Source organism: Lacipirellula sp. (assembly GCF_965279485.1).
Classification (GTDB): domain Bacteria; phylum Planctomycetota; class Planctomycetia; order Pirellulales; family Lacipirellulaceae; genus Lacipirellula.
Genome location: NZ_CBDIIC010000001.1, coordinates 631166 through 688836, shown reverse-complemented (window position 1 = coordinate 688836; position 57671 = coordinate 631166). Strand labels below are relative to the sequence as shown.

Below are 57671 nucleotides of genomic sequence, written 5' to 3'. Positions count from 1 at the left end.
CGCCGAAATCGACGCCGCCGACGCCGTGCTCTACGCTTGGCACCCAGGCACGATGGGTGGGCCAGCGATTGTCGACCTGTTGCTCGGCGATGCGGCTCCCACCGGCCGACTGCCGGTGACGATGCCGAAGCATGTGGGCCAAGTGCCGCTCTACTACAGCCATTCGAACACCGGCAGGCCTAGCCCTGCTGACTTCCGCCCGCTGTCGCAATCGCAGGGCAAAGATCTGCCGGCAGAGTTTCAATACCGTTCGCACTACGTAGACGGCGATCCTTTTCCGCTCTATCCGTTCGGCTATGGCCTGACCTACACGACGTTCCGTTACGACGGCTTCGAACTCGGCGCCACCGCGATCGGGCCGCAGCAAACGTTGGCGGTTAGGGCTCGGATTACGAACGACGGCACACGCAGCGGCGTCGAGGTAGCGCAGCTCTATGTGCGCGACTTGGCCGCGAGCATCGTCCGCCCAGTTCGCGAACTGAAGGCGTTCCGCCGCGTCCATCTTCGTCCCGGCGAATCGCAGGCGGTCGAGTTCGCCCTCACCGCGGATGATTTGCGCTACTTCGACAACCAAGGCGAAAGTATGTTGGAACCAGGAAAGTTCGCCGTCTGGGTCGGCGGCGATTCGACCGCCACGCTGGGAGGCGAGTTCGAACTGAAGGCAGCCAGCGTCCCGTCCCCGCAGTCGGCTCCCGCCGTCGCGCGGGCCCCGAAAGTCGAACCGACGAAGCAGCCCGTGCGGGCCGACAGCGGAACATGATTTTGCATGCTGGCGATGCTAGCGTCTGCGTTGCGTGATCTTCGCCAAAGACGCTCCCCGCTCTCTGCCGATACCAGCGGTACGACCCAAACTTCTTCGCGCACCTTCGTTTGACCCGCATTCAGGGTGCGCTCCCGCCCAAAACCCGCTGGGTGATGATATGTCCCGCCTCGTTCGCCGCCGCATCGCGGCCGGATTGTTCACGTTCGCGCTGTTCGGAGCGAATGCGCTACCCGTCGCGTCGGCGCCGCCGCAGCAACAGGCGAAGCCCGCCATGCAGCGGAGCGCCACCGCGTTCGTTCCCGGCAACGGCGCCTGCATCGACTTCGTCGGCGACGATTTTGAAGAAGCAGGTTGGTCGTACGACCATCGCCATCCCAAAAGCTCGCGGGAGCAGGACGAGCAAGTTCGCTACCCGATGGGCAAGTCGCTCAACGACAAGTGGCATGAAGGACCGGAGCGCGGTCAGCCCGACCAGCTGCAAGTGATCAAGCTCCCTGAGTCTGGCCTCGCAGGAAGCGAACATGGTCTGCTGATGCGCACGCGCAACTCGTACATTCCAGGCCGCAACATTCGCGAAGTCCACCAAGATGACTTGATCGCGAACTGCGTCTCGCGGCTCAGCGGCGGCATCCCCGTCTCCGAGCGTCCCAGCGTCGTCACCCGCGTTTATCTGCCGCCGGCGGAGCAATGGGAGCAGCGTTCAGGCCCTCATTTCGGCTACCGTTCTAGCGTTTCGACGATGACCGTCGGCAAAACTAAGGGCCTGTTCAGCCTGTCGCGCGAAAACGAAGTCGAGCCTTACTGGCCCGGCATGTGGATCCATTTCCGCCCTGCGGGAACGCGCGGCGCCAAGGAGGCCTCGGCCTATCTCACCGTCCGCAGCAACCGCCTGGGACATGACTTCCCCGCAAAGGAAATCAACGAATTCGGTTGGTGGACCCTCGGCATGTCGTTTTCGCCCGACGGCATGGTCCACTACTACGCGAAGCAGGGCGTCGACGATCTCACCGAGGCCGACTATCTCACTTCGCAGTTTCCGTATGGCTACCAAGCGAAGCAATTCCGCACGTACTTCTTCGACGTCTGCAATCGCAGCGACGGCCAGACCTGGTCGACGCCGTTCGTGATCGACGACCCGAAGCTGTACGTCGGCAACCCCGGTCGCGTCAATGCGATCGTCGCCAGCAAGGAGCGGCAGGCCGAGCAAATGGCCGCCCGCCGTGCGGCTGCGCAGGAGCGGGCCGCGATGCAAAAGTCGTCGCGTTCGACGCAGAAACGGTAATGCTAGATGTGCCAATGCTGGCTCGTCCAGCAGTGCGAAGCGTGTACCGGGAGCCCACTGCTGGGCGAGCCAGCAGTGGCACGCGCTTGAGTGGAGTTCCGTCGCGCTGAAAACCCGACCTACTAAAACGTCAGCTTGAACTTCTCCGTGAGGTTCTTGCGAACCGTCTCGGTGTTCTTCTGCAACTCGGCCAGCGTCTTTTGCGCTTCCTGCATCATCGCGTAGGTCGCGTCGGCATTCTTCTGCGCCTGTTCGCGGTCGGCCTGAGCGTTGTACGTCGCGTTGTAGTACGGAGCGTACTGCCGCATGAAGTAGCCGCCCCAGTTCACGGTGCGGAACGTTGGCACATAGCCCATCTGGTACGTAACGGCTTGCTCCGGCTGATCGGCCTGGGCGAGCTTGTCTTCGATGCCGTACGCCTGATCGACCACGTAGCGGAACGTCTGCGACACATAGGCGCCGAACTTCACGAGGTCTGGATCAACGTTGCGAGTCGATAGATTGTCGATCCGCCGCGCGAAGTTCTCAAGCCACATCGCCGCCTGCGTTAGCGAACCGGCGCGGTTGAGATTCTTCGAATCCTCGATGTACTTATCAACCGCCTTAAAGTAGCGGAGCGACGCCTTCGCGGCGATTTCCTCCGGCGTTTGCGGCGGAGTCTTCTTCGGCGGCGCGACCGGCAGCGTTTGGGCCGCGACCACCGGGTCGCTGCCGCGGATCACCGAGGCGTCGATCGACAGCAGGCTGAAAATCCGCCGCAGGCCGGTCGGCGTCAGCTCTCCTTCGAGCGATAGGCTCGTTCCCTTCGCTTCGGCTTTCCAATCGCTGAACTCGTCGAGCATCGCTCCCGCACTGCCGACGATCGCCAGGATGAGTGGCTTCGCCACCGGCGCGAGCGCCGAGGCGTCCCCTTCGAAATCGAACTGCAGCTTGCCGTTGAGTTTGTCGGTGACGATGACGCCGAACTTCACCCCTTGCAAGCCGTCGAACAGCTTTGCAGTGGCCGCTTCATCAAGCGGATCGAGAATCTTCGACTCGGCCACCTGCCCGCGAATCGCGTCAGTTCGTAGGGCGCCTGCCAAATCGACGGCGAGGATCATTTGCGTGCCGGCGGTATCAGCGTAGCTGACCGAGTGTTCGAGGTAGGCCGAGAGCGGGTCTTCCTTCGCGTCGGTCGCTTCCTTGATCCACCGCGTCGCTTCTTGGCGGTTCGCGTTCGTGAGCATCGAGAACAGCTTCGGCCCGAACTTCACCACGCAAACGTCGGCTGGCAGCCAGACGGCGGCGATGTTACCGATGTTGTCGACCATCCCGTGATGCCGCTCAGCAATTTGTTGTACCGTCGGATCGACCGACAGCGTCATCACGGCCGATTCCCACTCCGGCCGCAGCGATGCGATGTCGAGTTCCGCCGCCAAGACGGCGCGCTCAGTCGACGGCGGCAGCATTAGGGGCGACGACTCGGCGGCGTCGGCAAACTTCTCCCGCCAGTTCTCTTTCTTCCCCAACGGGCTGTCGTACATCGCCGTAGCGTTGACCACGATCACTGCATTGGCGTCCGCAGGCAGGCGGCGGCTCAGCTGAACGAACGTCTGGGCGTCGCTGGTCGCCACGGCGAGCAGCGAGCTAACGCAGGCGAGCAAGGCAACGGAGCGGCAGAGCAAACTCATCAATTCAATCTCCGGACGGCGTAGCCAAAGGCAGGAAGGCCGATGCCGCGGCGAGCGCCGCCGGCATCTGTCGTGAGCGGCGAGCTCCGCTCAATCCGCGGCGTCATCCGAGACGTTGCCCGCGCTGTCCTCGCACGGGTAGGGCGCCGACTCTTCCCGCAACTCGCTGATCGCGTTGTGGGCCGCCCGTTGTTCCGATTCTTTCTTGCTTTTACCCCACGCCGCCGTGAAGCGTCGCGAGCCGATCTGAGCCGAGATCTTGAAGCACTTGCTGTGATCAGGCCCCTTCTCGTCGAGCATGATGTAGTTGGGGGTTACCCCGAACTCGCGCTGGGCGAGTTGTTGCAGCAGCGACTTGAAGTTGCCGCCGAACTCGCACGACACGGCGGCTTCGATTTCGCCGTCGACGTGCCGCAGAATGAACTGCTCCGCCGCCGGCATGCCGCCATCAAGGTAGATCGCGGCGATCAGCGACTCGAAAGCGGCTGCCAGCACCGAGCGGGGCACCGTCGGATCGGCGGCCATCCCTTTGCCGAGGATAAGGTGCACATCGAGCCCGAGCGCCTCGCTCATCCGCGCGCACGTATCACGGCTCACGACGACCGACTTGATCTTCGTCAGCTCCCCTTCGGAGTATTCAGGGTATTGCTGAAACAGCCGTTCGCAAACGACCATCCCCAGGATCGCGTCGCCGAAGAATTCCATCCGCTCGTTGGAGGAGAGCCGATGCTGCACGCCCGAGGCGTGGGTGAGGGCGGCTTCCAACAGCTGCGGCTCGCGAAACGCGTAGCAGATTTGCTGCTGACAAACTTCAAGATCGCCACGGCGCACATCGCTGGCGTCAGACACAGTATTTGTACTCATCGCAATGGTGTATTGCGGAGGCTTCGCTGACGCAGCCTGCGGGGTTGATCCCGTGCGGCTGCAGCGGCAGAGCCCTCGCGGAGGATAAGGATGGTACGGGAGAGAACGCCCCTCGCCGACCCATCCGTGAAATCCGACCGAGAACCAAGTTGTAGGCTAAACCGGGCGGCCCCAAACGTCAACGACAGGGGCAAAGACGCCTGCCGTCCGGTCCGGCGTTAGCGTACACTTACCGGGCTACAATCCGGCCCCGTTTTCACGCTGACGGCATGATCAACACCCTCCTACTCCCCGAACTCCGGGAAATGCTTGCGGCGAATGACGTCGCCGGGCTGGAGGACTTCTGCACGGCTATGCACCCCGCCCGGGCCGCGGAGTTCATGGAAGGGTTAACCCCAGCCGAAATTTGGGCGGTCCTCCAGGCCGCCCAACCGGCCGAGCGGGTCGAAATCTTCGAATACCTCGATGAGGAGCGGCAGGTCGAGATTCTCGAAACGGCCGCCCCGGAGGAAACGAGCCAGGTCATCGCCAGCATGGCGCCGGACGACCGGGTCGACTTGCTCAAGTTGGTCGATCCCGCCGCCGTCGAACGCCTGCTGCCGTTGGTGCCGACCGAGGAACGCCGCGATATCCACCGACTGAGCCTCTACCCAGAGGGGACGGCCGGTTCGCTGATGACGACTAATGTCGCCCATCTGCCCGAAACGGTGACGGTGGGCGAAGCGCTCGAAGAAATCGCGCTCCAAACCAAAAACCACGAGACGATCTACTACATCTACATCGTCGACGCCGACAAGCATCTTCGCGGGCTAATCACCGCCCGCCAGTTGCTCATGCATCTCGGCACGCCGGAAGAACTCGTCGCCGATCTGATGCAGCGCGACTTGGTGACGGTCGAAGCGACCGACGACCAGGAAGTCGTCGCTTCGAAGGTGGCCGACTACAACTTCATGGCGATCCCGGTTGTCGACCATGAGCATCACCTCGTCGGCATCATCACCCACGACGACGTTATCGACGTGTTACGGGAAGAGGCGGAAGAAGACGCCTACCGTGCGGGCGCCATCGCGCCGTTGCAAGAAACCTATCTCAACACGCCCATCCACACTCTTTCGTGGAAGCGTGGGATGTGGCTCAGCGCGTTGCTCGCGGCGTCGTTTCTAACGGTTTACGCGCTGCAGTCATTTCATGAAACGCTCGACGCGGTGAAGTGGCTGCCGCTCTTCCTGCCGCTGATTGTCTCCTGCGGCGGCAATTCCGGCGGGCAGTCGGCGACGCTGATCATCACCTCGCTCACCGGCGGCGATTTGACGCTAAAAGATTGGTGGCGCGTGCTGCGGCGCGAGCTGCTAATGGGTTTGCTGCTCGGCGCCTGGCTCGGAGCGATCGCCTACATGGGAGCGCTGCTGGTGGTCGACGGGCCGACGCCGGTCGACAAACTCGTCGTCCCGATCACGCTGCTGTTAGTCGTGACGTGTAGCACGATCGTCGGAGGCGCCTTGCCGCTGATCTTCAAGCGGCTGGGGCTCGATCCCGCGCTGATGAGCAACCCGTTCGTCGCGGGGATCATCGACATCACCGGCATCGTCATTTACATGTCGATCTGCTGGCTGATGCTCGCCGAGATCTAACCAACGGCAAAGCCAGCTCTAAACGTCCAGCACCGGCTGCCCAACGTACATCTGCAGCACTTGGCTCTGCACTTTGATCGCGCGGATCAGCACCCACACCTGCTCCTGCGAAAATTTCTCCGGATCGGAACCGGCCAGTTCTTCCAGCTCCTGCGTCATTGCCGCGTGCTGATCGGTCGCCAACTGCATTTTCAGCGACGTTGACTGGCAGGCCGACTTCAACTTCGCGTCGTCATGCAGAAACTCGAGATTCGTGTGATCGTTGGCCAGCAGCAAGCAAATCCGGGCGACGTCTTGCGGCGAGGCGTCAGGCTCCAACGCTTTAACGCGTTGAGCCAATTCGTGGCAATTCATTAGGCGATTCTCCGGGGACGCAGGGCCGGCCAATTCGAGTGCTGTTCAGTCGATTTCCGAAAACTCTGCGGAACCTTAGGTCACGAACCTGAAGCCTCGCCGAATGGTCCTTTGCGTCAAACCGCGAGCCCGCCGCAGGCGTTCGCATCGAGCCGGTTATGCGACGCTCGCCGCCGCTAGACAATCGGCCTGTTGCCGCCGTAAAACGGCGATGTTGCGGCAATCGGGCGTTCCCATTCCCGATGATGCAATTGTGAAACATCAGCCTGAATGTGGTGTTTGACGAATCGACACCCCCCGAACGGCGGTCGCCAGCCGACTGCCCAGCCCTAATCGAGTAAGAGCAAACCATGGCCCTCCTCGGCGTCAACATCGACCACGTCGCCACCGTCCGCGAAGCCCGCAAGACGAACGAACCTGATCCCGTGTGGGCCGCCTCTTTAGCCGAACTCGGCGGCGCCGACGGCATCACGCTCCACTTGCGTGAGGATCGCCGCCACATTCAGGAGCGCGACCTCCATCTGCTCAGCCAAACGGTCACGGTGAAGCTCAATCTCGAACTCGCCTGCGCCGAGGACGTGCTGAAGATCGCCTGCCAGGCCAAGCCGTTTCAAGCCACGCTCGTCCCGGAACGCCGCGAGGAGGTGACGACTGAAGGCGGCCTCGACGCTGCAGGGCAGGGCGCCCGCGTCGGCGACGCGGTGAAACGCCTTCGCGACGCCGGCATCGTCGTGAGCCTGTTCCTCGATCCCGATCCAAAACAAATTGAAGCCGCCGCCAAGATGGGCGCCGAAGCGGTTGAACTCCATACCGGGGCTTACGCCCACGCCACGGCGAAGTTTGCCGGCGATGAAGAATTGGCAGCGCTCGCAGTAGCCGCTAAGCACATCGTCGACGCCGGCCTCACGCTCCACGCCGGCCACGGCCTCACTTACCGCAACGTGAAGCCCGTGGCGGCGATCCCCAAGATGTGCGAACTCAACATCGGCCACAGCATCATCGCCCGCGCGATTATGGTCGGCCTGGAGCAAGCCGTCAGAGACATGAAGCGGTTGATTTCCGAGCCTCGCTAGCCTGCCAAAGAAAATGCATTAACCGCCAAGGACGCCAAGAGCGTCAAGGGGATGCAAATTCAGTTCAATGGAACCGCGGATAAACGCTGATGAACGCAAGTGAGGTGAGGATTTGAAAACGCCAGATCCACGCTCATCTGCGTTTATCGGCGTGCATCGGCGGTTCCAAGCTCCTCCACTTGCATTCCCTTGGCGCTCTTGGCGTCCTTGGCGGTTTAATTCCGCGAGCTTCGCGGCAATCCTCGGATTGCGTAAACCCGCCGCTCCAATGATGATAAGGAGCCCTGTCCAGCGTGACGTGACGCAACGAGCGCAGCCTGGGACAGAATCGCTTTCGGCTACTCTGAGTGATGTCGCAACACGCCCCGCCCCGCGCCAACTCGTCCGCGAGAGGCGCAAGCGCAGATCTTTCGCTTCCGCTCTGGAAGCGGCGACTCTACACGCTCGTGCCAGCGTTCGATTCGCTCCGCACCTACACGCCCAACGCCTTCCGCCGCGATCTCCTCGCCGGCGTTACCGTCGCCGCGGTCGCGGTACCGCAGGCGATGGCCTACGCCAGCATCTTCGGCATGCCGGTGCAGTACGGTCTCTACACGGCGATCGTGATGACCGCCGTCGGCGCCTTGCTCGATTCGTCGAAGCAACTCATCAACGGCCCGACGAACGCAATCTCGATCGCCATGCTTAGTGCGCTGGCGTTCGTTCCCTCCGACCAGCGCATCCCCGCTGCCATGCTGATGGCGGCGCTCATCGGGCTGTTTTCAAACCGGCATCACGCTGTTGCGGCTCGGCGACCTCTCGCGATTTATCTCGCACGCGGTGATCGTCGGCTTCACCGCCGGCGCCTCGGTGCTGTTGGTGCTCGATCAACTGAAGAACGTTCTCGGTCTCAAGGCCCAGGGCGAGCATCACGATCATTTCGTGAAACGCTGGATTCTGACGATGTACTATGGCGGTCCCGTTCATGTGCCGACGATGTACGTCGCGCTCGGGACGATCGCCGTCGCGCTTGGGCTGCGATGGATTAATCGTCGCTACAAGCTCGCACTACCGGAACTGCTACTGGCGATCATCGCGGCGGGCTTGGCCGTCTGGCATTGGGATCTCGCCGACCAAGGCGTGAAGCTCATCGACAAGGTGCCGCGCATTCTTCCCAGTTTTGAATCGCCGCACTGGGATTGGGGGCTCGTGCGCCAACTCGCCCCCAGCGCCGCGGCCGTTGGCATGCTCGGTCTACTCGAAGCAATCGCCATGGCGAAAAGTATCGCGGCGAAGACCGAACAAAAACTCGACATCAATCAGCAGTGCCTCAGCGAAGGACTCGCCAACCTCACCGGCAGCTTTTTCCAGTGCTTTCCTGGCTCCGGATCGCTCACCCGGTCGTATATCAACCACCAGGCGGGCGCCGCGACGCAGTGGTCTGGCGTGATTTGCGCGGCCATGGTCGGCTTGACGATTTTGCTGTTCGCGCCGCTCGCGCAGTTCATTCCGAAGGCCGCTCTCGCCGGCGTCCTGATGGTCACCGCCACGCGAATGGTCGACGTGGCCGGCATCCGTTACCACTGCCGCGCGACCAAGTTCGACGCGATCATCGTTGCCGCGACGGCCCTTTCGGCGGTCCTGGTCTCGGTCGAATTCTGCATCCTCGTCGGCACGATCCTCTCGTTCCTGATGTACGTCCCCCGTGCCGCCCGCGTCGAGATGCAGGAACTCGTCATTACCGACAACCACCGCATCCGCGAACGGAACGATGGCGACGTGCCGAGCGACAAGCTGCGGATCTACAATTTTGAAGGGGAGCTGTTTTTCGGTTCGTCGCCGGAGTTTGAATCGCACCTGGAGCAGATCGAAGAAGAGATCGACGCCGACCTGCGGATTCTCATCCTCCGCGTGAAGCACCTGCGCAATCCAGACGCCGTCTGCATGCATCTGCTCGCCGAATTCATCGAAGAGACGGAAGCCCGCGGCGTCGTCGTCTGCCTCACGGGCGTCCGCGGCGGGTTCTATTTGACGCTGAAGAAAGTCGGCATCGTCGAACTGCTCGGCGATGAACGCGTTTTCCGCGAAGTGCCGCGCGATTGGACCAGCACCGTCGCCGCTATCGCCTGGGCGCACCGGCAGCTGGGCGACGACCTGAGCGGCGACGCCCTGCCGCCCGATGAAGAATCGGTCGTCGTCCGCGACTGGCACTTCACCATCTAGCCGCCAGTCAACGCGATTTAGTAGCCGCGGGTCAACGGCCCGCCGGAGCGGCACGCGCCGCCTCGACCCCGACGACCACGAACCGCAAGCAGCGCAAACCCGCCTATCGCCAGCCAAAGCCCCGCCGGCTCGGGCACGAGGACCGCTACGCCCCCCATCCCGACCAGCTGCTGGTGCGAAAGCGGCGGCGGCCAATATTCAAAGCTCGAATCGCTCAGCGGGTCGCCGCCCGAAGGATGCGGAACGAAGACATCTCCCGCATCGAAAATTGCCGCAAACGGCTGCTCCGATCGCCAATAGAGCCGGTACGGCAGTTCGCTCAAATCAACCACGACTCCGGCGGGGTACTCCTCGCTTGGAGGCGCCAGTGCCCCGCTTGCCGACTGAAGCGTCAGCTCAGTCGGCTCTTGAAGGCGGACAAATCGTACCTGTCCCGTCACGAGATTGATATGGACGCTCGGCGCGCCGCTCTGATCGAGAGCCGTATTCAACCCCGCCCGTAGACCCGCGTGGGCCGATGGCGGGTTGGCAACTATCGATAGCGCAATTGCAACCGGTAAAAATCGCATCCGCATCACCCTCGGAACGGTCATTTCTGAAACCGAAGAGGGGCGAATGCTACAGACGAGTAGCGCCGCGCCGCAAGGCGAGCCTACAGCCAGTTGGCCGTCCAATTTGCTAGCCGCGAATCGACTCGACGCATTTCTCAGCCACCCACTCGGGCAGCCCATGCGATTCGCTGAACCGCAGCACGTACGATTCGAGTTCGCGGATCCGTGAGGGAAAAATATCACCCTGCACCAGCACATCGGAACCTGGATCGGCGTCGATGTAGATCAATGTCCGACCATCGTCGTGTCGTCGGACGATCAGTTTCTCGGCAACATAGCCGCCGTTTTGCACGCTTGTGCGGCAGGCCGACCCGATTTCGGGCCAATCGATTGGGTCGAGTTCGATCTTCAATCCGCTCGACAACCGAATGGTCATAGTCCGTGACACCATACTCCACTCCCCTTGTATGAAAGGCTCGCGGGTGATCCAGAAGAGATTTGCATTTTACGAGCGGCAGAGAACAAACCAAACGAATTCGCGAATTTGCCGCAATTTTCGCAAATTAAACCAATAAGACTTCTCAGAAAAGCAGCGTCGACAACAAGCGGAATTCGACTGCAAGATGCCAACGTGTTTGATCTCGTCAGACCGATGAGCGGCTGATATCGTCACTCCTTCCCGCCACTGTCGACACAATCGGCGCGGCGGAACGAGGCGACGGCTACAATCGCGGTTGCTGGCATTGCAACTCGCGTGCCCGTCGGCCGCGTAACGGTTCTAACAATCGCAACACTTCGATTTGCTGCAACTAGGAGCGAGTGAACGGATGACGGAGACGGAGGGGGTACAGGAACAAGTATCGCTGGGGCAGACTCTCGCGCGGCAACTGCCGCCGCTCGATCCACAGGCGGCCGCGTCGGCGCCCCCTGTCGCCGGCGCCGTCACGCGGGCCATGAAGTGGCTCGGCGACGAAATCGAAAAACTCCTCGGCGTTGCCAAAGGAGGCGACTGCGACGCCTTCCTCGCCGTGTTCGAAGACGTCCGTCGCCGCGCCCGCGCGCTGGAGCCGATTGTTCAGCAACTCCGCCCACGTTGGGCTGCATCGGGTTCCAGCGCCGCCGACGTCGACGACGGCAGCGAAGCCGTCGGTCACCTCGGCCACTACCAGTGGTGCCGGCAGGTGATTCTCACCGTCTGGGCCGCGGCGATGCCGAAGAAACTCAAGGCCGCCATCGCGGCGAGCAACGGCGCCCTCGTCGACTTCGACGTCGCCCCGCTCAAGGCTCACTGGCCCAGCGTCCGCGCCGCGCTCGACGCGTTGCCGGAGATTCACGCCTCGAAGTTTCACACGGCGATGGAAGCCGAGCTCCGCACGATGACGAACGCGCCGACCGTGGCGCCCGTCGCGAAGCCGAAGCCGGGCGAAATTCCGCGCGAGCACCTCAGCCGACCGATCGGCAAGGCTGAAGCCGCCAAGCTCCATAGCGGCGCAAGCGTCCCAGATCCTGCCGCCTACTTCCGCGACCTCGTCGCGCAGAACTTAATGAAGCCGCCCATCGTCAACGGCCGCAGCCTGCAGTTCGACGTCCGCGACTTCCCCGCGAGCAAGCGGGAGTCGATGCGGTAAAGGCGGGGGGATTTTTTTGCCACGAAACACACGAAGCACACCAAAGATAAGAGTGCTCTTTCACCGCTGATCAATGCTAATAGGCGCTAATAAAATTCAATCACAGAATTCATTAGCGTTCGTTAGCGGTGCCATCGCCTTCTCGCCAGTTTCATTTTTTGGTGTGCTTCGTGTGTTTCGTGGTAAAAAGAGAACCCTGGTACAAGGTTTGCCAACCAACCTCCCATGCGCAAGCCCCCAACCATCCCGCAGCCAGTCGCTGACGAACAGGCGCCGCAGCTTGCTCCCGAGCTGCAGCTACTCGCCGATTGGATGGACGGCGTCTTCCGCGTGCCAGGCGTCGGCTGGCGGTTCGGCCTCGACGCGATTCTCGGATTCATTCCCGGCATCGGCGATACCGCCACCTCGGTCGCGTCGCTCTACATTCTCACCGCGGCTCATCGTTACGGCGTGACGCGAACGACGCTGCTGCGCATGGCGCTCAACGTCGTGCTCGACGCCGTCGTCGGGGCGATCCCGCTCGTTGGCGACATTTTCGACGTCTACTGGAAATCGAACCAGCGGAACGTCGCGATTCTCAAGCGACATATGCTCGCCGTGCCGGCCGAACAACGCCACTTGCAGCGAGCCGACCGTTGGTTTGTCGTGCTGCTGGTAACGGTGCTGGCCCTGCTGCTAATTGGCAGCGTCATCGTCGCCGCGATGCTGCTCACCTGGCTGGTAAGAACCCTCGCCCAAGCTTTCTAATCTCGTTCCCACGCTCCGCGTGGGAACGCCACCCCCGACGCTCTGCGTCGCGAACTACCGGCCGCTCCGCCCCGATCGCACAGCGGCTTAGCGGCCGCTCCAAAAGAATGCCGCAGAGCGGCGACAACGCCGTTCCCACGCGGAGCGTGGGAACGAGGGGCAGCAGGGCCCACCCAATTGCACACCAGCCCCTGTCGCCGTATCATTGCCCCCCACGGCGCAACTTGCGCCTTTCATTGCCTGGCTTGCGCAAACGTAAGGAGAGTTCTGCTCGATGAGCACCAAAGGAGAAGCATTCGCCGGCCTGTCGGTCGCGGTAGTCACGCCATTCAAGGGAGATGAGGTCGACTACGACGCCTTCCGTGCTCAGATCGAGTTCCAGATCGATGCGGGAACCAACTGCATTTGCCCCGTCGGCACCACCGGCGAATCGCCGACGCTGACCCACCCCGAACACGAACGGGTGATTAACTTCGTCTGCGAAGTCGCCAACAAGCGGATCAAGGTGATGCCGGGCGTCGGCTCGAACAGCACCGCCGAAGCCCTCCGCCTCACCAAGGTCGCCGAAGCCGCCGGCGCCGACGCCGCGCTGCAAGTCGCGCCGTACTACAACAAGCCGACGCAAGAAGGTTTTTATCAGCACTTCAAGCGGATCGCCGAAGAGTCGGGCCTGCCGCAGTGCATCTACAACATCCCCGGCCGCACCGGGAAGAACGTCGAGCCCGAGACGATCATCCGTCTCGCCGAGCTTCAGAACGTGACGATGGTCAAGGAAGCGACCGGCTCGCTTGACCAAGCGTCGACGATTCTCGGCGCCACGAACCTCACCGTCCTTAGCGGCGACGACAGCCTCACCCTCCCGCTGATGGCCGTCGGCGCCCGCGGCATCATCTCGGTCGTCGGTAACATCGTGCCGAGAGACATGATCGCTCTGATTGACGCCGTCGACCGGGGCGACCTCGTGCAGGCGCTCAAGTGGCACCGCAAGTTGTTCCAACTCTGCCGCGACATGCTCGGCCTGTCGACAAACCCGATTCCGCTCAAGGCCGCGATGAAGATGCTCGGCCGCGACACGGGCGAGATGCGTCTGCCAATGACGCCGCTCGAACCGGGGCAAGAGGCGTCGCTGCGCAAGACGCTCACCGCGTACGGGTTGCTGTAGTCGTGCTTAGCCCCTGGTTACTGATCGGGGGCTAAATCGCGGCGGAATCGATCGTCGCTCCGCGATTATCAGCTCGAGTGATTCGCATCGCGTGTCCCTGCCAACCCGTCATCGCGCGCATGCGGGCGACAATCTCGTCCGCGTGCGCCTGATCGGCCGCAAACGCAAACACCGTCGGCCCCCACGACGATTGCCCGACGCCGCGCACGCCGAGGCTGCGAAGCGTTTCGACGCACGCAGTGATTTCGGCGGACGCGTAGGGGCCTCCCTGGACGCTCGCAAAGCAGTCGCCGGCGAGGCGGCCATATTCGAACAGCGCTTCGCCGAACACGTCGAAGTCGCTGTTCGCTGCTGCCGGCAGGATAGAAGCCTCAGCAAGTTGTGCGAGCCGTGCGGTTGTCGCTGGAGGAACTGGCGGCAATTGGCTGAATGCACTCAGTTCATGCTCGCCGCTGAGCCCCGCCGCCGGCGACGCGGTAATGAGTACGATCCGCCACTCAGCTGGAACTTCTACGCGCTGAGCCAATCTCGCCAATGGTTCGGTGAGCAGGCTGCCGAGTTCGTACAGTAGTCCTCCCTGCAAAAAACCGTGGCAGCCGATTGCGCTGCGGCGGCCGCGGCCGACCATCGCAGCGAGTTGCTCGGCATTTGCGGGAGGGAGGCCGCAGAGCGAGCGGACGCCTGCGGCAACCGCGAGGGCTAGTTGCGTGCCGCTGCCGAGGCCTTGGTGGGGTGGGATCGAGTCGCGAACCTCGATGTGGAGGGCTTGGGGCGTTTGCTGGTACGCTCCGGCCGGTCGTTGACCGGCGGCTACTAGATGCTCCAGCGACTGACGCGCGTGGGCGAGAGCGCGTTCGGCATCAGGGCCGGTGGCTTGCCATTCGGTCGACGTAGCGAGCCGCAGCGTGCAGCGCGGTTCGGCGATCATCATCCCGAGGCCGCCGAAGCTTGGACCGTCGGTTTGTTCGAACCGCAGCAGCCCGAAGTGGAGGCGGCTCGGCGTGGAGATTGTCACGCTCACTGTTGCTGCCCCGCTTGCTCGCCGGCGCGACTGACATGTGAACGCAAGAATGCCAGCGCCCGATGCTCGGCAGCGGCGCCCGTTTTATCGACGGCAATCTGCAAGCGGTCGTACTCCGCCAGCACCACTGCCGCTCCGGTGAGGTGCACTCGCGTCGCCAGAATCGCCGCTTCGAGCACCGCATGCTGGGCACGGTTAAATCCCAAAAACTCCCGCAGCGTCCCGCGATCGGTCACCTTCGCGACGATGCTCGTCCGTTCCTCAGCATCGTCGAGCGATTCGATGTCGAACGCATACCACCGGCACGCGTCAGCCAGGATGAGTGCGTCGCCGGCGGGCGTTGCGGTGAAGCGGGGTAGGGAAGCCGGCTGTCCGACCGCCGCTTGGGCCAATAGCTCCACCTCGTCGGTCACATGAAACACGCCGCGGCCAGTTCGCTTGAGATTCCGGTACGTCGTCGACGTTTGGAACGGCCGCAGCCAAAGGCGGTCAAGCGAGTCGTCGACGATCGGCCCCATCGGCGAGACGTTGACGCTGCCGTCGGCGTTCAGCGTCGTGACGATTCCCTCCAAGATGCGGCCCTCGGCGCCCAGCGTCGGCGGCGTTCGTGGAGTTTCGTCGGCAGGCATCGCGAACTAGAACGTGAGAGGTTTTTTCGGCGGCGTGTAAGGCGGCGTGATCGGGCTGCGGTCCTCGCTCGCGGCCAGATCGGCCACGTCAGCAGCGACCGTGCAACCCGCCTGCCGAAGGAAGTTGGCAAGCATCGCGTAGCCGTGTTCGGTGAGCGTCGCTTCCGGGTGAAATTGTAACCCAAACAGCGGCGCCGTGGCGTGCTGCACCGCCATAATGACGCCGTCGGGGGTGCGGGCCGTCACGCGCAGCGACGACGGTAGCGTCGCCTCGTCGATGATGAGCGAATGGTAGCGGCAAACAGTGAGCGGCGACGGCAAGCCGGCGAACAGACCGCTGCCGTCATGTTCAATCGGCGAAGTCCGCCCATGCCGCGGTTCGGCTGCGCGGACCACGGCTCCGCCGAATGCCGCCGCGAGCGCCTGGTGCCCCAGGCAGACACCGAGAATCGGCACATCGCGATTGAGCTCACGAACTACGTCAACGGAACACCCCGCCTCCGCCGGCGTACACGGCCCCGGCGAGATGACAATCGCCTGCGGAGCCAACCGGCGAATCTCGGCGACGCTCAACTCATCATTCCGCACGACGCGCGTTTCCGCTCCCAGCCGTACGAAGTAGCGCGCGAGGTTATGAACGAAGCTGTCGTAGTTATCGATGAGCAAAATCATACTAGACGAGCGCCTTCAGCATCCCCCGGGCCTTGTGCCAAGTCTCGCGATACTCGTCATCTGGATCGCTCTGAGCCACGATGCCGCCGCCGACCGGCAGTTGCCACCAGCCGCGGCCGGCGGTGATCGTGCGAATGAGAATGCTCGCATCCATCGCGCCGTCAAAACCGAGGTACATCAGCGACCCGCAGTACGGCCCGCGGGCCGTCGGTTCCAATTCAGCGATAATTTCCATCGCCCGTACCTTCGGAGCGCCGGTAATCGAACCGCCCGGGAAGCTCGCTCGCAGCAAATCGAGCGGCGAACATTCCGGCCGTAGCTCGCCGCGCACCACCGACACTAAGTGTTTCACGAAGGCGTAAGTTTCCAGCCGGCAGAGCTGCTCGATGTGCACGCTTTCCGCCGTACAGACCCGCGATAAATCGTTCCGCATGAGATCGACGATCATCACATTCTCGGCCCGATCTTTTTCGCTGCTCTCTAGATCGTCGCCGGCGAACAGGTCGGCCTCGGGGATCGGCGAGCGGCCGCGCGTCCCCTTGATCGGCCGCGTTTCGACTTGGCGATCGCGAACGGTGAGAAAGCATTCGGGCGATGCGCTGCAGATTTGCCACTCGCCCAGGTCGAAGTATCCTGCGTATGGCGCCGGGTTCCGTTCGCGCAACCGCAGGTAGAGGTCGCGCGAGGAACTCGTCGCCGCGTGAAGCAGACGCTGCGAAAGATTCACCTGAAACACGTCGCCGGCGTGAATGTACTCGACGCCGCGGCGGACCATCTCGCGGTAGGCAGCGGCCGACATGTTGCTGCTGACGCCGAGCATCGGCATATCGAATTGCGGTGCGAGCTGTTCGAGGCTCAACTCGGTTTGCGGACTGCCGCTGCCCGGTTTCTCCGCATGGGCGGACGCTGGCGGCGGCGAGGGAAAATTGCCAAACAGTAGCCGCTTAAATTCCGCCAGCCGTGCTTCTGCCCGCTCACGACGAGCCCGCGGCTCAATTTCTGGAAGTCCTTGTGAAATGAGCCACGCGCGGTGCTCCACATGATCGAACGCCACGACGACGTCGTACGCACCAACCGCCAGCGCGGGCGTCTGTAAATCTTCGAACCGCGGCGCAGGAACTCGCTCCAGGCTGCGATTGAGATCGTACGACAGCAGTCCCGCGAGGCCCCCCTGAAACGGCGGCAGGCCGGCGTGGGTCGCCGCGTGAGGAGTAAACTGCTTCCACAGTTCCTCGACAGCCGCGAGCGCATCGCTCCCATCGGCCGGGCATTCGATCCACGCGAACGGATCGGCCGCCACGAATGAATACCGACCCAGCCGCGGGTCGCGCGCGGCGCTATCGAAGAACACAACGTGCGGCAGCGGGGCCAACCGTTCGAACGCGACGACGGCCGACGCACCGCTCGGCAGCGGTTCGATGAGGGGCAGGGGAGGGGCGGCCGATTCGCTCATGTCGCGTCCTCAGCATCCACTTTCGCACCGCTCGAAGCCGCTTTCACGGTTGGCCGCTTGAGATAGTGCCGCGCCTCTTCGCGCGTCGCGAACCCCCAATCGAGCGGCTCGTCCTGTCGGTATGTTTTCCCGAGCGTCAGCGCGGTGAGCGCTTTGCACATCTCGTAACCGAGATAGAAAGCGTGGCCCGGATCGAGGTTCTTTGGCAGTCCGCCGTCGGGACCAGAACGTCGCAGCTGTTCGATGACCACGAACGGATCGGCATTGTGCAGATGCAAGCCTGCGCCGACAAGGTGGACCTCGCCGTCGGTCGCGTAGATTCGGTAGTTGTTGTCTCGCACCAGCATCGCCAAGTCGTCGATCGAAGCGACCGGAGTTTCGAGGACTTCCGTGTCGCGCAGCATCACCAACCCCGGGTCGAGATGCTTCGGCAGGACGCGGTGCGTTACCGCATGATGCATGATCCGCCTCGCGATGTCGCACTCAGCGACGCTAGTTCGCGCCCAGTTGATCACTTGCGTTGTGAGGATGCTGCGAATCCCTTGCTCCTGACAGAACCCCATCAGCAGCGCATTGACGCCGGCCGAATCGACGTCGGTCAATTCAGTGAGATTGCCGATCCCCATCATCACTTCGGCGTCAGGGTAACGTCGGTGAACGTCGAGATACCTGCCAAGGCTATTCGCGAAGCCAAACCCGATCGGCTCGAGGATTGGATCGATTCGCAGCCGCACGCCGCGCTGGGCAAGAAAGTCGATCGTTTCGTCGAGGCCCTCGAGCGTCGCCGGCACGTCGGGGGTGACGATCACTTCGGCGCCCCAATCGACCGCCGCCTCGCGATTGCTACTGTTGACGCTCAACACCAGCTCGGCGCCCGCTCGCACCGCCGGGGCGATCTCCGCCGGATTGAGGCTATCGACTGAAACGCGATGGCCTGCGTCGCGGAGTGCTCGCACGACGTCGGCAACGCCGTGCCACGTTCCGCCCGGATCGCAGCCGACGTCGATGAGGTCGGCGCCGTCGCGCTGCAGGAGCGCTGCTTGCCGCAAGATTTCCGCCAGCGGCAACCGCGGGCAGTGGTTGATCTCGGCGATGATTTCAATGTCGAACGCCCCGTAGTCGCTCAGCGGCGGTTGGCGTTTGAAGTACGAGTGAAGCTGCCGTAGGTCGCGCGGCCCGACTTCCACGGGCGTCGCCGTGATGGCCGTTAGCGGCGCGAGATCGCCGCCGCAGTATCCCGGCAGGATAATCCGGTTCGCAGACGCCGGCACATGCCAGTGCCGCGCGATCCACGCCGGCGACATCAGCGCCGCGACGGTAATCGGAAGCACCTCGACCGAATAATCAAAACCAACATCCGCCGCTAACGGCGCCACGACTGACTTGAGAGCGTGCTCAGCCAATCGACCGGTAACGAAATGGATGTGATCGCGGTGCATGAGCAGTTAGTAGCCGCGGGTCAACGACCCGCCGGAGCGGCACAGTTACAGTTAATTGACGAATGACGAATGACGAATGACGAATGACGAATGACGAATGACGAATGACGAATGACGAATGACGAATGACGAATGACGAATGACGAATGGGGAATGGGGAATGGGGAATGAGCGCCGGCTGCGTTAGGGGTCAGCGGCGCCCACCGTTTACCGCAATGATCTGCCCGTTCACAAACGCTGCCGCATCCGACGCCAGAAATCGCGCCACATGGGCAATGTCTTCCACCTCGCCCCACCGCGCCAGCAGCGATTCGCTCTCCGCACGTTCCTGCCAGTAGTCGGAAGCGTTGGCGCCCCACGCGGTGCGGATCCAACCAGGCGCGATGCAGTTCACGCGCACCGCCGGCGCCAGCGATTTCGCCAGGCTGCGAGTAAAATTCATGATGCCCCCCTTGGTGACCACGAACATCTCGCCGCTGTCGCCTTCCATTCCCGACTCGGCTTGGTCCCAACCAATGTTGATGATCGCGCCTTGGCCCCGCTCCTTCATCCGGCCGCCGATATCGCGGGCGAGCTCAATCGTCCCCAGGACGTCGACGTTCCACAGCTGCGCGAACTTTTCGGCAAAAGAGTGTTCGGCCCCGTCGCCCGTGAGGACGTCGACGCCGGCGTTGTTCACCCAAATGTCGATCGGCCGCCGCCGCCACAGCTCGGCGGCCAGTTGGCGACGGTTATCCGCATCGGCCAGATCGGTAACAGCCGCCTCCGCCTGGCGCTTTAATCGGCGGATTGCGGTGCAAACTTCCTCGGCCGCCTCCCGGTTTCGACCATGAACAACGACGTTCGCACCCGCCGCGGCCAGTTCGAGGGCAATTGCCTTGCCGATTCCGCGGGTGCTGCCGGTTACGACAGCCCAGCGATCGTCGAGTCGATAGTCGGAGTCGGGCATGGCAGGCAGAAACCGGGCGTCAGCAATGCGTCTGGCAGGGCAGGGAACAGCGTCGAGCTACTCTTCGGTTGTAGTTTGGCCGCTGGCGGGCCGCAACCGAACGGCCTTGGCGAGCGTACTAACGCTAGAACCGACGCAGTTTTGCAGAACTCGGCCGGCCAGGGCGTTCGGCTTGCCGCTGAGGCGCCGGGGTTGGTTGCCTGTCGCAAAAAGCAACTTTACGATTGACCAAACTCCTGACCGTTTCTCCGTGACATGAGCTGCGTGGCGCCTGCCCAATCACCAAGCCTGAACATGCTCCCCAGCGCGAAGCCGCGGCTGCGCCGTGCCAGGTCGCTCGTGGCGTGGGTGCTGCTGCTGGCAGTCGTCACCGCCGGCGTCTGGTCGACCGACATCTCGAAGGACTACAAAAACATCACCCTCCAGGTGACGCTCGTCCTGGCAGTGGCCGGCCTCTCGGTTTGGACGCTCCGCCATAGCCTCTTGCCGCGACGGCTGCGGCTGACGACGGCCGCCCTGGTTTGGGTTCCCGTCTGGGCCGTGACGCCACTCGGGCCGGTGCAACTCATCAACAACGGCAACAGCGGCTTCGTTGACTGGCGGTGGCGGTGGGCGGCAACGCACGACCAATCGCTTGCAGGAGTCGCGGCGGCGCCGCAGGTGCGGCTCGACTGGCAAGAAACCGAACGCGACTACCCGCGCTTCCTCGGCAACGGCTACTGGGCGGAAGCAAAGGGAATCAATCTCGACGCCGATTGGAAGGCGAACCCGCCAAAGCTCCTGTGGAAGCAACCGATCGGCGCCGGCTGGTCGGGTTTCGCCATCGTCGGCGACTTCGCCGTCACGCAAGAGCAGCGCGGCAACCAAGAGATGGTCGTCTGCTACGAACTGAAGACCGGCCAAGTCGCGTGGTCGCATGCCGACGACGCCCGCTGGGATCCGTCCGGCCCCGGCGCCCTCGGCGGCATCGGTCCTCGCGCGACGCCGACAGTTCACGACGGCCGCGTCTACACGCATGGCGCCACCGGGATCGTCAATTGCATCGACGCCGCCACCGGCAAACGCCTTTGGTCGCACGATACCCTAAAAGAATACGGCGCCGAGAACATTAGTTGGGGCAAAGCCGATTCGCCGCTGATCGTCGACGGCAACGTCGTCGTCAGCGTCGGCGCCCTCGACGATCGTTCGCTCGTCGCCTTCGACGCGAAGACGGGCGAGCAAGTCTGGGCGGCCGGTGCGCGGCGTTCGTCGTACGCGTCGCCCGTGCTGACGGAACTTGCCGGCGTCCGCCAGATTCTGGCCGTCAACGAAAATTTCCTCACCTCGCACGACGCGACCACCGGCGAGATCCTGTGGGAACATCCTTGGGATGGCGACAGCAACGGCAACGCCTCGGCTTCGCAGCCGGTCCCCGTCGGCGACGACCGCGTCTTCCTGTCGAAGGGTTACGGCATCATGTCGCAGCTGTTCCAGGTGACGCACGACGAATCGGCGGAGCCTGACAAGCAATGGTCGACCGAAGTCTTATGGTCGAAGCCGGTCCTCCGCACGAAGCTCGGCAACGTCGTCATTCGCGACGGCGTCATTTACGGCATCGACGACATCGACATGGACTGCGCCGACCTCGAAACGGGCCGCCGTCATTGGAAGAAACGCCGCCGTCCGGAACTCGGCCACGGCCAGATCATCTTGGTAGGCGACAAGATCCTGGTGATCAGCGAGGCGGGCGAACTGGTCCTGCTCGCCGCCGATCCGAAGAAGTATCGCGAACTCGCTCAAGTGCAGGCGATCGAAGGGATCACCTGGAACAACCCCGCGATCTCGGGGCGGTATCTGCTCGTCCGCAATGGCGAAGAAGCAGCTTGCTTCGAGCTGCCCGTTGTTGCGTCGCCAGCGCTCTAGCCCCGGGCTCCGCCCGGGGGTGGGTTTCCATTCCGATAGACGTTGCCTCACGCACAGGCACCCCCGGGCGGAGCCCGGGGCTAAAGTACGAAACCTACGCCAGCATCTACGGCCCCACCGACTCCGCCATGTCGATCTCGACATGCGCCTCAATCGCCGCACTGTCGAGCCTCGCTTCCGCTCGCAGACCGCGGAACCAAGTCAGCAGCGGCAACTGAAAATCTTCCGGCGCCGCCGTTAATTGAAAACGGTTCTGCGGCAAGATCGCCGTCGAGGTCCACATCGGCTCGCCACTGGGCACGTCGACAAGCTCATACGTTCCGCCTAGCGGACAGACGAACTTCCCGTCCATCAGCCGCTCGGCCACGCTTTGGCAATCCTCGCGCGGGACGTGCAACTGGTTCGCGAGAGTGTTCATCAATCGGCAAGCTGCGACAGAGGTCTCCCTCGTTCGCATGTAGCCGAACGCACTCACCGTTGCCGCGAGTTGCTTATCGCTCAGGTCGGCCACGTCGATCCAGAGCTGCCCCGGCTTTTCAATCGGAACCATCTGCAGCTGCGGCAACACTTCTCTGACTAGGTCGGGCTTGAAGCTGATCAGCAGAAAATCATCACGCTTTGCTTGCCACGTCGACTGAACGCCCGGAATCGGCTGCTCGCTTTGCGCGAGCGAGTCGCCCATGAAGAGCCGCAAAATCCCAGGCTTGGGCCACGCGCCGACGTACATGCGAACCAGTTCCGCCGGCGCCGCTCCGGCGGCGACGCTGCCGTTGTCGACGACCAGCGGTGTGCGGAAGTCGCGGATGCCTAGGAACATGTGATTCGGCTCCGCAGCGGCGGCGCCGAATGGCAGCGGCGAATCGAGCACCGCCTCCGCACTGATGACGTTGCCGGCAATCGGTCCCAAACGCTCACTGCTCGGCGGGCCGAAGGTCGTCGGCAACCGGCCGAGCTTCACGTCATTCAGCGGCGTGGCGACGACGTCGATGGCAATCGTCTCGCCGCCCCCTTCGATGGGAACGCGCGCGATGCCGGCGCCAATCGGTGGCAACTGGCCGATTTCTTGACGAAAGCGTTCGCTGAAATCGCGATAAGCCGCTACTTCCGCAGCCGACACGGCCGTCACTTCGACTTCGCCAGTCGGCAAAAACAACCCCGGCCGGCCGCGCACTGAGTCCGACGCCGCATCGCCGAGTACGACCAGCTGCGAACCGTCGAAACGTTGCCCAAATCCTGCCGGCAATAGGCCTGCCGCGACCAACTGCTCGACCGTCGTCGCATCGATTCCCTCGGCCCGCGCTTCGAGCTGGGCGAGTTCGAGCAGCTTCACTTCGCGGGCCGAGCGTGCACGACGCTGCGACTCGATCCACATCCCGGGGCTCGACAGCGATTGGAAAAACTCCGGCGGAATGTACGCGAAGACCGCGTCGTTGCGACTCACGGGCAGCCGCTTACGCATCCCGAGAAACCCGGTCGAGGCCGCGAGCGAGCGTTCCCCTTGCCCCGCGAGCAGGAACAACTGCACCAATCGCTCCGAGGTGGTCACCAAATGAAAGTCGCCATCCTGCACATAGTAGGAGCGAACCTCGCCCCCCGGCGTCGCGACGAGCGATACGTCGCGTTCGGCAATCTTTACCGTCGACTCCGTCGCGTCGGGATAATTCTTCAGTGCCTGCCGCCGCTGGGTGTTGAGATCGTTCGCGAGCAGCGGATTCGCCTTCGCCTGAAACAAAATCCCTGCCGCGCCACCCTGGGCGATGTACGGATCGAGCCCAATCATCGCTACGTCGGCGATCACCTGCGGCCCCAGAAACTTCGCGAGGGCGTTTTCACGCAGCGAGAGCTGCTGCTCAAGTCGCTGCGTCGCGGCGCGATCAATCCCGCGCCGCATCAGCATGTTGCCGAGGTCGCCTTGCCACTTCTTATTGAGGTCGCGGAACCAGAGGTAGTTTGTGAAATTGCCGAACCGCACGTAAAAACATTCGACCGGTACGTGAAGCGCGATCGGCTCGACTTCGACGCCGTTGAGTTCCTCGCCTCCCTCCGGCAGCGCGAACCACGGCAGCGGCGCCGGCAATGGCTGCGGCTCACCGGCGGCGGCTGGCGTGGCGGCGAGGATTTGCTGATCGAGCGCCAACTGATGCGACTCTGTGTTGAACAGTTCATCCCACACCGTCGCTTTAGGCGACGAGAGCGCGGCGAAGAGGCCGCCCGTCGGTTCCGGCAGCGGCTTGCCCAAGCGCCGCGACAGGTTGGCCGCCAAGAAATTCTCAACCACCGGCGGGAACTGCGGGTTCTGCCGCAGATTCTTCCAACGCGTCGAATACTGCTGCCACCACTGGTCGAGCAGCGCCTGCCGACCGGCCGGATTGATGCGCGGCGTCACGCGAATCTTCTGTTCGGTCGGCGCGAAAGCTTCCAGCTCGAACGGCTGATCGCCGTGGAAGAGGAAGTACATCGTCACCTGCCGCGGTGAGTCGACCTCCAGCAACCGTCGCAACAGCCGGCGCACGGGCGCGTCCTGGATCACCGGGTACAAAACTCGCCCATCGGGCGACGCGACCGTAAACCGTTCGTCGTCGAGCGGCGACACCGGCCGATCTGCCGCCACGGTCACGCGGCCGACGCCGAACGGCTCGCCCGCGTAGGCTTCGACTTCGGCGGTATGAGCCGGCATGGCGACAACGCCGCCGATCCAAGCCGCCATGAGGCTGAGGCCAAGAATGTTGAAGACGCCGCGGACGTGGAGGGCAAGTTTCATAATCACGGAGCGAAGAATGTTCACGGAAAGCAATTTCGATGTGCGGAACTTGGTATCATGCTAACGAGTTCTAGCTTCGGGGGCACGACTCCTGGCGTTGCCAGTGCCGACAAGGCAGCTTTCGTTCGGATGAGGTTTTCACTGGGCGAGGCGTCCCCGACGTCGGTTTCCGCCGCTACGGCTCGAGGTGATTTTTAAACGCGCAACTTGCAACCCGACAACAAGTTCTGGCAGAATCAGTCGCATGACGAAACCACGACTTTCCATCCGAAGCATGGCGCTGATCGTGCTCATCGCCGCCATCGTGTTTGCCATCGCATCGCAGCCTCCAGCGATCGCGGGGATCGCCATCGGACTGCTGAGCATTCCGCTGGCGCTTTTTGTGCAAGCGGCGTTCTTCACCGCGGGTTCGGCTTTCGGGCGTTGGCTGGGACCAATTGACGTCGTAGCTCGCACCGATCGCGGCGGAGTCGAACACTCATCGCTCGCGACAGCAGCCGCCGCGCGAGATGCGGCAACCGATTGATCCTCCGGCGCCTCATGAGGAACTCCGCATTGATTTTCACTCGGTTCAAGCTTCTTGTTCTACTTGCCCTCTGCACAGCGTGCTGCGCGGGGAATGATCTTCAAGCGCAAACGCGTCGCCCGCGGCAGGCGGGGATTCCCCAAGCCGCTAACTGGCCTCCGACGGCGCTTTCGCCAGTCATCGTCGCCGTTGGCCCGAGCGGCACAGTCGACGTCGGCGTCAATGGCGACGGGTTAACGATCCCGATGGGGCATGCTGGCCCTGAGTATTCGATTCCCAATCGGCTCCGCTTGGGTGTGAGGAGCGATTGGCCCGGCATGTACGGCTATCGCCCCGTGCAAGTGACGGTCCGCGCGGAGAATCCGGCTACAAGCGATCACGAACTCGAATTCCGTTTCGTTGGCGGCGATTGGGATCACCGCTACAACTCAATCTCAGTGCGCAAGAAGTTCATGCTGCGTCAGGGCGAGCAAGAGACCTCGATAACGCTGCTCGTTCCGCAATTTCAAGCGTGGTATCGCTGTAGCTGGCAACTTGACGTCGACGGCACGCGCGACGACGAGTTGACGCTCGTCTCTTTTGACGCCAACGATCTCTTGGCGAACCGCGGGAATAACGGCAACGACGTTGCGGCGGTTTGCGTCTTGCTGAGTAGTTCGCAGCAACTCGCCGCAAACGAGGATTTGAGCCTCGCGCATTCGAACGCCGCGGTGTCGCTGTCGATGCTCAAGCCCGAGGAAATGCCGACCGACTGGCTTGCCTACACCTCGCTGAACGTCATCGTGTTGCCGGCCGCTCAACTGCAGAATCTGATTGACAAGCACCCGCAGCAAGCGGACGCCATGCTGGACTGGGTTGCCATGGGCGGAAATCTTTGGCTCGTTAGCGCTGGTTCCCGGTGGCAGGAACTCGACAAAGTGGAGCAAGTGCTGGCGGCGCGCGAGCATCGGCCTCCGACGTTGGCCGCGAAACGAGGCGAGCTGCCTGTTCGCTGGAAATTCGCGCAGCTTGATGGCCGGGCCCTCGATCCCGATCAAGGCGCCCTGCTGCTTTCCGACTACGAGATTGCCGAGACGTCCGCCGCCGAAACGCCGGCTACGCCGATGAGCCCTGCGGCTGCTGCAGCGGCCGCCGCGCAGGCAGTGCTCCAGTCGGCGACCAACCCCAACGCTGCCAAAGATTCAGCCGAATGGTTCGCTGTGCGCGGTAAGGGATTGGGAACCGTCGTCGCCTTCCGCCGCAACCTGCGCGGCAGAAGCGAAGTCGATAACCAAGAGGCGGCGCGCGTCTTCTCGCAGTCGCTGCTGGCTCCGCGGCAACTTTGGGGCGGACGCTTCGGCAGTACCCCCGACGACGGCAACGCCGAATTCAATGACTGGCTCATTCCCGGCGTCGGCTTGGCGCCCGTCGGCAGCTTCCAAATCTTGATCACGCTCTTCGTGCTCGCCATCGGGCCGCTCACTTACTGGCTCTTGCGCCGCGCTGGCAAGCTGCCGATGTTGATCGCCATCGTACCCGCCGCCGCGTTCCTGGCGACTTGCAGCCTGTTTGCCTACGGCATTCTTGCCGATGGACTCGGCGGTCGCGTCCGAGGCCGCAGCGTGACGCTGCTCGACCAGCGCAACGGCGCGTCAACTAGTTGGGGACGTTACTCCTATTACGCCGGCATCGCGCCGCGCACTGGCTTGAGCGTTCCCGTCGACCAGGCAATGTTTCCCATTCTCCCCAACTGGTCGCCTGTATTCGGTTTTGGAGGTCATAGCTCGCTCGGTGAGCGCGAAATCGTTTGGGACGACCGGCAGCAATTAACCCGTGGCTGGATCGCATCGCGCACGCCAACGCAGTTCCATGCGCTCGCCTCGCGGCAATCTGCGATGCGCCTGCAGCTTCGTTCGACCGCCGCGGGGATGCGCGTCGCCAACGAATTCGAAGTCCCGGTCGTCGGCGTCGCGATTCAAGACCATGACGGCAAGTTCTACTGGTGTGATGCGCTCGCGCCCAAGGAAATTCGCGTCCTTCAGCCTCTAGAGCAAACCGAAGTCGCGTCGAAAGTGCGCCGCCTGTTTACCGAAAACCTGCCTGAACTGCCGGCAGGCGACGATGGGCGTCAGCCCGGCGGCTACATGGGCTACGCGATTTCCGACAGCGTGATGGAGGCACGGTTGGCTGCCATCAATTCGCCGCAAGTCGCCGGCTGGGGGCCGGGCCGCTATATCGCGTTCACTGAACGGGCGATCGAACTCGACCCCGGGCTGGAAGGGATCAGCGAAGAACGAAGTTTCCACGTCGTCGAAGGGAGCTGGTAGCCATGTTCCTTGCGCGACGTCCGCTCATTGAAGTCCGCGGCCTCCACCGCTACTTCGGCCCCACCAAGGCCGTCGTTGACATGAATTTCGAGGTCTACGCCGGCGAGGTCTTCGGCTACATCGGCCCGAACGGCGCCGGGAAGACCACTAGCATGCGGATCATCTCAACCCTTGACGAACCGACGTACGGCGACGCGCTCGTCGACGGTTTTTCAGTGGTCGACGATCCCGACCGTGTTCGCCGGCGATTGGGCTTCATGCCCGACTATTTCGGCACGTACCAGAACATGAACGTCGTCGAGTACCTCGACTTCTTCGCACGCGCCTACGGACTGCGGGCGTACGATCGTAAGCGGGCGATCGACTACGCGATGGAGTTCACGCTTCTCGACCGTCTCGCCGACAAACCAATCAACGGCCTCTCGAAAGGGATGAAGCAGCGACTCGCCCTCGGCCGCACGATGATCCACGATCCGGCAGTGCTAATTCTCGACGAACCGGCGGCCGGCCTCGACCCGCGGGCGCGCATCGAACTCCGCGAGATGATCGGCCGCCTCGCCGAGAATCAAAAAACGGTGCTGATCAGTTCGCATATCCTCACCGAACTCGCGGAGATGTGTCACCGCGTCGGCATCATCGAGCAAGGCCGCCTGCTCGCCGTCGGCACGGTCGACGAAATCAGCGGCCAAACTGAAACCCGCAGCGAAGTGCGGCTACGCGTCCTCGACGATCCGACGACCGTGCTGAATTTCCTTGAAGCCCGTCCCGACGTCCGCGATCTCACGATTCGCAACGGCCAGGTGATTCTCACGCACGACGGCGGCCCTGAGGATCAGGCGAACTTGCTTCGCGTGATTGTCGACAGCGGTTTCAAGGTCGTCGAGTTCGCCAGCAAAACCAAGAGTCTGGAAGACGTCTTTATGCACGTCACCGAAGGACGGGTGCAATGACCACATTTTCAGCCGCTGCCGAGACGGTCGACGCCTCGCCCCGAGCATCGGGCTGGGCTCGCGCATGGAACGCCGCCGAAAGTCGCCTCGCCGCGATCGCCGATCGCGCGAACCCGATTCTCGTGAAAGAAACGCGGCAAGCACTCAAAAGCCGGCAGTTCATCATCACGTTTCTCGTCGTCCTGCTGGGGTGCTGGATCGTCAGCTTCGTCGGCATCGCCGTCGTCGGTCCGCAGATCTACTTCGCCGCCGCCGGACCTGGCATGCTCGCGGCCTACTACACCATTCTCATTGGGCCGCTCACGCTAATCGTTCCGTTTACCGCGTTTCGTTCGCTGGCCGCCGAGCAAGAGGAAAACACGTTCGACCTGCTCTCGATTACCGCTCTCGGCTCGCGGCAAATCGTCACCGGTAAGTTGACCAGTTCGCTCGTGCAGATGGTCGTCTACCTGTCGGCGGTAAGCCCCTGCATCGCATTCACGTTTTTGCTCCGCGGCGTCGATGCGGTCACCGTCGCCGTGCTAATGATCGTGGCAGTCCTCGCTTCGGTTGGCTTGTCGATGATCGCGCTCCTGGTCGGCGCCATCGCTCGCGTGCGCAATTCCCAAGTGATCATTTCCGTGGCGCTCGTGTTGGCGCTCGCTGGCGCCTGCTGGGGTATGTGGGTCGTCGGCATCGAAATTATCAGCAGCGGCTCAGCGACGTTTCGCGATCCGGAGTTTCTGAATGTGGCCGTCATGCTGTTGGCGTTCTACGTCGCGACGTTTGGCATCATCCACGCCGCTGCGGCCGCCCAGGTGGCATTCGTCAGCGAGAACCGCTCGACGCCGCTGCGATGGTGGATGATGGGGCATCAGGCGTGTCTCGTCGGGGCGCTGGGGGGACTCGCAGTCGCCGTGCGCTCGGAAGACCCCGTTGCGCCGCAACTCGGCAACGCGCTCATGATTATCGGGTGCACGTTCGGGGCCGGCTATTGGTATCTGATGGGATCGCTGATGACCGGCGAATGGCCTCACCTTTCGCGACGCGTCCAGCGGTCGCTCCCCACCTCGGCGCTGGGGCGCCCCTTCTTTAGCCTGCTCAATCCCGGGCCTGGTTCGGGCTATCTATTCGCCGTCGCCAATCTCTCGGCCATCATCTTATTTGGTCTCACTGCGATGATCTTGCTGGACGACGGCGGCAACTCTGGCCGACCATCGACCGAGCAAGCCGTCTACTTCGCGATTTTCGCCTGGTCGTACGTCGTCGCCTTCCTCGGCTTTGGCTGCCTGATCATCAGCGTTCTCCGCAAGTGGGTGTTCGTCCCGATGACGGCGGCGTTTCTCGTTCACGCCGTGTTGTTTCTCGCGGCGATTGGCGTGCCGACCGTCATCCAGATGACCTCGCGTGAACTCCGCAACAGCGGCTACACGCTCTGGCAGATAACAAATCCGGTTTGGACGTTGAGTGAGCTTGCCAACAAGAGCCAAGGCGTCGACAACGTCCAGGCGGGCGTCTTGATCTACATTCTGCCGACTGCGGCGATCATCGCCCTCATGTTCAACATGCGTGCGATCGGGACCGAACTGCTGCTGCAACGGATTCCGGTACCAGTGCGGATCGTGGAAGACGAGGCCGAACTCAAGGCGGCCACTTCCCGTGGGCCAAGCAGTCCCTGGGACGTCGACGATGAGGATGCAACCCCATCCACCTCCTAGAACGAGTTGCGGGACGCACCTAGCCCCGGGCTCCGCCCGGGGGTGAGCCGCCACTCCGGTCGGCGTCGCCCCGAGGAGTGCTATCCACAGTCGAAGCCACGATTGCTCGCGACGCTACGAAGCTACGACGATGCGACAGCCGCTCTATTGCGCCTGCCGAGTTTCCTCGTTCAGTACAAACGGCTGCCCCGTCACCGGATTGAGCGGCAGCCCGTCCGGAAAGAACTCTGGATCGTCGGCCAGATCCGCCATCGCCGTCGGCCATGCGCCATGCTCCGCGTGGTAGCGTTTCACGGCGACGTCGATCGCGGCCGAATAGTGATCGCGGATTTTTTCTTTTCCCAACGATTCGTCGATCACGACGCGCGGCACGACGATCGCGGCCAGAATTCCGACAATCGTCGATACGGCGCAGAATTCAATGAGCGAGAAGCCGCGGCGCAGCGGCCATTTCATCAGGTTCATGGCGATGTTCCCCCTAGGCGACGCTGACTCGAACGCGACTCCAACGGAGCGGCGCAGCACGGCGTCGAAAAAATGTACGTCGCCCGGGCGGCACGTGGATGCGTCGCGCACGGGGCGAGCAGGGGCCTAGCTCTGTGGCCGCGATGAAGCTGCCGACTGTATCGGTTGTAACGCCGCAATGCGTCGAGTCGGCAAACGCCGTTATCGCCGTACGCTGCACGCCTGCGGCTGCGTTTCGTAGACCGCCTTCAGCACGTCGCGCCGCGAGATTAGCCCGACCAGCCGCCCGCGATCCAGCACCGGGACGCGGCGGACGCGGTGGACGATGAATTGGTCGGCAACCTTGCGAATCGGGTCGTCCGCGTTCACCGACAGCACTTCCGCCGTCATGTGCTGGCCCACCTTGTCGCATGCCGTCTTCGGGTCGTAGGCGGTCGTCAGCAGGGCGAATTCCGTGATGATTCCGACCAGCCGATGGCTTTCGTCGACCACGGGCAGCCCGCTCACTTCTCGAAGCATGATCAGTTCGATCGCTTCTTGCAGAAAAGCGTCAGGGCCAATCGTCACGACGCGATCGGTCATAATGTCGCGGGCGGTGAGCATACGGCACTCCTTGCGGGTTGCGGCTTGCGTTCAGGACGAACGTCGCGGATGAAAAGGTTGGCCGCGCGGCAAGGACCGACGCGGCATAAGGAAACGCGGCATAAGGAAACATAGTTCAGGAATTTGCGATGGCGAGGCTGCCAAAAGAGAGTTTTCGCGTTCCGCCGACGTTTGCCCGGCGATCCGGCGCGCGGCCCCAAAAGCGGCACAACCCGTTCATTCAACGCCTAGCCGGCGGCAACTTCCGCGATCCTGCGAGGCGACCAATCGTCTGGCTCTGTCTATGATAAAGGTATCTCGCTCCTCCCTCGCTTTTCATCGCGTCACGCGCCCCATGCCAACGCCGCTGGGTACCGATCTCGACGACGTCGCCCTCGCTTATCGCGGGTACAACGTCACGAATTTGGGTCGCACCCGCGAGTTGCTGCACATTCCGGCGTACGCCAAGGTCGTCAGCGAAGAACTCGTCCGCTACGGCCGCATCTGCAGCGACGTGACCCGCCAACCTTGCGACCTGCTGGCGTTGACCGAAACCAACGTCGAGCCAGGCCTCGATCAATACGCTCACGCGATCGCGCTAATCGTCGCCGCGGAAGTCGCGCAGCTGCGACTGCTTCGCGAACTCCACGGCGTCGATTACTCTCAAGCGCGGCTCGCCTTCGGTTACAGCCTTGGCGAGATGATCGCGATTTGCAAATCGGGCGGCTTTGCGACGGAAGACTTGGTTCGTGTGCCTCTCGCGATGGCGGCCGACTGCGCCGATCTCGCCCGCGACGCCGAGATGGGAGTGCTGTTTTCGCGCGGCGGCGCCATTTCCGAACACGACGTCCGCCGACTCTGCACCGACATCACTCGCCAAGGCCGCGGCACGATCGGCCTCTCGTCGATCCTCTCACCCAATACCTACCTGCTCATCGGCCAAGGCTACACGGTCGACCGTTTCAAAGGAGCGATGAAGGACGCGTTGCCCGCGGCCGCGCACCTACGAATTAACGAACATCGCTGGCCGCCGCTCCACACGCCGATCATTCGCCAACGCTACGTCACCGACCGCGCGGCACTGATGCTCGACCAACTTGCCCCCGGCAAATTCCCGCCGAAGCCGCCCGTCTTCTCGTTGGCGACCGGCAAACTGAACTACGACGAGTACTCCGCTCGCGACGTGCTGCGGCAGTGGATCGATCACCCGCAACGCCTCTGGGATGCGGTGGTCGAGACGCTCAACTGCGGAGCGACGACCGTCCTACACATCGGACCCGAGCCAAACCTCATCCTCGCGACATTTGCCCGCCTCGCTGAGAACGTGAAGCAGCAAACGAACGGCAAGACGTTCGACAGCTACCGCATGAAAGCGATGTCGGGCCTCGCGTCCCGGCCGTGGCTCGCGTCGCTGTTGCCGAAACGCGCCGCGCTACTTCGTGCCCCGCAATTGAAGCACATCGTCCTCGAAGACTGGCTCGTCGAGAACGCGCCCGGCAAACCCTAGGACCCTAGCTGCACATCGTGCAGCTGTACCGCTGGCGGCAAGATTCGCTTGCCAGTGCGCGCTTCCTCCAGCAGCGTTTCCGCCCGGTAAGAACTTCGCACCAACGGCCCCGACGCAACGCCCTTGAAGCCCATTCCGCGCGCGAGCATTTCATACTCAAGAAACTGCCGCGGCTCAACGTACCGATCGACCGGCAAGAACCGCGTCCCCGGCCGACCCGGCGCCAAGTATTGGCCAAGCGTCAGCAACTCGACTCCCGCCCCTTGCAGTTGCCGCATCGCGTCGACGACTTCGTCGTCGGTCTCGCCGACGCCGACCATTAGGCTGCTCTTCGTCGGGATGTCGGGCCGCAGCGTCCGCGCTCGTGAAAGAACCTCCAGACTCTGTGCGAACGACGCTCGCGGATCGCGCACCACTTTATCCATTCGCGGCACGCATTCGACGTTATGAGCGAACACCGAGAGCGGAATTCCCTCAACCATCGCCCGCAACGCGTCCCAGTTGCCGGCCAAGTCGCTTGAGAGCAACTCGATCCCGGTATTGGGCAGCCGCGAGTGCACCGCCTCGACGCAGCGACGGTAATGGCTCGCCCCGCCGTCCGGCATGTCGTCGCGATTCACGACGGTGATGACGACGTAGTCGAGCTTCAATCGCTCCACCGCATCGGCCAGCCGTTCCGGCTCGTCGAAATCAGGCAAAGGCGGCGCCTTGAGCGTTTCTACCGAACAGAACCGGCAGCCGCGCGTGCAGCTTTGCCCGGCGACCATGAACGTCGCCGTCCCGCGAGCCCAGCAGTCGTGAATGTTCGGGCAGCGGGCCTCTTCGCAAACCGTGTGGAGCTGATTCCCCGCCACTGCGCCCTGCGTGATGTTGAACACCTCCTGGCCACGCCCGGCAGGCAAGTTCACGCGCAACCACTCTGGCAACCGCCGGCGGGGCGGATCGACCACAGGCAACGGGTTAACGACAGGCAGGGCGGCGGCAGGCTCAGTCATGCGATTCGGCAGGCTCCTTAAGAACCCATTATCCTCGACTCCATGTCGACGACAATAGGCCCGAGAAGCCCGCCGAGGATCGGGCGAAATCAGCCCGTCAGCCCCTCGAACAGCGGCGTCGACAGGTACCGTTCGCCCAGGCTCGGCATGATGGCGACGATTCGCTTCCCCTTCCATTCGGGGCGGGCCGCCAGTTTGGCCGCGGCGCAGATGTTGGCGCCGCTCGAAATGCCGGCCATGATGCCCTCTTCCTTAGCCAGCCGCCGCGCCCATTGGAACGCTTCCTCGTTGCTGACGGTGATCGTTTCGTCGACGAGCGACGTGTCGAGGTTCTTCGGAATGAACCCGGCGCCGATGCCCTGAATCTTGTGCGGGCCCGGGTTTCCGCCCGAGATCACCGGCGAGTCGGCCGGCTCGACGGCGATCGCCTTAAAGTTTGGATTCTTCGACTTGATGAAGCGGGCAACGCCGGTGAGCGTGCCGCCCGTGCCGACGCCGGCGACGATCGCGTCGATGTTGTGCCCTGAGCCTTCCCAGATTTCAACGCCGGTCGTCTTCTCGTGAATCGCCGGGTTGGCGGGATTCTCGAACTGCTGCGGCATCCAGGCGTTCTTTTCTTCCGCCACGATCGCCGCGGCGCGGGCGATGGCGCCCTTCATCCCTTCGCTTGCCGGCGTGAGCACCAACTCGGCGCCGAGCGCCCGCAGCAACGCGCGACGCTCGACCGACATCGACTCAGGCATCGTCAGCGTCAGACGCAGGCCCTTGGCTGCACAAACAAACGCCAGTGCAATGCCCGTGTTGCCGCTTGTGGGCTCGACGATGTGCGTGTCTGCCTTCACTTTGCCTTCGCGTTCGCCCGCTTCGATCATCGCGACGCCGATACGATCCTTCACGCTGTTGAGCGGGTTGAAGAATTCGCACTTGGCGAAGACGGTCGCCTGCCCCGCGGGGATCAAGCGATTGATGCGGATCATCGGCGTGTCGCCGACGGCGACGGTGACGTTGTCGAAGGTGCGATTGCGAGGCATCGGTTTATTCCATGTTTCAGGTCGGGCGAACGCCGCCAATCGGTCGTCGGCCCAAGACTCAATGTGAAGTCAGACTGCCCCGTGCAGGCTCGTCGACGATATCTGCCAGTTCAGGCGCGACCGATTATCAACGTTCGCCGCCCTCCCGACAACCCCGGTCCCTTCTAACCCCTCCTCCCTCGAAGGAGCAACCGAGCAAGCTCGCCAGTGGCGGGTAGTCTTGTGGAGCGAGCGGCTTGGGATGCAGCCACAAATGCCTTAAAAGTAAATCAACCTTCACCCAACCGCCCGCAACCCCCGCCGCAGCCGATCAAGCCCCTCGGCCAATGCGACTTCATCGCCCCCAAACCCAATCCGCAACGCGATCCCATCGGCGGGATAGAAAAATTCTCCTGGCGCCACGACCACCCCATATTCGTCGATCAGCCGCTCGACCAGTTCCAGCGGCGGCGTCTCGCCTAACCACCGCGGGAAAACGACGCAGCTCTCGCCCACCGGCGCCGGCGACAGCAGCCCGTCAGCGGCCACGGCGTCAAGCCACGCGGCCGTCGTCGCGCGAACGCCGGCAAGCTTCTCGGCCACCAGCGGCCGCCAACGATCGAAATGCTCGACCGCCCGCGCTCCTAAAATTTCCGTCCATGGACAACCGATGTTCTCCAGATCGATCCAAGCATCGAGCGCCTCAGGAAAACGCCGCCGATCGACCGTCGCCCAACCGCAACGCAGCGAGCCGAGCCCATAGCATTTTGTTAGTCCGTTGACTGTGACGATCCGTTGGTCGATGTTACCCATCGACCAACCCGCCATTGATGAGAGATCGGCAAACGTTTCGTCGACGACCACGACGCCGGCTTGCGTTCGCGCGGCGACCGCTTCAACCAATCGCCTCAGGTCAGCAGCGCTCAACAGATCGCCGCTTGGATTGTGCGGGTTCGTGAGCACCACCGCGGCCGTTAACGGCTTGAGTCGAGTGGCGACTTCATCGACGAACTGACGATCGCCGCATCGTGGTGCGAGTTCGACAGTCGCTCCCAGCCGTCGCGCCACGCTGAGCAGTGGTTCGTAGATCGGCTGCTCAGCGATGAAATGCTTCGGCCCGTCGCCCGCCAGCAACAGTTGCAACACAAACCGAATGGCTCCCGACGATCCGCTCGTGAGCAAGATCTCGCGCTCAGATGGAACCTGGTACGCCGTGCGGATGCGCTCCTTCAGTTCGGCCAGCCCGAACTCATTCGAACGCTTCGCAACAGTTGCAACAAGCGACGCACCCCGTTCGCCAATCTCCGCGTGCAACCACGCCGTCGCCGCAGGCAGATGAAACGCCGAACCTGCCAAATTGATGACGTCCTGGCGCTCACGCAGCCGCTCCGTCAATTCCTTTACCCAACGCAAGTACAGCATCGGCTCTCAATAAGGCTTCAAGGAAAGGCAGTTAACCACGAAACACACGAAAGCAACGAAAAAGGAGAAGAACTGAGAAGTTGAACTCGGCTACATTCCTTCCCCCCATCTTCTTTTTTCGTGTCATTTCGTGTGTTTCGTGGTTAAAAAAGCATTTGCATTTGCAGTAAGGCAAGACAACAGGCTCACTTCTCTTGGAGGTGCTCGTCAAACCAATCCGCCAGCGTCTCCAAGTCCTTCGGCAAATCGGGCCAGCCATGCCCAGCCCCCGGCTTCGTCACAAGCTTCGCTTCGACTCCAGTCTTCTCCAGCGCCGCCACCATAACCTCTGCCTGCTGAATTGGCACCAGTTCGTCGGCGTCGCCATGAATGATCAGCGTTGGCGGATCATCGTCCGATACGTGATTCACCGGCGAGATCGCTTTGCCGATTTCCTGCAACTTCGCTTCGTCGGTGATCTCGACGAACCGTTTCGTGTCGTTGTCCATTTCTTCGAAATCAAACGGAGCGCGGAACCCCTTCAACACGCCGCGACCGAGTGCATCTTCGCCCGGCTTGCCATAATTAAAAAAATCGGTCGGCGGAAAGAAGCAAGCAACGGCAGCCACGCGACTGCTCTCGCGATCGACTTCATCCTTGGCATTCGGATCGCCCGCAGCGCCGGCCGTCCCTTGCATCAGCGATAGATGCCCGCCCGCCGAGGCCCCCATGATGCCGAGCCGCTCCGGATCGACGCCATACTCCGCCGCATGATGCCGGATGTAGCGCACCGCGCGGTGCATGTCGCCGAGGATCTCGGTAATGTTAAACTTTGGCTGGCTCCCGTGCACGACTGCGAAGACGGTGTAGCCACGATCCAGGAACGGCTTCAGAAACCCTTCGTTGATCACCGCGTGGTCCGAGTACCACCCGCCGCTGACCACGAAGATCAACCCCACGCCGTTCGGCTTCGCCGGCTTGAAGACGTCCATCGTCAACGCCGTTCCAAACTTTCGGCCGTAGATGACGTCTTCCGTCCGCTGAAACGCCGGCGGCTCGTCCGCCCGCAGCGTTGAGGCGAACGTTGCCAGTAAGCAGAACGACAATGCCATGCGGCAACTGGTGGACCCCATTGCGCTAGCTCCTCGACTGTCTGAATTGAGAAGAAAAGAATTGAACCGCCAAGAATGCCAAGGAGACACAGGATACAGGTTTCCCGCGAATGACGCGAATTGGCGTGCTTGGCGGCTCAACCCAAAACCATTCCAATGCAAAGAAATGCCCGTCGCCGTCCGAGCAACAACAAACCGATGCCGAACATCCGCGAAACTTGGCAAGATCCCGACGATGATTGGGATGACGAGGACGACGACGTCGAAGAGTATGACGAAGAAGATGGCGACGAGCCGACGGTGACTTGCCCGTACTGTCGCGCCGAAGTTTGGGAAGAAGCCTCTCAGTGCCCCAAGTGCGGCGAGTATCTCTCGCTCGAAGATCAACCGGCACGTCACCAATGGCAACCGCGGTGGATCATCCTCACCGCGGCGCTGCTGCTCGGCCTGATCCTGCTCGGCTACCTAACAACGCTGAGTGGCTAGCGATCTAGCCCCGAGCTCCGCCCGGGGGTGGCTTCCCATTACGTTTGACCTTGTCGCGCGCAATGCAACCCCCGGGCGGAGCCCGGGGCTAGGGATGCATTCACGCACACGCAACGAGTTCTAGCGGGCCGCCGTCAAAAACTGCGGCGCCGACATCCCCATCGACACGTACATGCTCATGAACGCGTCAACGCTCAGATTCGCCGGTTTCACCGACGCCGCGGGGACGAAGATGAGACTGCCGCCCATCGGCACCGGCGCCGAAGGAATGAGGACGGCGTTGTACTCCATCTCGCCAATGCGAAACCGCTCCGGCGTCGGCAGCAGGGCGAGGAACATCGCCCCCGAGTCGCCGCCGAAGGTGCAAAACACGACGCTCATCCCCTTGAGGTCGCTGTTTTCCTTGTCCATCATTCCCATCATCTGCCGCACGGTGCCGTAAACGCCGCCGAGCATCGGCAGCTTCCGCCCGATGCGGTCGAGGTTCCCCTGAACGAATCGCTTGGCGCCGAATTCCACGAGCACGCCCAGCCCGAAGATCAGCGCCAGGACAAATCCCCACCCGACCGTGTAAGCGATCCACGGCGCCGTGGTCGGAGAAACGACAAAGCCCATCTGGGCCAGCAACCCGCCGAGCAACGTCCTCGGGCCAAGGAGCCCAGTGACCGTTTGAGCCACCCACCCGACCACCGCCACGGTGATCACCAGCGGCAACACCGTCACCACGCCGGCCAAAAAACACTTCACAATCTTGCGGATCATCGTGCGGAGGCTCCGAGGAAATTGAAAACGCCGCGAGCGTTATAACAATTTCCTTTCGTCCCGCCGCCCCGAATATTCCCGTGGTGAGATTCCATCTCGTTCCCACGCTCCGCGTGGGAACGAGACGCTGCGTCGCAAAATCAGGCCGTACGTTCCGGCCAAAAGCGCCCAATCGTGCCAACCCCACCATGCCTGCAGCCAACGACGCCCCGGCGCGTGTATATTACCCAACAGCGTCCGCGCAGCCGTCCAAACCCCGTCTCCCCGTTTCAGGAGTCCCGCCATGGTCGAAGCAATCCCCACCGGGCACGAGAAGGTCCTCGGCTTCAAGATGAGCAGCAAGCTCCACGACGGGGACTATAAGTTCTTCGTCCCGCAGGTCGAAGCCGCCGTCGCCCAGTTCGGCAAGGTCCGCATGCTCGCTCAGTTCCACGACTTCCATGGCTGGGACTTGCACGCGCTGTGGGACGACATCAAGTTTTCCACCAAGGAATGCACCCACATCGAGCGGATCGCCCTCGTCGGCGAAAAGACGTGGGAGAAGTACATGGCAAAGGTTTGCAAACCGTTTACCTTGGCCAAGATCGAATACTTCGACGCCGCCGACATCGAGAAGGCGAAGGCCTGGCTTAGCGAAGGCCTTTAAGCGGCGTGAACAAACAGCCGCATGTGAAATACATTGACAGGATAACAGGATCAGAGGGATCTACAGGATTGAACTTCGAGTTGGCGGGCCGGCCGTCGCGGAGTCTAAGTCGCAGTTTTGATCTTGTCGATCCGCGAAATCCTGTGATCCTGTCCAGTCTTCGATAATCAACACCAGCAGATGCCGCTCAACCCGCGGCTTGTCCAGAGAGCGCAATGAGCAAAGAAAACCACGGCAACCACCACGGGCACCACGATCACGGCCATGTCCAGCATCCGAAGAGCCGCGGCCTTCACAAAGATTGGCGCGCCTGGACCGTTGTCTTGCTGATGCTCGCCGCGATGGCGGGGTACATCCTGTCCGTCGACGAATCGGTCGAACCGGGCGAGCCCGATCAACAACAAGTTCCCGCCGCCGCCGAGTAATCGGCAGCCGCCGCTCGCGGCTTAGCGGAACACGTCGTTTAGCTTCCCGAACGCCGTGCGCGATTGGCTCTTCCGGTTCCGTCCGGCGACGCCCTCGTTGCCGCGGCGGGTAAGATTCTGAATCGTCTGCCCGCGCGGCGGAATGACGTACAGCTCGGGATCGTCGACTACCCACGGCGTCGACCACGTCTTCCCGTCGTCCATGTTGGCGACGTTGAAGAAGAAGTTGTTGAACTCCAGGCATTTGTTGCCGTACGGGAAGCTCGAGTAGAGGTGATCCTCTTCGGTGAGGTTGCCCACGCCCGGCCGCGCGTACTGGTGAACTTGCCCGTCTGGCGTGAACGCGAGCCCAAACGTCCACCAGCCTGGTTCGTCGATCACCGGGCCCGGAACGTCTTGCCCGTTGGGACGAGCACGGACGGTAAGCTGAGCGAAGTCCCGCTCGTACTTCGCCGTCGTTTCGCTGCGGAACATGATAAACATGCCCGGCCAATACGGTTCGGTCTTGCCGTCGGGCGTTCTACCGGTGACGTCGGCGCGAACGCCGAAAGACGCCCCGCTGCGATTCTCCCAACGCTTGAAGTCGGGGAGGTAAACGCGGACGACGCAACTCGGGCTCCAGCTGACCGGAATCGGCCGCCCGAGCCGCGACTCGACGCTCATCAGCAGGTCGTCCTGCATCTGCTCGCCGCTGTAGCTCCGCGGCACGCCGGAGTTCTTAGTCGCCAGGAACAGCGAACCTTTGCTGCCGGGCAGTCCGCCCGGCGGCGTCGCGATCCGGCGGATTACGTCTGGCTGTCCGCGTTTGGCGCCCTCGTACCAGCGACCATTCACTGAGCGCCCGCCCGGCGGCCGTTGCTCGCCATCTTGCTCGTGGCTCGCCTTGGCGCCATTCATGACATACCGCCAATCGGACGCCTCGAAGTTGTCGCCGCACTGGACGACCTTCACGCCCGTGCCGGGAACAAACGGCTGATCCGCAGCCTGTCCCTCGCCAATGGCGAAGAGCGAAAGTGACAAAGCAAACTGCATTACGCAGAGGTGACGAGTGCGCATGGGACATCCCTGTCGCGTCAGCACGAGGCGCAAGTGAAACAGCGCAGCGGTGCGCCATCCATTCCGTTATCGGCAGATTTTGCGCGAGAGTTAAAACCTACCCAGTCGGAAGAGTCGCCTGCTGCACTGCTAGCTGCGGGCGGCGCGAGCCTGCTCCCCCTAGCCCCGGGCTTCGCCCGGGGGTCGGTTACTATTTCGGAAGACGCAGCGCTCGCGCAACGTCACCCCCGGGCGGAGCCCGGGGCTGGAAATGCGCTGGGTGGCCCCGACACTCGGCCGGTTAGTTTCTCTGGAATTGAAAAAGGGCGCCGGCCGAGTGTCGGGGTCGCGCGAGCGACATGAGGCGATCCATCGGGCCGGGTAACGTCCTGTTGCCGGTGGCAACGCCGACACTCCGGCGGTTGCGAATGCACGGTAAAACACACCACTCGCGCCAGAGTGTCGCCGCCACCCGCGCCTACCGACCGTCGCCCAGCCCCTCGCGAATGCGGTCATCCATCACCCGCATCATCAGCGGATGCAGCCCCAACGGCGGCGTCACCGAATGCGTCACGCCCTCGCCGGCAAACGGCTCAGCGGCCTCGGCCGCCAACTGCGGAATGTCCTGATGCCAATGCCGCCCCGGCGCCAGGAAGTAGGGAAAGATGACGACATGCTTGGCCCCTCGCTCGACGCACCGCGCAAACGCCGCAGCAATCGACGGCTCCGCCAACTCCATGTGGGCTGGCTCAACAATCGCCCACCCCGAGTGCTGCCTATAAGCTTCCGCCACCTCCAGCAGCAACTCATTGCTCTCCGCACGTCGCGACCCATGGTCGACAATGATCAACCCAGTCGCCGCAGGGCAGGGGAGGGGATTCAGCTCAGACATGGGCGGCTATCGATCCCTCTCCCTTGAAGGGAGAGGCTAGGTGAGGCATGGAAACGTACGCCGTAACTCACAGTCGTCGTCCAATTCTAACCACCCTGGCGTACTGGGCAGTTGAATCTCAAAAACTCCCCGATTTCCTGCCCAAACCGCAAAAAGCTGGCCCGCGCCAAAGCCTGTGGTATCCTTGGGGAATCGGGGGGACCGTCCGGCATGGTCGCTCCCGGCGACGGCCCCACCAGATTCCTGGCGCCACCCGCACAGCCCGCTGGCCAGGTATGCGACTGCTAACTACCCGCTACCACAAACGCTTCCAAATGGAAGTCGATCTGCGCCGCTCCCGGCGCACGCCGGTCGCGGTCTACCCCGACTATCGGATGGTTTCGTGGTCGCCGGCGTTGCTGCACGATCACGCGGAAGTGAAGTACCTCAGCTTTCGTGACGAGCTCGACGCGACCGTGTTCCCCTGCCTGGGCGAATTGCAAAGCTGCGTCCGCCTCATGGAGGAAATCTCCGACCGCGACGGGTTCGTCCCCGAAGCCACTTGGCTAGCCCAGTACATCGGCGCCGGAGCTCACCGCATCGAGTGCTGCGGCACGATCCAAGCGATCCGCACGACGCAGCAACGGGCCAACATCCAGAACATTGGCGTCACGCCCCATCACCGCGGCCGCGGGGTCGGGGCCGCCCTCATCATCGCCGCGCTCGAAGGCCTCCAGCAGGTGGGAGTCTCGCGCGTTGGCCTGGAAGTCACCGCCGAGAACGACGCCGCTGTGCGACTCTACCAACGGCTCGGCTTCCGCTCGGTGAAAACCGTCTACAAAGCCATCGAAGAGCTCCCGCCAGCTTTCCGGGCTGCCGTTCGGTAGGGTATTTCTGCCTGCATTAGCAGTTGCCGCGTGCCGGGGACCCCGGTAGGCTTCCTGCGAGGCCGATAGGCGGCCCGACCCTCGGAACACCATCGTCCCCGCCCGCTCCAGGGCCGGGAAAGCCTGCATGACCTCATCGAGCCAAGTCCAGCGACGCACGGTCGAGACCCATCAACTGGCCAACGGCCTCATGCTGCTGGCCGAGCCGGTGGCGACCGCCGAGTCGGCGGCCTTCACGCTCATGGTCCCCTCCGGCTGCAGCACCGATCCCGCCGATCGCCTCGGACTGTCCAGCTTGCTCTGCGATATGGTGATTCGCGGCGCCGGCGAACGCGATAGCCGCGCCCTGATCAACGACCTCGAAATCCTCGGCGTCGAGCGCGGCGAATCGGTTGGCATCTCGCAAACTAGTTTTAGCGGCGCCACGCTCGCCGATAACTTGCTCGACGCCCTGGCGATTTACGGCGACATCGTCCAGCGTCCGCAATTACCGGAAGATCAACTCGATGCCGCGCAAATGGTTTGCTATCAAGAAATTCGCGGCGTCGAGGATGAGCCATCGCAGAAGCTGATGGACGACCTCCGCCGCCGCACCTACCCCGATCCGTGGGGCCGCGCAAGCCATGGCACGGAGTCGGGCGTCGAAGCCTCCACCGCTGCCGAAGTGAAACGCCACTGGCGAACGAACTACCGCCCGAACGGCGCCATCCTCGGCGTCGCCGGCAAGATCGATTGGGACCAACTCGTCGAGTTGGTCGAATCGCAGTTTGGCGCCTGGAAACGCGTCGAACCGGTCGCGCCAAAAGAAACGCCGCCGGCCGAATCGTCGCCGCATATCGACTTCGACGGCAACCAATGCCACATCGGCATCGCGTTCCCCAGCGTGCCCTACAGCGATCCCCTCTACCTACAGGCCTGGGCCGCCGTCGGCGTATTGTCGGGCGGCATGAGTTCGCGGCTCTTCACCGAAGTCCGCGAAAAGCGCGGCCTCTGCTACAGCGTGAGCGCGTCGCTACAAACGCAACTCACCCGCGCTCGGGTGATGTGCTACGCCGGCACCACGTCGGAGCGGGCTCAAGAAACGCTCGACGTCACCTACGCCGAGCTGATCCGACTCCGCGAGGGCGTGTTGCAATCGGAACTGCAGCGGCTCAAGGCCCGCATTAAGAGTGGCCTCATCATGCAGCAAGAGTCGACCTCCGCCCGCAGCGGCTCGATCGCCCGCGATTGGTACCACCTCAACCGCGTCCGCTCGCTCGAAGAACTCGGCGCCCAGGTCGACGCCCTCTCGGCCCACAGCATCAACGAATATCTCGACGAACACCCGCCGAGCGATTTTACGTTTGCGACGCTCGGCCCGCAGGCTCTCAAGATTCCTTCTTAAAAATTCGAACCTCTGAGGCGCGAAGACACCAAGAAATTGCACGAAGACTTAATGAAGCACGAGCTATTTCTTCGTGCCGAACTCCGTGCTTTAGCGCCTTCGTGGTGAAGTCCTAAAAAGTCAGACCAGAAAGCAACCGCCGTGAAGTTTCGCAGTGCCACGCTCGACAACGGACTGGAGATTGTCGCCGAGTGCAACGACCTTGCCCATTCGCTGGGCGTCGGTTTTTTCGTGCGCACCGGGGCCCGCGACGAAACCGATGAAGTCGCCGGCGTGAGCCACTTCCTTGAGCACATGATCTTCAAGGGGACGCCCCGCCGCACGGCGGAGGACGTCAACCGCGACTTCGACGAAATCGGCGCCCACTACAACGCCTTCACCAGCGAAGAGAACACGGTTTACTACGCCTCGGTGCTGCCCGAGTACCAGGCCGCCAGCATCGACCTCCTTGCCGACATCATGCGCCCGAGCCTCCGCGGCGATGACTTCGACATGGAGAAGAAGGTGATCCTCGAAGAGATCCAGATGTACGCCGACCAGCCGCCGTTCGGCATGGACGACCACATCAAGGTCCTTCACTTCGGCGGCCACCCGATGGCTCGCAGCGTGCTCGGCACGTGCGATACCGTCGGCGCCCTCTCGGCCGACCAAATGCGGGCCTACTTCGAAGCCCGCTACTGCCCTAGCAACATCTTCGTTGCCGCCGCGGGGAAGGTTGATTTCGACCAACTCGTAAAGCAAGTCGAAGCCGGTTGCGGCAAATGGGAACCGCGCGCCGCGAACCGCGATCTCCCCAAACCCGCCTCGAAGCCCCGCACCGAATGCGTTACCCGCGAATCGTCGACGCAGCAGTACATTCTGCAACTCGCCGACGGCCCCGCGAGCGAAGACGCCGATCGCTACGCCGCGAAACTGCTGGCGACGATCCTCGGCGACGACTCCGGCAGCCGCCTGTATTGGGAACTCGTCGACCCAGGCATCGCTGAAACCGCCAGCCTCGGCCACTACGAGTACCAGGGCCTCGGCATGCTCTACACGTGGCTGAGCTGCGCCCCCGAAGACGCCGCGGAGAACTTCGCCAAACTCCGCGAGGTCTATGCGACTGCTGAGAAGCAGGGCATCACCGAAGAAGAGCTCCGCCAAGCCCGCAGCAAAGTGAAGGCTCGCGTCGTTCTCGGCAGCGAACGCCCCCGTAGCCGCCTCTTCAACGTCGGCGGCAACTGGATGCAGCGCCGCGAGTACCGCTCCGTGACGAACGACCTCGTGACCCTCGACGACGTGACGCTTGGCGACATTCACGCTGAACTCGCGAAGTACCCGCTCACCCGCGCATCGACCGTGAGCATCGGCCCGCTCAAAGAACTCGCCGGTCTAAAGTAGGCCCGCATTCATTTAGCCCCGGGCTCCGCCCGGGGGTGGCTCGCCATGCCGGTAGGCGTAGCCGCGTGCACCGTCACCCCCCGGCGGAGCCGGTGGCTAAAAACACCCTCGTACTCCCATTCTCCTCGCCCGCGCGTTTGCCACTACCCGCGACCCGCCGCCGCTCGCCCGCCCGATTTACCCGCACAGCCCCTACCAGCCGCTCGATTTCGAGCCTCTCCGCTGGGAATTGCGTCGTTTCCTGCGTCGCGCCGTCACAATCGCTCCCCCGCGTTCGGTCGGCGCCATCGACGCGCCGCTTCAGGAGCTATGCTTCCAGTGAACATTCGCCGCCGGCGGAATTTCCGCCCATGCCGCGCGTGTTTGCCAATTACGATCCCCATCGAATGCAAGCTTGAGATGACGACGATGCTGCGGGTTCTCATCGTAGACGACGACGCGGAGGCGCTGTATCGCACCCAGCGGCTGCTGCGCGGATACCGTAGCGACTGGCAGATGAAGTTCTGCTTCGGCCCCGAACCAGCGCTCGACGCGCTCGCGATGGAGCCGTACGACGTCGTCGTCGCCGATTTGAAAATGCCAGGGGCCGACGGCGGCGAATTGCTCGCCTGCGTTCGCGACCTCTATCCCGATGCGATCCGTCTACTCGTTTGCAATCAGGCCGAACACAACGAGCTCCTCCGCTCGATGGGCCCGGCTCACCAATATTTAGCGAAGCCGGTTGACCCGGTCCTGTTCCGCGATTCGATCGCCCGCGCCGGCATCATCGGCAAGCGGCTTTCGAAGCCGGGCCTCAAGGCGCTGGTCTCGCAGATCAGCACGCTGCCGTCGCTGCCGTCGGTTTTCATGGAACTGATGCGCGAGCTGCGCGATCCGAACGCCTCGGTCGTTCGCGTCGCTCAACTCATTGGCTCCGACGTCGCGATGACCGCCAAAGTGTTGCAGCTGGTCAACAGCTCGTTCTTCGGCCTCACCGTCCACGTGAAAGACGTCCACCACGCCGCCGCGCTGCTCGGGCTCAACGCCCTGAAGCCGCTGGTGCTGTCGGCCGGCGTCTTCCGCCAACTCGAAGAGTCGCGCGTACCCGCCGCGCTCGCCGAGCAAGTCCTCGAACATAGTCTCGCCGTCGGTTGCTTGGCGAAACGCTTGGCCGAAGCCGAAGGCCTCGACCGCGATCAAGCCGACAACGCGATGCTCGCCGGCATCCTGCATGACATCGGCAAGCTGGTGCTCGCCGACTACTTTGGCCTTGAGTATGCCCAGGTCTGTCTCGCCGCCGAGAGCGCCGACCTGCCACTGCTGAATGCCGAACTCGACCAGTTCTCCGCGTCGCACGCCGATATCGGCGGCTACCTGCTCGGCCTGTGGGGCCTGCCGCAAGAGTTGATCGAAGCGGTGGCGCTCCACCACGACCCGAGCGCTCACGAAGGCACGGCCTTCTCGCCGCTCACCGCGGTCCACGTTGCCAACGCGCTGGTGCACGCGACGCTCGAAGGAGACTCCGATCCCGAATCGCTACGGATGTCGGCCAAGTACGATCGCCGCTACCTGTCGCGTCTCCGCTGCGAACGCCGCCTCTCAGATTGGGAAGAAATCGCCACGTCGATGGCCGCGTGCTCGCCGTAGTTCGTACGGCATTCCCTATCTTAGCCCCGGGCTCCGCCCGGGGGTCGGCCACGATTTCATTTGGCGCCGTGTCACGTAACGCAACGCGACCCCCGGGCGGAGCCCGGGGCTAGGATCGCATCGCTCAGCGGTCCCAGCCCAGATACCGAAAGTAATCGCCCATCTTGTCGCGCTCGAACACTTCGGCAACCCACGCTTCATCGCTCGCCAACTGCCGATGGCTTTGCGGTAATAGGTAAGCCTGAGCACTCGCCGCACCGCTGCCGTCGTCGAGGACCGCGGCTACTTCCACACGCTCGTAAAACGACGCTTCATATTCATCAAGCGCCGTCAGCGCCTCGGCCGAGAGATCGTAAATAACGATCCCCCGCGCCACGTCCTCCGCCGCGCCGGCGATCATCACGGGATACAGCTTTCCGGCTGCCCGAACGACGCGCATGCCGCACACCGTCGCCGGCGCCTGTCGATACCGTCCGCCGACCACGCGCTCCCACACCTCGGGAAACATCAGCGTGCCGTAAGCGAACAGGTTGGTCATGCAAACTCAGACGCAGTGACGGTCGCAACTCGGTTGCAAGCGACTGATGCGGGTGGGGCAGGGGGAGCGAGATAGATGCCCGCCATCCTAATCTGACTCGATCAGCGGCGGCAGATTCGTTTCCTTTTTTTCGGGCCGGCAAGCTCGCGTTCGCTACAAATGCCAGCGGCCTACCCACTAAGCTTGATGGGTAGGCCGCGTGGCCGAATGTTCAATTAAAAACGCTGGCAATGCTCGGTTCACAACGTAGCGCCTAGCGCCCGCGTCGACGAGCCACAGCAAACGTCGCTGCCGCGCCGCAAATCGCCAGCACCACGCAACCCGGTTCCGGCACCGCCAGCGGCGCCCCGAGCGAGAACGCCGTCGTGGTCGCCGAGCGCATCACCTCCAAGCCGGTGATGGCCACGTTGTTCTTCAAGAAGACGCTGATCGCCGGGTTGCCGGGCACCGCGCTGCCGTCGAAACGGTAGACCCCCGCGACGAAGGTGTAACTAGGCATGTCGGCTGCGAACGCCGTCGCCGTCGACGCGAATGGCACGTCGAGCCACGGCGTCGTGATCATGCTCGTCCCGCTGAACGCCCGCAGTTGGAAGTTCTCCGGCGACGCCGAGCCATTATCAAGATCGCCGAACTGGAAGTAAGTTCCTACCGGCAGCGCCCCCGGTGCGTAGCCGCCGCCGATCGAAAAGTCGTACATCGCCGTTCCGGTGACAGGCGGACCGGACGGCGGCGTGTGCGGCATCGCCCCCGTCGCCGGGAACGTGCCGATCCATGCCGGATTCGCGGGAACGCTCCAGGTGCCCGTGAACGGCCCGCCTGCCAACCCAGCCGCGACATAGTTCTGTCGAGCCGGGTCGCCCGTAGCGCCAGGAAAGGGCAGGACGCCGCTGCCGGTAAGCGGCACAGCAACCGCGGGAACGATCGAAGCCAAAGAGAAAAACGAAACCAGCGCAACGCTGAAGAAAGAGCGGCTCATGAGCTGAAACCTTTGCAGTGTGAGATAGAAACGATGAGCAATTGCCAAAGGCGGCATTCGCTAGGGAAGAATTCCAACCGTTTCTATTTCATTCGCTGCAACTCGCTCAGAACCAATAAAGAGGGGCCCCGTTCACTGGAGGAACGCGACCAACTTCACGCAGCCTAACGTCTCGTACGAAGAATGAAAGCCTTTTTTCAAAAATCTTTCGCACATTTCAGCGACGCATCCGACGGGCCCGCAACAGTGCGACCAGCGCGACGCTCCCGTGCGCGATTGTGGCTGGTTCCGGTACGGCTACCAAGTTGGAGACGAAAACTCCTCCGCTCCCTCCGCGAAAGGTTAATGCAAAGGCGATTTGCCCCGACTCATTGAGCCCGCTAGCCCGCCCGTCGCCGTTACCAGTCGATCCGTTGAACTCAATGGAGCCAACAGTGCGGAAGTCATTCGGCCCTACCTCGAACAAATCGCCTTCTCGCACGATCAGGCGCAGATTCCCTTGCATGTCGGTTGCCCACAACCCATTGTCGTTCATCGAGTTAACCCCGCCTGCGGGATTGCCGACAATTGGTCCGTCGCGGCCAATTGGCCGAGGCGTGAGAAGTCGCGCCTCAAAAGCAACTTGCCCTCGTGCATTCATCGCTGGCGCAGTAAACGCGTCAAACTCGGCTCCTGTCGGCGTGCCGGGAGCCTGGCTGCCGCTACGCACGACCAGTTCTACATTGCCCGGCGTACCGGCCCAGAGGCCGCCGCTGCTGATCACATTCGGGCTAGTGACCGACAGTCCTGCGACAAAGGCGACTTTTCCAGCATCATTTATCACCGGACGTTGGATCGAGTTGAACAACGCTCCGTCTGCCGCGCCCGGCGCCGCATCGCCGGTGCGAGCGACCAACTTCAAGCCGGAGGAGTCCTCCGCCCAGATTCCATAGCGATTCGACGCGGTGACGCCGGCGCCAACAACTGATGCTGCAAAGGCGGTCTTCCCTCCGCCGTTGATCACCGCGCCGAAAAGACTATCAAGCGTTACTCCGGCAGGAAGGCCCGGCGCACTCTCGCCATGTCTTGCGACGAGTCTCATGTTATTTGGTGCGCCGGCCCACACGCCGGAGTCGGCGCCAAGGCCGCCGATCGGGCTAACCACCGCTCCCGCGAAGGCGAGCTCTCCCTGGTCATTCAGCGCCGGCCAGTCGAACAGGTAACTGTACGGTACACCGGCCGGCACGCCTGCAGCCTGATTGCCGGTGCGGGCGATGAGCTTCAGGCTTCCAGCGCTGTGGGCCCAGATGCCGATGTCATTTTGCGACGTGACGTCGTCGCCCTGCACAAAAAACTTCGAAGCTGTATCGCCCGCTTTGTTCAGCAACGCGATACCGTCAATAATTCCGCGGAATTGCACGCCGCTTGACGCTCCTGGAGCGGCGGCGCCGTCCAACATCACCGCCTGAGTGACGCCTGCCTCATTTGTAAATAGACCGGAATAGCTCGGTCCGTTAGAAATGCTTGTTTGCCCTGCGAACGCTGACTTCCCAGCGTCGTTAAGTACCGGCGAAGATAAGCTCACAAAGTTGGCGCCGGTCGGAGCACCGGGAGCTTGGCGGTCCTCCAAAGCGGCCAACTCAAGGAAGCCGCGCCCTTCGGACCAAACGCCTTGCGCTGTGCGGTTTGGAGCGGAGTTGCCCGCGAGGGCATGAAACGCAGTGAGCCCCGAATTGTTGACCGACGGCGGGTAGAGGAAAGCCAAGAAGGCGTCGCCCGCATCCATGCCAGGGGAGTGCTGCCCGCTTAGCGCGACGACGCGAACGTTAGCGGCGACTGCCGGCGAGGCAACCGTTGCGCAAGTGAGAATGGCGAGAAGCGGTTGCAGCAGTCCAGTTGTTCTTTTCAGCATGTAGCGTTCCGCCTGTCACCGTGCTTTTTCAGTAATCTGACTCGGTAAGTCGCCATTCTTGTCCAACGATGGCTGAAACGCAACCGATTGCGGTCGCGGCGACAATTAATAGCAGGGGCGGGCTGACGCTTCGGCTATGCCAGCGTGCAGTATTCTCACCCGTCGCGCGTGAGCAGCCTGCCCACAGCAGCGCTGGTTCATCAGTGACCCGACGGGGGGAATCATGCAGCAAGCGAGAACGTCAGCGGAATTGACAAGGCCGCTTCCCGAGGGCTTTCCCGGGCGGGTAGCGGCGTGCGGCCTTCGTCAGAAATCGCAACTACTCGCCAGCGTTCACCACTCGCCAACCAGCGCCGCACCGAATTCATCGACCGCCGCATCCGCTTGTTCCTCTTCGCCGAGAGCGGCAAAGCAACTCTCTAGCTCGGCGTGGGAGTCGCTTCGGTTGCCATCGTCGTGACGAAGCCGCCGACTCGCCAAGCCGACGCCTGCCTCGGCGGCCCAAGCTTTCGCCCTGAGCTCTCGCCAGTTCGTCGCCTTCACCACCGGCCGCACACGCCAAGCTTCCTCAGCTTGTGCGAACGCGACAAACGCCGCATCGCGCTCTGTCGCGCCGCTGTTAGCTGAAGTTTCTGCCGATGGCGTGAAGGCGACGACCGCAGCCAGTTTCGGTTCGGGGCCGGTCACTTGCATCACGCTCGCTGGCGCTGCAGCGACCGCCGCTCCGCCGCCGCTCGGCTGCCCAAACTGCTCGCGCCACACATTCAAATCAGCGCCGTCGATGCTCCCGGTCCCATCGCCATCGGCCCCGCTGCCGCTCGGCGTCGCCGTGGAACCATACTGCCGCTGCCAAGCAAGGAAGTCCGCCCCATCGACGCGGCCATCGTTATTGAAATCGCCCGACGCGACTTCCACAGCGCCCAAATCAATCCGCCACCCCAGCACGCGCGAGTAGCCCGCCCCGCGTTGATCCACCAGCGGCACGACGCCCGCGCCTGCGACGCTCGTAGGATCGCCTCCGTTGATCGCCGGGCTTCCCGCCAGCGGCGCCATCGTCCAGGTCGGTCCGCCGTTGTCTTGCAGTGGGCCGAGAAGCGGGGAGCCGACGATCGTGTTCGCCAAGCCGCCGCTGCCATCTTCGACCAGGTTGTAGTTGCCGGTCCGCGGGCCGCTGAAGTCGGCGCCGAAGTGCACAGCGGCGCCGGCCGTGGTTCCCGTAAAGATATTGTTCCTCAGGGTCACGTCGCCCGTGAGCGGCTCCGACCCGTAGCTCCCCGGTTGCTGCGGGTGTTCGAAGATTAATCCGCCGGAATCGATGGCCCCGCCGGCCGCTGCGAAGAAGTTTCCTGCGTTGGCGGCGCCGTTGCCGTAGAACGTGCTATTGTCGACCGTCAGAACTTGCGTGTTGTAGATAGCGCCGCCGCGTATCTCTGAGGTATTGTCGACGAACGTGCTGTTAAGAATCTCCAGCTCGGCTTTGTAACCATCTCCGTAGGACGAGTTCATGATGGCGCCCCCCATCACCGTGGCCGAGTTGCCGATGAAGAGACTGTTTCGTACGGCCGGCCTCTGATAAACCCAATCGCCGTCGCTGGAGTTGCGGAATCGAGTTTCGATCGCGCCTCCCGCCTGAGCGGAGTTTCCCGTAAATATACCGCCGTCGATCTGCAAGCGTCCCTCGCTAGAGATTGCGCCGCCACGGCGGGAACTATTGCCGGTGAAGGCGACGTTCGAGACGTAGAGCGACCCGTAGGAAGAGATGGCGCCCCCGAGTCCGTACGCATTTGGAGCGAGGGTCACCGTGTTGCCGACGAAGACCGCGTCGCTTAAGGTCAGCGAGCCGCTATCCACGTGGATAGCGCCGCCCACTTGCGTCGCGTTGCCGTTGGCGAACGTCAGACCAGACATGGCGACCGCGCTTCTCTCCAGATAAAACAGTCCGCCATAGTCGCTCTGAATGGCGTCGCCGTCGATCGTCAGCAGTTGAGCGCCGGGACCGACGATCGTCACGTCAGACCATCTAATTGCTAGCGCTCCTTGCGTGAGCGCTAGCGTTCCGGTCAGCCCTGGCGCGAAGAGGATCGTCACATTCTCCAGCACAGAGGAGTATTCGTTTGGCCGAGCGAAGTTCTCGGCAATATGTGCGATGATCTCGCGGAGCGAGCGGCCGGCGCCGACGGCGGGATCGATCGTGCCGTCGGATTCATCGACGAGCGTCGTGACCACGATCGTTTCAGGCCCAAATTCGACGGGGCCAATGTCGACCGTCCCTTCCTTGATGCGCGTGACGCCGCGTTGGTCGGTCGTCGTGCCGCTGGGAACCGCGCTATTGTTTCCGGCGTTCAGCAGCGGGCTGTCTGGCAGCGGCCGCATGACGGGGACTAGTCCGTCGGCGGGGAAACGCGGGGGTTCGAGTTTCGGATCGCCGGTGAGCGTCCCGACGAGCCCCGTTCCGCTGCCGTCGGCGACGAAGTTGTGGCTCCCGGTGATCGGGACGCTGCTGCCGACGTCGCCGTTCACATTGGCGGCGACGACCGAGTTGTAGAGCGTGAGCGGGCCCGAACTCCAGATTCCCATCCCCCGATTTGCATAAATGTTGCTGTTGATGATCGTCGCCGTGCCGCTGCTATTGATTCCGGCGGCGCCATGGTTGTCGCCGATCATGCTGTTCACGACGGTTAGTGTGCCGGAACTCACGACGCCGCCGCTCGGGTTCCAGACCCCGCCGCTGTTGCTGAGCACGCTCGCGCCGTTGAGCGTCAACGCCCCGACGTTATGGACGCCCCCGCTGCCATTATAAAACCCGGTATTGTAGGAAATGGCGCTTACGCTCACCGGATGGTTGATGCCGGGTGCGTAGTCAATCGCATTTCCGACGATGCCGTTGACCGTCGCCGTTCCGGCGTTGAAGATGCCGCCGCCGACCTGCTCGGCATGATTCCAAATGATCGAGACGTCGGTCACGGTCAATTGGCCGTTGTTGTAAATGCCGCCGCCGTTGCCGAGCGCCTTGTTCTGGAGGATGCCTTTGGCGTTTTTCAGCGTACCGTCGCTGCCGGCGCCTTCCTGGAAGCCGAAGGAGACGTTGTAACCGCGGCGGCTGTGGCTGACGGTGAGCGTGCCGTCGTTAAAGATGGCGCCGCCGCTTCCCTCGACTTCGTTGTAGCGCATGGTGGTTTCGGTAACCGTCATCGTCGCGCCGGGGGCGTTGTAGATGGCGCCGCCGTCGTACGCAAAGTTCTCGGTGAGACTGCCGCCGGTAAACGTGAGCGTCCCGGAATTGTGAATCGCGCCGCCGAGTTCGGCGTAACTTCTCTTGATGCTAAAGCCGGTGATGCTCACGTTGGCTCCGGCGGCGATCGTCAGGCCGCGAACGTTGTCGTTGCCATAGAGCGTGATCGGCCCATTCATCGTGAGGTTGCCCGTGATCGTCGGCAGCCCGCCGCCGATATTGATGGTGGCGCCGGCGACGCCGGGGGCGAAGCTGATCGAGTGATCCCCCGCCGTGGCGTTGGCTGCCTGAATCGCCTCAAAGAGCGAAATACCGTCCGGCCCGGGGCTGGCGATGAGGGCTGCAATCGACGAGGTATCGCCGTTAAGGGCGTGGGCCGCTGTGCCGACGACGACCGCCGCCAGCACCCGTCGGTCTTCGAGCGCTTCCAGCCGCAACGGCCGCGTCTCCGGCCGCATCGCGCGATTCCCCTTTGTTTTACCTTGCCCCAGAAAAGAAACCGCCGAAAACCACTGGCCGCGGGAGCGACGACTCATGGGAGGTAATCCTAGATTGTGTTTCGCGAGTATCAATGGAAATCAAATCGAGTCGGCTGCGCGCTAAGTGGTGCGAATGCGTTTCTTGCGTGCCGCGGCGAGGGCCGCCGCCGAGCCGCCGATCGATAGTGCAAGAGACGTCGGTTCAGGCACGGCCGACTGAGTAACGACCGCCCGGGGAACGCCGAAATTATTCCGCCACATCGCCAAGTCATCCGCATCGACAACGCCGTTCCCGTTGCCGTCGGCGGCGAGTTCGGTGGTCGAACCAAAGGTGCGCTGCCACAACAGAAAGTCGGCGCCGTCGACGTCGCCGTCGATGTCGTAGTCGCCGGTCGGCGGAAGCGCTGTGCCCATCAGCCCGAAGCGATAGGTGTCGCCGAACGAGCCCGAGACGCCGTTGACATCGGTTCGCAGTACCAATTCGGCGTAATGCACGCCCAACTTACGGGGAGCAAACAAGATCGAGTTCCTGAGCTCAACCGAGAGAGCGCCCAGGGTCTCAAAGAAGCCGCCGGTCAGAGAAAACGACGCGGCGTCGGGGCCCTCGATCGTGGCGCTGTGAATCGTGAGGCCGGTCAACGAAAAGTCGTTGGCCGCGGCAGATCGAACGTAACCGTCCTCACTGAGGACGCCGCGGCCGACGTTTTGATACGTCAGCCGCTCGCCGTTGATCGAGCCGACCTTGGCAGAAATCTCCAGCGACGAGGGATTGGGGCCGTCGAACCAAAGCTTTAGGTCAGGTCCGACGAGGTCGGCCTGGACGTTCATCGTGTATTCCCGATCCTGGGCGTCGTCGTAATCGGGAATGAACGTGACGCTCCCGACATTAACGACCTGCTGCGTACGAGAATCGGGCTGCGTGTGTTTACCGAGCGTGACGTAAGAGAGCGTCGTCGCCGTTATCGTCGAGTTCTGAGCGATGGAGAACGGCCGGTCCGCGCCGGCGTTTACCCGGTAAACGCCAGGGGTCGTCGTCCCGGCGTGGCCGATGCCTGCGGCCGCGACGTCAAGATTTAGAACGGGGCCGATGCGCGTAAGGAGCGGTAGGTTGGAATTCTCGCCGAGCGGATTGGTAGCGTCGAACGCGGCCACTGGAGTCGCTTCCCCGAGGCGTATAGCTTGCAATTGGATGAGGCCTCGGTCCTCGATAGCAAGCGGATTGACCGCCGTATTGCCAGCGTAAGAGGGCGTCCCGATGAACCGTCGCGTGCCGCCGTAGAGGTCAACGTCCACTGTCGTCGTATGCGACCGATCGCGGCGTACAAACGTCCCCCACGTTTGCGTTGCTCCCAAGGTTCCTAGATTCGCTGGTCCTGTCGCACCAGGCGTGTAGGCGGGGTCGTTTACGTAGCCCGACTTGCGCAACGGCGTCGGCTGGGTGTGATTGAACGGATCGAAATCGCTGCTGAACGAGACTCGCGGGTTGCTGATCTCCGTGCCGAAGGCCGAGAAGACCATCAAGTCGTAGTCGGCGTAGTCCATGCCGAACTGTGAACTCGGCGATATCCGGGCGACTGCGCCGAGATCGCTGCTCGGGCGTCCGCTGGCCAATGCCGACGAGATGGCCGTGTCGAGCGCCGCGGAGTTGGTGGGGCTGAGCAACTTGCCGTAGGCTGCTGCGCCGCCTTCAAGGTTGGGCACATTCGGCGTATGCCCTGCTTTGATGTGCGGGGAGCTGGAAGCGATCGGCCTGTAGGTGGTGTACGGGTTTTGTCCGGTCGCGTCGAAGTCCCGGATCTGTAGGAGCGCCGACGAACCGCCGCCGTAATAGTTGAATAGCGAGGCTCCGGCGGCGGAGCCGCTGCCGCCGTTGGTGTTGAACGTCGCGCCCGTTTGCACATAGCCCGACGAAATGATCTGCACGCTGCCGCCGCTTCCTCCGGAGCCGCTCCCGCCGTGGCCGCCGTCGCCGCCGCGTCCGCCGTTGCCCCCTTTGCCTCCGGCGCCGCCGTTAACGCCTAAGTAGAATCTCCCCGCTTTCGGACCGAGGGTGGTCGCGTCGTTTCCGTTGTTGTTGTAGGCGAGGCCCCCAGCCTCTCCGAGCCCTCCGTTGGCGCCAGCCTGACCAGCCGCGCCCGCCGCTTCGAGCGAAGCAGAGTTCAACACTCGACCTTGAACCAGGAGCTGAATGCCGCCCCCGCCGCCGCCGCCCGCGCCTCCCGCGCCGCCGCCGCCCCCTTTTCCGCCAGCGCCGCCGTAACCGCCGTCGCCGCCATTAATCGCGGAGATTCCGGCGGTACTGGCGGATCCGCCGCCACCGCCGCCTCCGCCATTACCGCCGTACACTCCCAGGCCGCCGCCGCCACCGCCACCGCCGCCGCTACCGCCGCGAAGATGAGTGACTGTTGCGCCGAGCGTGTTCACCACCCCATCGCGACCCGTCACTCCGCTTAGGCCATCGCTGCCGGGGCCGCCCTGTCCGCCCTGTCCGCCGTGTGCATTACCGTTGTGCCCCCCGATGGGGTCGGGCGTCCCGCTTGGAGTGCCGCCTTGCCCGCCCAATCCGATAATCGTCGGAATGTAACCCCCTGTAACGGCGCCTCCGACGCTATTCACTTGCCGAGTCCATTGATTCGTCAGAGGATCGGTGGCAAAGAACTCATCTCCTTGCCCGCCCGTTCCCCCATGGCCGGAAGTCGACGCGGAGTATTCTTGGGAGGTAAAGGACTGCCCCTGCAAACTCTTCACGACCGGAATGGCGCCGTTCGCCCCGGGCTGGCCGTATTGGGGCGCTCCGATATCGCGATTCGGTCCGCCCGCTCCTCCGGGCGCCGACCCCGAGTAGCCGGTTGGATTCGGGTTTTCGAAACTTACGGTGTTTGTGTCGCCGACTTGGTTGCGATTGAGCGCCGCGCCGCCGCCCCCTCCGTGCCCGGCCCCCGCGCCGCCGCGAGTGCCAATTGCCGAGACGGTGATAAACGAGCCGGCGTTGAGCGTCGCGTCGTCGCCGACTTCGAGCTGGATCAACTTGCCGCCCGTGCCCCAGATGCTCTGGTTCGAGTTGAGCACGAGGTCGCCCGCCACGAAGAACCTCGATGCGATAGGATCGGCAGCACTGGGGATCGACATGCTTTGCGAATTCGAGCCCGGATCGACGCGCACGATCGCCCGGTCGCCCAGGTAGCGGACCGGCGTGCCGTTGATCGTGGCGTTCGTCGTCGTCGGGCCGATGGCGACGATCTGCGTTCCCGAGCCCATCCGCGCGATGATCGCCGCCTGCACCTCCGCCGGCACGGTGGCGCTATCCGTATTGAGAACGTAGGCAACCTTCTGCGCCGCCAGCGGCCGGTGGTTTATGCACGAGATCGCAAGAAAAGCCGTAGCAACGCGAAAAATGACTCGCAACGACCGACGCGGCATCGATTGACACTCCTTGAGGCGATCTGGTTTCTCGAGACGAGACCTGCTGGACAAGATCCATTCCCAGCCCGGCGATTGGCGCAGCACGGGACTCTGCAGCTTAGTCGGCCTCTTCTGCTGACGGTATCGCCTGTTTAGGGTAGGATTCGGCCCGGTAAAACAGGGGAAAACACCGCAGCAACCTGCACTTTTGATGGCGGCTGGATCAATCTGCGGGAGGAGTCTTGGACGGCTACTCCGCGCTTCACTCCATCAATAATTCGCCTCGCTAGCGTCCAACCATTCACATCTAAAAACGTTCGATTCGCAGAGACTCACCACTTGTCGCA

Annotated in this window: 48 protein-coding genes and 1 pseudogene (2 of these 49 running past the window's edge); 23 read left to right on the top strand and 26 right to left on the bottom strand. The window is 62.9% G+C overall.

What is annotated here, in order from left to right:
* Nucleotides 1-760, top strand: partial view of a beta-glucosidase BglX gene (gene bglX, locus ACQY7R_RS02965; protein ID WP_428304110.1) — the final stretch only. Its footprint begins 1736 nt before the window's first position; the window shows 760 of its 2496 coding nt (coding positions 1737-2496); the start codon falls outside the window, past its left edge; its stop codon occupies nt 758-760.
* A 160-nt stretch (nt 761-920) separates the two neighbouring features.
* Nucleotides 921-2045 (top strand): hypothetical protein, encoded by a 1125-nt coding sequence (locus ACQY7R_RS02960; protein WP_428304109.1) that lies wholly within the window; start codon nt 921-923, stop codon nt 2043-2045.
* A 122-nt stretch (nt 2046-2167) separates the two neighbouring features.
* Here ACQY7R_RS02960 and ACQY7R_RS02955 read toward each other — a convergent pair whose 3' ends face one another.
* A complete protein-coding gene (locus ACQY7R_RS02955) occupies nt 2168-3715 on the bottom strand; it encodes a hypothetical protein (RefSeq protein ID WP_428304108.1) in 1548 nt (515 codons plus the stop codon).
* A 90-nt stretch (nt 3716-3805) separates the two neighbouring features.
* Nucleotides 3806-4579: a ribonuclease III gene (rnc, locus tag ACQY7R_RS02950; protein ID WP_428304107.1), complete on the bottom strand. Its 774-nt coding sequence runs from the start codon at nt 4577-4579 to the stop codon at nt 3806-3808.
* 269 nt (nt 4580-4848) lie between these two features.
* On the opposite strand from rnc, the gene mgtE reads away from it, so the two are divergent.
* The gene (gene mgtE / locus ACQY7R_RS02945; protein ID WP_428304106.1) at nt 4849-6210 is read left to right on the top strand and encodes a magnesium transporter; all 1362 of its coding nucleotides are present in this window, start codon (nt 4849-4851) and stop codon (nt 6208-6210) included.
* 18 nt (nt 6211-6228) lie between these two features.
* On the opposite strand, the gene ACQY7R_RS02940 is transcribed toward mgtE, so the two are convergent.
* The gene (locus ACQY7R_RS02940) at nt 6229-6564 is read right to left on the bottom strand and encodes a hypothetical protein (protein WP_428304105.1); all 336 of its coding nucleotides are present in this window, start codon (nt 6562-6564) and stop codon (nt 6229-6231) included.
* Between the two features lie 350 nt (nt 6565-6914).
* Here ACQY7R_RS02940 and ACQY7R_RS02935 point away from each other — a divergent pair, with 350 nt between their 5' ends.
* The 3 genes and pseudogenes from ACQY7R_RS02935 to ACQY7R_RS02925 all read left to right on the top strand — a co-directional run bounded on the left by ACQY7R_RS02935 (nt 6915) and on the right by ACQY7R_RS02925 (nt 9839).
* A complete protein-coding gene (locus ACQY7R_RS02935; RefSeq protein ID WP_428304104.1) occupies nt 6915-7637 on the top strand; it encodes a pyridoxine 5'-phosphate synthase in 723 nt (240 codons plus the stop codon).
* A 350-nt stretch (nt 7638-7987) separates the two neighbouring features.
* Nucleotides 7988-8338 (top strand): annotated as a pseudogene (locus tag ACQY7R_RS02930) (SulP family inorganic anion transporter); the annotation flags it as partial.
* A 70-nt stretch (nt 8339-8408) separates the two neighbouring features.
* Entirely contained in the window at nt 8409-9839 is a 1431-nt protein-coding gene (locus ACQY7R_RS02925) for a SulP family inorganic anion transporter (RefSeq protein WP_428304976.1), read from the top strand.
* Nucleotides 9840-9856: 17 nt separating this feature from the next.
* On the opposite strand, the gene ACQY7R_RS02920 is transcribed toward ACQY7R_RS02925, so the two are convergent.
* Together ACQY7R_RS02920 and ACQY7R_RS02915 are read right to left on the bottom strand one after the other, a co-directional pair.
* The gene (locus ACQY7R_RS02920; protein ID WP_428304103.1) at nt 9857-10162 is read right to left on the bottom strand and encodes a hypothetical protein; all 306 of its coding nucleotides are present in this window, start codon (nt 10160-10162) and stop codon (nt 9857-9859) included.
* A 355-nt stretch (nt 10163-10517) separates the two neighbouring features.
* Nucleotides 10518-10841 (bottom strand): hypothetical protein, encoded by a 324-nt coding sequence (locus ACQY7R_RS02915; protein ID WP_428304102.1) that lies wholly within the window; start codon nt 10839-10841, stop codon nt 10518-10520.
* Between the two features lie 376 nt (nt 10842-11217).
* Here ACQY7R_RS02915 and ACQY7R_RS02910 point away from each other — a divergent pair, with 376 nt between their 5' ends.
* The 3 genes from ACQY7R_RS02910 to dapA all read left to right on the top strand — a co-directional run bounded on the left by ACQY7R_RS02910 (nt 11218) and on the right by dapA (nt 13927).
* On the top strand, nt 11218-12018 hold the full coding sequence (locus ACQY7R_RS02910; RefSeq protein ID WP_428304101.1) for a hypothetical protein: 801 nt from the start codon (nt 11218-11220) through the stop codon (nt 12016-12018).
* A 225-nt stretch (nt 12019-12243) separates the two neighbouring features.
* Complete coding sequence (locus ACQY7R_RS02905; protein WP_428304100.1) at nt 12244-12765, top strand: DUF4112 domain-containing protein; 522 nt, start codon at nt 12244-12246, stop codon at nt 12763-12765.
* A 274-nt stretch (nt 12766-13039) separates the two neighbouring features.
* Nucleotides 13040-13927: a 4-hydroxy-tetrahydrodipicolinate synthase gene (gene dapA, locus ACQY7R_RS02900; protein ID WP_152098952.1), complete on the top strand. Its 888-nt coding sequence runs from the start codon at nt 13040-13042 to the stop codon at nt 13925-13927.
* 31 nt (nt 13928-13958) lie between these two features.
* Here the strand turns inward: dapA and ACQY7R_RS02895 are convergent, their stop codons facing one another.
* The 6 genes from ACQY7R_RS02895 to ACQY7R_RS02870 form a co-directional block, all read right to left on the bottom strand.
* A complete protein-coding gene (locus ACQY7R_RS02895; protein WP_428304099.1) occupies nt 13959-14942 on the bottom strand; it encodes a beta-ribofuranosylaminobenzene 5'-phosphate synthase family protein in 984 nt (327 codons plus the stop codon).
* A 2-nt stretch (nt 14943-14944) separates the two neighbouring features.
* Nucleotides 14945-15577, bottom strand: a complete 633-nt coding sequence (locus ACQY7R_RS02890; protein ID WP_428304098.1) for a DUF447 domain-containing protein — start codon at nt 15575-15577, stop codon at nt 14945-14947.
* A gap of 6 nt (nt 15578-15583) precedes the next feature.
* Nucleotides 15584-16249, bottom strand: coding sequence for an anthranilate synthase component II (locus ACQY7R_RS02885; RefSeq protein WP_428304097.1), 666 nt, complete (start codon nt 16247-16249; stop codon nt 15584-15586).
* 1 nt (nt 16250) lies between these two features.
* Nucleotides 16251-17702 carry an anthranilate synthase component I family protein gene (locus ACQY7R_RS02880; protein WP_428304096.1) on the bottom strand — a complete coding sequence of 484 codons (1452 nt, stop codon included), beginning with the start codon at nt 17700-17702 and terminating at the stop codon, nt 16251-16253.
* Nucleotides 17699-19141 carry a DUF6513 domain-containing protein gene (locus tag ACQY7R_RS02875; RefSeq protein WP_428304095.1) on the bottom strand — a complete coding sequence of 481 codons (1443 nt, stop codon included), beginning with the start codon at nt 19139-19141 and terminating at the stop codon, nt 17699-17701. Before ACQY7R_RS02875 ends, ACQY7R_RS02880 begins: the two co-directional genes overlap by 4 nt.
* Before the next feature lie 190 nt (nt 19142-19331).
* Complete coding sequence (locus ACQY7R_RS02870; RefSeq protein WP_428304094.1) at nt 19332-20090, bottom strand: SDR family NAD(P)-dependent oxidoreductase; 759 nt, start codon at nt 20088-20090, stop codon at nt 19332-19334.
* Nucleotides 20091-20384: 294 nt separating this feature from the next.
* Between ACQY7R_RS02870 and ACQY7R_RS02865 the strand changes: the two genes are divergently transcribed.
* On the top strand, nt 20385-21992 hold the full coding sequence (locus ACQY7R_RS02865; protein ID WP_428304093.1) for a PQQ-binding-like beta-propeller repeat protein: 1608 nt from the start codon (nt 20385-20387) through the stop codon (nt 21990-21992).
* Nucleotides 21993-22098: 106 nt separating this feature from the next.
* Here the strand turns inward: ACQY7R_RS02865 and ACQY7R_RS02860 are convergent, their stop codons facing one another.
* The gene (locus tag ACQY7R_RS02860; RefSeq protein WP_428304092.1) at nt 22099-24777 is read right to left on the bottom strand and encodes a hypothetical protein; all 2679 of its coding nucleotides are present in this window, start codon (nt 24775-24777) and stop codon (nt 22099-22101) included.
* Nucleotides 24778-24997: 220 nt separating this feature from the next.
* Here ACQY7R_RS02860 and ACQY7R_RS02855 point away from each other — a divergent pair, with 220 nt between their 5' ends.
* From ACQY7R_RS02855 to ACQY7R_RS02840, 4 genes are read left to right on the top strand one after another with little or no spacing between them, the layout of a single operon-like run.
* Nucleotides 24998-25279 (top strand): hypothetical protein, encoded by a 282-nt coding sequence (locus tag ACQY7R_RS02855; RefSeq protein ID WP_428304091.1) that lies wholly within the window; start codon nt 24998-25000, stop codon nt 25277-25279.
* A gap of 29 nt (nt 25280-25308) precedes the next feature.
* The gene (locus ACQY7R_RS02850; RefSeq protein ID WP_428304090.1) at nt 25309-27585 is read left to right on the top strand and encodes a hypothetical protein; all 2277 of its coding nucleotides are present in this window, start codon (nt 25309-25311) and stop codon (nt 27583-27585) included.
* Nucleotides 27586-27587: 2 nt separating this feature from the next.
* Nucleotides 27588-28535: an ATP-binding cassette domain-containing protein gene (locus tag ACQY7R_RS02845; RefSeq protein ID WP_428304089.1), complete on the top strand. Its 948-nt coding sequence runs from the start codon at nt 27588-27590 to the stop codon at nt 28533-28535.
* Nucleotides 28532-30232, top strand: coding sequence for an ABC transporter permease (locus ACQY7R_RS02840; protein ID WP_428304088.1), 1701 nt, complete (start codon nt 28532-28534; stop codon nt 30230-30232). The genes ACQY7R_RS02845 and ACQY7R_RS02840 overlap by 4 nt, the downstream gene beginning before the upstream one ends.
* A 144-nt stretch (nt 30233-30376) precedes the next feature.
* Here the strand turns inward: ACQY7R_RS02840 and ACQY7R_RS02835 are convergent, their stop codons facing one another.
* Together ACQY7R_RS02835 and ACQY7R_RS02830 are read right to left on the bottom strand one after the other, a co-directional pair.
* On the bottom strand, nt 30377-30697 hold the full coding sequence (locus tag ACQY7R_RS02835) for a type IV pilin protein (protein WP_428304087.1): 321 nt from the start codon (nt 30695-30697) through the stop codon (nt 30377-30379).
* A 201-nt stretch (nt 30698-30898) separates the two neighbouring features.
* Nucleotides 30899-31300, bottom strand: coding sequence for a CBS domain-containing protein (locus ACQY7R_RS02830; protein ID WP_428304086.1), 402 nt, complete (start codon nt 31298-31300; stop codon nt 30899-30901).
* A 334-nt stretch (nt 31301-31634) separates the two neighbouring features.
* Between ACQY7R_RS02830 and ACQY7R_RS02825 the strand changes: the two genes are divergently transcribed.
* Nucleotides 31635-32786, top strand: coding sequence for a hypothetical protein (locus ACQY7R_RS02825; RefSeq protein ID WP_428304085.1), 1152 nt, complete (start codon nt 31635-31637; stop codon nt 32784-32786).
* On the opposite strand, the gene lipA is transcribed toward ACQY7R_RS02825, so the two are convergent.
* From lipA to ACQY7R_RS02805, 4 genes are all read right to left on the bottom strand, one after another.
* Nucleotides 32783-33781 (bottom strand): lipoyl synthase, encoded by a 999-nt coding sequence (lipA, locus tag ACQY7R_RS02820; protein WP_428304084.1) that lies wholly within the window; start codon nt 33779-33781, stop codon nt 32783-32785. The two genes, ACQY7R_RS02825 and lipA, sit on opposite strands and share 4 nt — an antisense overlap.
* An 89-nt stretch (nt 33782-33870) precedes the next feature.
* Entirely contained in the window at nt 33871-34812 is a 942-nt protein-coding gene (cysK, locus tag ACQY7R_RS02815; protein WP_428304083.1) for a cysteine synthase A, read from the bottom strand.
* Between the two features lie 276 nt (nt 34813-35088).
* Complete coding sequence (locus tag ACQY7R_RS02810) at nt 35089-36213, bottom strand: pyridoxal phosphate-dependent aminotransferase (protein ID WP_428304082.1); 1125 nt, start codon at nt 36211-36213, stop codon at nt 35089-35091.
* Between the two features lie 185 nt (nt 36214-36398).
* Nucleotides 36399-37325 (bottom strand): alpha/beta fold hydrolase, encoded by a 927-nt coding sequence (locus ACQY7R_RS02805; RefSeq protein ID WP_428304081.1) that lies wholly within the window; start codon nt 37323-37325, stop codon nt 36399-36401.
* Between the two features lie 135 nt (nt 37326-37460).
* On the opposite strand from ACQY7R_RS02805, the gene ACQY7R_RS02800 reads away from it, so the two are divergent.
* The gene (locus ACQY7R_RS02800; RefSeq protein ID WP_428304080.1) at nt 37461-37790 is read left to right on the top strand and encodes a hypothetical protein; all 330 of its coding nucleotides are present in this window, start codon (nt 37461-37463) and stop codon (nt 37788-37790) included.
* Nucleotides 37791-37910: 120 nt separating this feature from the next.
* Here ACQY7R_RS02800 and ACQY7R_RS02795 read toward each other — a convergent pair whose 3' ends face one another.
* Nucleotides 37911-38552 (bottom strand): DUF502 domain-containing protein, encoded by a 642-nt coding sequence (locus tag ACQY7R_RS02795; RefSeq protein ID WP_428304079.1) that lies wholly within the window; start codon nt 38550-38552, stop codon nt 37911-37913.
* A 283-nt stretch (nt 38553-38835) separates the two neighbouring features.
* On the opposite strand from ACQY7R_RS02795, the gene ACQY7R_RS02790 reads away from it, so the two are divergent.
* Both ACQY7R_RS02790 and ACQY7R_RS02785 read left to right on the top strand, forming a co-directional pair.
* Entirely contained in the window at nt 38836-39198 is a 363-nt protein-coding gene (locus ACQY7R_RS02790; protein ID WP_428304078.1) for an STAS/SEC14 domain-containing protein, read from the top strand.
* 215 nt (nt 39199-39413) lie between these two features.
* Entirely contained in the window at nt 39414-39623 is a 210-nt protein-coding gene (locus ACQY7R_RS02785; RefSeq protein WP_428304077.1) for a hypothetical protein, read from the top strand.
* A 21-nt stretch (nt 39624-39644) separates the two neighbouring features.
* Here ACQY7R_RS02785 and ACQY7R_RS02780 read toward each other — a convergent pair whose 3' ends face one another.
* Together ACQY7R_RS02780 and ACQY7R_RS02775 are read right to left on the bottom strand one after the other, a co-directional pair.
* Nucleotides 39645-40655 carry a hypothetical protein gene (locus tag ACQY7R_RS02780; RefSeq protein WP_428304076.1) on the bottom strand — a complete coding sequence of 337 codons (1011 nt, stop codon included), beginning with the start codon at nt 40653-40655 and terminating at the stop codon, nt 39645-39647.
* A gap of 481 nt (nt 40656-41136) precedes the next feature.
* Nucleotides 41137-41550 carry a CbiX/SirB N-terminal domain-containing protein gene (locus tag ACQY7R_RS02775; RefSeq protein ID WP_428304075.1) on the bottom strand — a complete coding sequence of 138 codons (414 nt, stop codon included), beginning with the start codon at nt 41548-41550 and terminating at the stop codon, nt 41137-41139.
* Between the two features lie 275 nt (nt 41551-41825).
* Between ACQY7R_RS02775 and ACQY7R_RS02770 the strand changes: the two genes are divergently transcribed.
* The 4 genes from ACQY7R_RS02770 (at nt 41826) to ACQY7R_RS02755 (ending at nt 46806) form a co-directional block, all read left to right on the top strand.
* Nucleotides 41826-42416 carry a GNAT family N-acetyltransferase gene (locus tag ACQY7R_RS02770; protein WP_428304074.1) on the top strand — a complete coding sequence of 197 codons (591 nt, stop codon included), beginning with the start codon at nt 41826-41828 and terminating at the stop codon, nt 42414-42416.
* Between the two features lie 127 nt (nt 42417-42543).
* Complete coding sequence (locus ACQY7R_RS02765; RefSeq protein WP_428304073.1) at nt 42544-43800, top strand: M16 family metallopeptidase; 1257 nt, start codon at nt 42544-42546, stop codon at nt 43798-43800.
* A gap of 141 nt (nt 43801-43941) precedes the next feature.
* Nucleotides 43942-45180, top strand: coding sequence for a M16 family metallopeptidase (locus ACQY7R_RS02760; protein WP_428304072.1), 1239 nt, complete (start codon nt 43942-43944; stop codon nt 45178-45180).
* Between the two features lie 408 nt (nt 45181-45588).
* The gene (locus ACQY7R_RS02755) at nt 45589-46806 is read left to right on the top strand and encodes an HDOD domain-containing protein (RefSeq protein WP_428304071.1); all 1218 of its coding nucleotides are present in this window, start codon (nt 45589-45591) and stop codon (nt 46804-46806) included.
* A 124-nt stretch (nt 46807-46930) separates the two neighbouring features.
* On the opposite strand, the gene ACQY7R_RS02750 is transcribed toward ACQY7R_RS02755, so the two are convergent.
* The 5 genes from ACQY7R_RS02750 to ACQY7R_RS02730 form a co-directional block, all read right to left on the bottom strand.
* Nucleotides 46931-47344: a gamma-glutamylcyclotransferase family protein gene (locus tag ACQY7R_RS02750; RefSeq protein ID WP_428304070.1), complete on the bottom strand. Its 414-nt coding sequence runs from the start codon at nt 47342-47344 to the stop codon at nt 46931-46933.
* A gap of 253 nt (nt 47345-47597) precedes the next feature.
* Nucleotides 47598-48320 carry a hypothetical protein gene (locus tag ACQY7R_RS02745; RefSeq protein ID WP_428304069.1) on the bottom strand — a complete coding sequence of 241 codons (723 nt, stop codon included), beginning with the start codon at nt 48318-48320 and terminating at the stop codon, nt 47598-47600.
* A 217-nt stretch (nt 48321-48537) separates the two neighbouring features.
* Nucleotides 48538-50211, bottom strand: coding sequence for a DUF7453 family protein (locus ACQY7R_RS02740; protein ID WP_428304068.1), 1674 nt, complete (start codon nt 50209-50211; stop codon nt 48538-48540).
* 333 nt (nt 50212-50544) lie between these two features.
* Nucleotides 50545-53979 carry a choice-of-anchor Q domain-containing protein gene (locus tag ACQY7R_RS02735; protein WP_428304067.1) on the bottom strand — a complete coding sequence of 1145 codons (3435 nt, stop codon included), beginning with the start codon at nt 53977-53979 and terminating at the stop codon, nt 50545-50547.
* Between the two features lie 63 nt (nt 53980-54042).
* Entirely contained in the window at nt 54043-57342 is a 3300-nt protein-coding gene (locus ACQY7R_RS02730; RefSeq protein WP_428304066.1) for a hypothetical protein, read from the bottom strand.
* A 321-nt stretch (nt 57343-57663) separates the two neighbouring features.
* Between ACQY7R_RS02730 and ACQY7R_RS02725 the strand changes: the two genes are divergently transcribed.
* Nucleotides 57664-57671 carry the start of a response regulator transcription factor gene (locus ACQY7R_RS02725; protein ID WP_428304065.1) on the top strand. 787 nt of this gene lie beyond the right edge of the window, so only the first 8 of its 795 coding nucleotides appear in the window; its start codon is at nt 57664-57666; its stop codon lies off the right edge, out of view.

Coding starts and splice junctions, on each gene's coding strand:
- ACQY7R_RS02750 (WP_428304070.1), bottom strand. CDS start 47,344: ATGACCAACCTGTTCGCTTACGGCACGCTGATGTTTCCCGAGGTGTGG.
- ACQY7R_RS02845 (WP_428304089.1), top strand. CDS start 27,588: ATGTTCCTTGCGCGACGTCCGCTCATTGAAGTCCGCGGCCTCCACCGC.
- ACQY7R_RS02890 (WP_428304098.1), bottom strand. CDS start 15,577: ATGCCTGCCGACGAAACTCCACGAACGCCGCCGACGCTGGGCGCCGAG.
- ACQY7R_RS02885 (WP_428304097.1), bottom strand. CDS start 16,249: ATGATTTTGCTCATCGATAACTACGACAGCTTCGTTCATAACCTCGCG.
- ACQY7R_RS02790 (WP_428304078.1), top strand. CDS start 38,836: ATGGTCGAAGCAATCCCCACCGGGCACGAGAAGGTCCTCGGCTTCAAG.
- mgtE (WP_428304106.1), top strand. CDS start 4,849: ATGATCAACACCCTCCTACTCCCCGAACTCCGGGAAATGCTTGCGGCG.
- ACQY7R_RS02740 (WP_428304068.1), bottom strand. CDS start 50,211: ATGCTGAAAAGAACAACTGGACTGCTGCAACCGCTTCTCGCCATTCTC.
- ACQY7R_RS02755 (WP_428304071.1), top strand. CDS start 45,589: ATGCTGCGGGTTCTCATCGTAGACGACGACGCGGAGGCGCTGTATCGC.
- ACQY7R_RS02855 (WP_428304091.1), top strand. CDS start 24,998: ATGACGAAACCACGACTTTCCATCCGAAGCATGGCGCTGATCGTGCTC.
- ACQY7R_RS02830 (WP_428304086.1), bottom strand. CDS start 31,300: ATGCTCACCGCCCGCGACATTATGACCGATCGCGTCGTGACGATTGGC.
- ACQY7R_RS02875 (WP_428304095.1), bottom strand. CDS start 19,141: ATGCACCGCGATCACATCCATTTCGTTACCGGTCGATTGGCTGAGCAC.
- ACQY7R_RS02865 (WP_428304093.1), top strand. CDS start 20,385: ATGCTCCCCAGCGCGAAGCCGCGGCTGCGCCGTGCCAGGTCGCTCGTG.
- ACQY7R_RS02775 (WP_428304075.1), bottom strand. CDS start 41,550: ATGTCTGAGCTGAATCCCCTCCCCTGCCCTGCGGCGACTGGGTTGATC.
- dapA (WP_152098952.1), top strand. CDS start 13,040: ATGAGCACCAAAGGAGAAGCATTCGCCGGCCTGTCGGTCGCGGTAGTC.
- ACQY7R_RS02780 (WP_428304076.1), bottom strand. CDS start 40,655: ATGCAGTTTGCTTTGTCACTTTCGCTCTTCGCCATTGGCGAGGGACAG.
- ACQY7R_RS02735 (WP_428304067.1), bottom strand. CDS start 53,979: ATGAGTCGTCGCTCCCGCGGCCAGTGGTTTTCGGCGGTTTCTTTTCTG.
- ACQY7R_RS02785 (WP_428304077.1), top strand. CDS start 39,414: ATGAGCAAAGAAAACCACGGCAACCACCACGGGCACCACGATCACGGC.
- ACQY7R_RS02795 (WP_428304079.1), bottom strand. CDS start 38,552: ATGATCCGCAAGATTGTGAAGTGTTTTTTGGCCGGCGTGGTGACGGTG.
- ACQY7R_RS02940 (WP_428304105.1), bottom strand. CDS start 6,564: ATGAATTGCCACGAATTGGCTCAACGCGTTAAAGCGTTGGAGCCTGAC.
- ACQY7R_RS02730 (WP_428304066.1), bottom strand. CDS start 57,342: ATGCCGCGTCGGTCGTTGCGAGTCATTTTTCGCGTTGCTACGGCTTTT.
- ACQY7R_RS02810 (WP_428304082.1), bottom strand. CDS start 36,213: ATGCTGTACTTGCGTTGGGTAAAGGAATTGACGGAGCGGCTGCGTGAG.
- ACQY7R_RS02880 (WP_428304096.1), bottom strand. CDS start 17,702: ATGAGCGAATCGGCCGCCCCTCCCCTGCCCCTCATCGAACCGCTGCCG.
- ACQY7R_RS02835 (WP_428304087.1), bottom strand. CDS start 30,697: ATGAACCTGATGAAATGGCCGCTGCGCCGCGGCTTCTCGCTCATTGAA.
- rnc (WP_428304107.1), bottom strand. CDS start 4,579: ATGAGTACAAATACTGTGTCTGACGCCAGCGATGTGCGCCGTGGCGAT.
- ACQY7R_RS02840 (WP_428304088.1), top strand. CDS start 28,532: ATGACCACATTTTCAGCCGCTGCCGAGACGGTCGACGCCTCGCCCCGA.
- ACQY7R_RS02765 (WP_428304073.1), top strand. CDS start 42,544: ATGACCTCATCGAGCCAAGTCCAGCGACGCACGGTCGAGACCCATCAA.
- ACQY7R_RS02960 (WP_428304109.1), top strand. CDS start 921: ATGTCCCGCCTCGTTCGCCGCCGCATCGCGGCCGGATTGTTCACGTTC.
- ACQY7R_RS02825 (WP_428304085.1), top strand. CDS start 31,635: ATGCCAACGCCGCTGGGTACCGATCTCGACGACGTCGCCCTCGCTTAT.
- ACQY7R_RS02805 (WP_428304081.1), bottom strand. CDS start 37,325: ATGGGGTCCACCAGTTGCCGCATGGCATTGTCGTTCTGCTTACTGGCA.
- cysK (WP_428304083.1), bottom strand. CDS start 34,812: ATGCCTCGCAATCGCACCTTCGACAACGTCACCGTCGCCGTCGGCGAC.
- ACQY7R_RS02745 (WP_428304069.1), bottom strand. CDS start 48,320: ATGAGCCGCTCTTTCTTCAGCGTTGCGCTGGTTTCGTTTTTCTCTTTG.
- ACQY7R_RS02870 (WP_428304094.1), bottom strand. CDS start 20,090: ATGCCCGACTCCGACTATCGACTCGACGATCGCTGGGCTGTCGTAACC.
- ACQY7R_RS02800 (WP_428304080.1), top strand. CDS start 37,461: ATGCAAAGAAATGCCCGTCGCCGTCCGAGCAACAACAAACCGATGCCG.
- ACQY7R_RS02910 (WP_428304101.1), top strand. CDS start 11,218: ATGACGGAGACGGAGGGGGTACAGGAACAAGTATCGCTGGGGCAGACT.
- ACQY7R_RS02915 (WP_428304102.1), bottom strand. CDS start 10,841: ATGGTGTCACGGACTATGACCATTCGGTTGTCGAGCGGATTGAAGATC.
- ACQY7R_RS02905 (WP_428304100.1), top strand. CDS start 12,244: ATGCGCAAGCCCCCAACCATCCCGCAGCCAGTCGCTGACGAACAGGCG.
- ACQY7R_RS02935 (WP_428304104.1), top strand. CDS start 6,915: ATGGCCCTCCTCGGCGTCAACATCGACCACGTCGCCACCGTCCGCGAA.
- ACQY7R_RS02955 (WP_428304108.1), bottom strand. CDS start 3,715: ATGAGTTTGCTCTGCCGCTCCGTTGCCTTGCTCGCCTGCGTTAGCTCG.
- lipA (WP_428304084.1), bottom strand. CDS start 33,781: ATGACTGAGCCTGCCGCCGCCCTGCCTGTCGTTAACCCGTTGCCTGTG.
- ACQY7R_RS02770 (WP_428304074.1), top strand. CDS start 41,826: ATGCGACTGCTAACTACCCGCTACCACAAACGCTTCCAAATGGAAGTC.